This window comes from Salinicola sp. 4072 (genome assembly GCF_036663415.1).
Taxonomy (GTDB): Bacteria; Pseudomonadota; Gammaproteobacteria; order Pseudomonadales; family Halomonadaceae; genus Salinicola; species Salinicola salarius_A.
This window is the reverse complement of sequence record NZ_JAXOVV010000007.1, coordinates 54635-111312: the sequence shown is the minus strand read 5'-3', so window position 1 is coordinate 111312 and position 56678 is coordinate 54635. Positions and strand designations below refer to the sequence as shown.

57 protein-coding genes (2 of these 57 running past the window's edge) are annotated in these 56678 nt (G+C 63.3%); 24 read left to right on the top strand and 33 right to left on the bottom strand.

Features of this window, described 5'->3' with window-relative positions:
* Window positions 1-1330, bottom strand: partial view of a DNA topoisomerase III gene (locus R3F72_RS07490; RefSeq protein ID WP_332779324.1) — the 5' portion only. Its footprint begins 716 nt before the window's first position; the window shows 1330 of its 2046 coding nt (coding positions 1-1330); the start codon lies at window positions 1328-1330; its stop codon lies beyond the left edge, outside the window.
* Window positions 1331-1373: 43 nt separating this feature from the next.
* Window positions 1374-3287 (bottom strand): hypothetical protein, encoded by a 1914-nt coding sequence (locus R3F72_RS07485; protein WP_332779323.1) that lies wholly within the window; start codon window positions 3285-3287, stop codon window positions 1374-1376.
* 150 nt (window positions 3288-3437) lie between these two features.
* On the opposite strand from R3F72_RS07485, the gene R3F72_RS07480 reads away from it, so the two are divergent.
* Window positions 3438-5258 carry an SEC-C domain-containing protein gene (locus tag R3F72_RS07480; protein WP_332779322.1) on the top strand — a complete coding sequence of 607 codons (1821 nt, stop codon included), beginning with the start codon at window positions 3438-3440 and terminating at the stop codon, window positions 5256-5258.
* Between the two features lie 59 nt (window positions 5259-5317).
* Here R3F72_RS07480 and R3F72_RS07475 read toward each other — a convergent pair whose 3' ends face one another.
* On the bottom strand, window positions 5318-6760 hold the full coding sequence (locus R3F72_RS07475; protein WP_332779321.1) for an AmpG family muropeptide MFS transporter: 1443 nt from the start codon (window positions 6758-6760) through the stop codon (window positions 5318-5320).
* Between the two features lie 378 nt (window positions 6761-7138).
* Between R3F72_RS07475 and rfaH the strand changes: the two genes are divergently transcribed.
* Together rfaH and R3F72_RS07465 are read left to right on the top strand one after the other, a co-directional pair.
* On the top strand, window positions 7139-7675 hold the full coding sequence (rfaH, locus tag R3F72_RS07470) for a transcription/translation regulatory transformer protein RfaH (RefSeq protein WP_087719477.1): 537 nt from the start codon (window positions 7139-7141) through the stop codon (window positions 7673-7675).
* Between the two features lie 81 nt (window positions 7676-7756).
* Window positions 7757-8272: an FKBP-type peptidyl-prolyl cis-trans isomerase gene (locus R3F72_RS07465; protein WP_303856934.1), complete on the top strand. Its 516-nt coding sequence runs from the start codon at window positions 7757-7759 to the stop codon at window positions 8270-8272.
* Between the two features lie 65 nt (window positions 8273-8337).
* Here the strand turns inward: R3F72_RS07465 and R3F72_RS07460 are convergent, their stop codons facing one another.
* On the bottom strand, window positions 8338-8970 hold the full coding sequence (locus R3F72_RS07460; RefSeq protein ID WP_256961258.1) for a lytic transglycosylase domain-containing protein: 633 nt from the start codon (window positions 8968-8970) through the stop codon (window positions 8338-8340).
* Between the two features lie 12 nt (window positions 8971-8982).
* Window positions 8983-10692 carry a proline--tRNA ligase gene (locus R3F72_RS07455; RefSeq protein WP_332779320.1) on the bottom strand — a complete coding sequence of 570 codons (1710 nt, stop codon included), beginning with the start codon at window positions 10690-10692 and terminating at the stop codon, window positions 8983-8985.
* A 324-nt stretch (window positions 10693-11016) separates the two neighbouring features.
* Between R3F72_RS07455 and R3F72_RS07450 the strand changes: the two genes are divergently transcribed.
* Both R3F72_RS07450 and R3F72_RS07445 read left to right on the top strand, forming a co-directional pair.
* Window positions 11017-11622, top strand: coding sequence for a Yip1 family protein (locus R3F72_RS07450; RefSeq protein WP_208625334.1), 606 nt, complete (start codon window positions 11017-11019; stop codon window positions 11620-11622).
* Window positions 11623-11757: 135 nt separating this feature from the next.
* Window positions 11758-12180, top strand: a complete 423-nt coding sequence (locus tag R3F72_RS07445; RefSeq protein WP_071232984.1) for a hypothetical protein — start codon at window positions 11758-11760, stop codon at window positions 12178-12180.
* A 69-nt stretch (window positions 12181-12249) separates the two neighbouring features.
* Here R3F72_RS07445 and R3F72_RS07440 read toward each other — a convergent pair whose 3' ends face one another.
* A complete protein-coding gene (locus R3F72_RS07440; protein WP_110632546.1) occupies window positions 12250-13440 on the bottom strand; it encodes a benzoate/H(+) symporter BenE family transporter in 1191 nt (396 codons plus the stop codon).
* A 186-nt stretch (window positions 13441-13626) separates the two neighbouring features.
* Between R3F72_RS07440 and R3F72_RS07435 the strand changes: the two genes are divergently transcribed.
* Window positions 13627-14178: a helix-turn-helix domain-containing protein gene (locus tag R3F72_RS07435; protein WP_332779319.1), complete on the top strand. Its 552-nt coding sequence runs from the start codon at window positions 13627-13629 to the stop codon at window positions 14176-14178.
* Here the strand turns inward: R3F72_RS07435 and R3F72_RS07430 are convergent.
* The 4 genes from R3F72_RS07430 to R3F72_RS07415 form a co-directional block, all read right to left on the bottom strand.
* Window positions 14160-15122 carry an N-acetylmuramoyl-L-alanine amidase gene (locus R3F72_RS07430; protein ID WP_332779318.1) on the bottom strand — a complete coding sequence of 321 codons (963 nt, stop codon included), beginning with the start codon at window positions 15120-15122 and terminating at the stop codon, window positions 14160-14162. The two genes, R3F72_RS07435 and R3F72_RS07430, sit on opposite strands and share 19 nt — an antisense overlap.
* On the bottom strand, window positions 15119-15865 hold the full coding sequence (locus R3F72_RS07425) for a DUF3307 domain-containing protein (protein WP_071232980.1): 747 nt from the start codon (window positions 15863-15865) through the stop codon (window positions 15119-15121). Before R3F72_RS07425 ends, R3F72_RS07430 begins: the two co-directional genes overlap by 4 nt.
* Window positions 15862-16494 carry a hypothetical protein gene (locus R3F72_RS07420; protein WP_332779317.1) on the bottom strand — a complete coding sequence of 211 codons (633 nt, stop codon included), beginning with the start codon at window positions 16492-16494 and terminating at the stop codon, window positions 15862-15864. The genes R3F72_RS07425 and R3F72_RS07420 overlap by 4 nt, the downstream gene beginning before the upstream one ends.
* A 213-nt stretch (window positions 16495-16707) precedes the next feature.
* Window positions 16708-17607, bottom strand: a complete 900-nt coding sequence (locus R3F72_RS07415; RefSeq protein ID WP_332779316.1) for a GGDEF domain-containing protein — start codon at window positions 17605-17607, stop codon at window positions 16708-16710.
* A 553-nt stretch (window positions 17608-18160) separates the two neighbouring features.
* Between R3F72_RS07415 and R3F72_RS07410 the strand changes: the two genes are divergently transcribed.
* A complete protein-coding gene (locus R3F72_RS07410) occupies window positions 18161-18541 on the top strand; it encodes a histone-like nucleoid-structuring protein, MvaT/MvaU family (RefSeq protein WP_332779315.1) in 381 nt (126 codons plus the stop codon).
* 104 nt (window positions 18542-18645) lie between these two features.
* On the opposite strand, the gene R3F72_RS07405 is transcribed toward R3F72_RS07410, so the two are convergent.
* The 3 genes from R3F72_RS07405 to flgA all read right to left on the bottom strand — a co-directional run bounded on the left by R3F72_RS07405 (window position 18646) and on the right by flgA (window position 20357).
* A complete protein-coding gene (locus tag R3F72_RS07405) occupies window positions 18646-19098 on the bottom strand; it encodes a flagella synthesis protein FlgN (RefSeq protein WP_087719465.1) in 453 nt (150 codons plus the stop codon).
* A 34-nt stretch (window positions 19099-19132) separates the two neighbouring features.
* On the bottom strand, window positions 19133-19405 hold the full coding sequence (gene flgM / locus R3F72_RS07400; RefSeq protein WP_218777018.1) for a flagellar biosynthesis anti-sigma factor FlgM: 273 nt from the start codon (window positions 19403-19405) through the stop codon (window positions 19133-19135).
* A gap of 115 nt (window positions 19406-19520) precedes the next feature.
* Window positions 19521-20357: a flagellar basal body P-ring formation chaperone FlgA gene (gene flgA, locus R3F72_RS07395; protein WP_332779314.1), complete on the bottom strand. Its 837-nt coding sequence runs from the start codon at window positions 20355-20357 to the stop codon at window positions 19521-19523.
* Between the two features lie 216 nt (window positions 20358-20573).
* Between flgA and flgB the strand changes: the two genes are divergently transcribed.
* From flgB to flgL, 11 genes are all read left to right on the top strand, one after another.
* Entirely contained in the window at window positions 20574-20993 is a 420-nt protein-coding gene (gene flgB / locus R3F72_RS07390; protein WP_332779313.1) for a flagellar basal body rod protein FlgB, read from the top strand.
* 4 nt (window positions 20994-20997) lie between these two features.
* Window positions 20998-21408 (top strand): flagellar basal body rod protein FlgC, encoded by a 411-nt coding sequence (gene flgC, locus R3F72_RS07385; RefSeq protein ID WP_332779312.1) that lies wholly within the window; start codon window positions 20998-21000, stop codon window positions 21406-21408.
* 29 nt (window positions 21409-21437) lie between these two features.
* The gene (locus R3F72_RS07380; RefSeq protein ID WP_332779311.1) at window positions 21438-22139 is read left to right on the top strand and encodes a flagellar hook assembly protein FlgD; all 702 of its coding nucleotides are present in this window, start codon (window positions 21438-21440) and stop codon (window positions 22137-22139) included.
* 64 nt (window positions 22140-22203) lie between these two features.
* A complete protein-coding gene (flgE, locus tag R3F72_RS07375; protein WP_332779310.1) occupies window positions 22204-23526 on the top strand; it encodes a flagellar hook protein FlgE in 1323 nt (440 codons plus the stop codon).
* A 151-nt stretch (window positions 23527-23677) separates the two neighbouring features.
* Window positions 23678-24445: a flagellar basal body rod protein FlgF gene (locus R3F72_RS07370; protein ID WP_071231261.1), complete on the top strand. Its 768-nt coding sequence runs from the start codon at window positions 23678-23680 to the stop codon at window positions 24443-24445.
* A gap of 68 nt (window positions 24446-24513) precedes the next feature.
* Window positions 24514-25296 (top strand): flagellar basal-body rod protein FlgG, encoded by a 783-nt coding sequence (gene flgG, locus R3F72_RS07365; RefSeq protein ID WP_303854925.1) that lies wholly within the window; start codon window positions 24514-24516, stop codon window positions 25294-25296.
* A gap of 59 nt (window positions 25297-25355) precedes the next feature.
* A complete protein-coding gene (locus R3F72_RS07360) occupies window positions 25356-26009 on the top strand; it encodes a flagellar basal body L-ring protein FlgH (protein WP_087719518.1) in 654 nt (217 codons plus the stop codon).
* 5 nt (window positions 26010-26014) lie between these two features.
* Entirely contained in the window at window positions 26015-27154 is a 1140-nt protein-coding gene (locus R3F72_RS07355; RefSeq protein WP_332779309.1) for a flagellar basal body P-ring protein FlgI, read from the top strand.
* The gene (gene flgJ / locus R3F72_RS07350) at window positions 27154-28224 is read left to right on the top strand and encodes a flagellar assembly peptidoglycan hydrolase FlgJ (protein ID WP_332779308.1); all 1071 of its coding nucleotides are present in this window, start codon (window positions 27154-27156) and stop codon (window positions 28222-28224) included. Before R3F72_RS07355 ends, flgJ begins: the two co-directional genes overlap by 1 nt.
* Window positions 28225-28351: 127 nt before the next feature.
* Window positions 28352-29986, top strand: a complete 1635-nt coding sequence (gene flgK / locus R3F72_RS07345; RefSeq protein ID WP_332779307.1) for a flagellar hook-associated protein FlgK — start codon at window positions 28352-28354, stop codon at window positions 29984-29986.
* A 69-nt stretch (window positions 29987-30055) separates the two neighbouring features.
* Entirely contained in the window at window positions 30056-31270 is a 1215-nt protein-coding gene (flgL, locus tag R3F72_RS07340; protein WP_332779306.1) for a flagellar hook-associated protein FlgL, read from the top strand.
* A gap of 175 nt (window positions 31271-31445) precedes the next feature.
* Here flgL and fliR read toward each other — a convergent pair whose 3' ends face one another.
* The 13 genes from fliR to fliF form a co-directional block, all read right to left on the bottom strand.
* Complete coding sequence (gene fliR, locus R3F72_RS07335) at window positions 31446-32237, bottom strand: flagellar biosynthetic protein FliR (protein ID WP_087719453.1); 792 nt, start codon at window positions 32235-32237, stop codon at window positions 31446-31448.
* A 16-nt stretch (window positions 32238-32253) separates the two neighbouring features.
* Complete coding sequence (gene fliQ / locus R3F72_RS07330) at window positions 32254-32523, bottom strand: flagellar biosynthesis protein FliQ (protein WP_087719452.1); 270 nt, start codon at window positions 32521-32523, stop codon at window positions 32254-32256.
* Between the two features lie 59 nt (window positions 32524-32582).
* Window positions 32583-33314 (bottom strand): flagellar type III secretion system pore protein FliP, encoded by a 732-nt coding sequence (gene fliP / locus R3F72_RS07325; RefSeq protein WP_373419416.1) that lies wholly within the window; start codon window positions 33312-33314, stop codon window positions 32583-32585.
* A gap of 38 nt (window positions 33315-33352) precedes the next feature.
* A complete protein-coding gene (gene fliO, locus R3F72_RS07320) occupies window positions 33353-33796 on the bottom strand; it encodes a flagellar biosynthetic protein FliO (protein ID WP_071231252.1) in 444 nt (147 codons plus the stop codon).
* Window positions 33793-34302 carry a flagellar motor switch protein FliN gene (gene fliN / locus R3F72_RS07315; protein ID WP_071231251.1) on the bottom strand — a complete coding sequence of 170 codons (510 nt, stop codon included), beginning with the start codon at window positions 34300-34302 and terminating at the stop codon, window positions 33793-33795. The genes fliO and fliN overlap by 4 nt, the downstream gene beginning before the upstream one ends.
* A complete protein-coding gene (gene fliM, locus R3F72_RS07310) occupies window positions 34295-35305 on the bottom strand; it encodes a flagellar motor switch protein FliM (RefSeq protein ID WP_087719451.1) in 1011 nt (336 codons plus the stop codon). The genes fliN and fliM overlap by 8 nt, the downstream gene beginning before the upstream one ends.
* 18 nt (window positions 35306-35323) lie before the next feature.
* Window positions 35324-35794 (bottom strand): flagellar basal body-associated protein FliL, encoded by a 471-nt coding sequence (gene fliL, locus R3F72_RS07305; protein ID WP_332779305.1) that lies wholly within the window; start codon window positions 35792-35794, stop codon window positions 35324-35326.
* Window positions 35795-36275: 481 nt separating this feature from the next.
* Window positions 36276-37724 (bottom strand): flagellar hook-length control protein FliK, encoded by a 1449-nt coding sequence (locus R3F72_RS07300; protein ID WP_332779304.1) that lies wholly within the window; start codon window positions 37722-37724, stop codon window positions 36276-36278.
* Window positions 37725-37804: 80 nt separating this feature from the next.
* Entirely contained in the window at window positions 37805-38254 is a 450-nt protein-coding gene (gene fliJ, locus R3F72_RS07295) for a flagellar export protein FliJ (protein ID WP_256961265.1), read from the bottom strand.
* 241 nt (window positions 38255-38495) lie between these two features.
* Window positions 38496-39917: a flagellar protein export ATPase FliI gene (fliI, locus tag R3F72_RS07290; RefSeq protein WP_332779303.1), complete on the bottom strand. Its 1422-nt coding sequence runs from the start codon at window positions 39915-39917 to the stop codon at window positions 38496-38498.
* The gene (locus tag R3F72_RS07285; protein ID WP_332779302.1) at window positions 39907-40830 is read right to left on the bottom strand and encodes a flagellar assembly protein FliH; all 924 of its coding nucleotides are present in this window, start codon (window positions 40828-40830) and stop codon (window positions 39907-39909) included. Before R3F72_RS07285 ends, fliI begins: the two co-directional genes overlap by 11 nt.
* Complete coding sequence (fliG, locus tag R3F72_RS07280) at window positions 40817-41815, bottom strand: flagellar motor switch protein FliG (protein ID WP_332779301.1); 999 nt, start codon at window positions 41813-41815, stop codon at window positions 40817-40819. Before fliG ends, R3F72_RS07285 begins: the two co-directional genes overlap by 14 nt.
* On the bottom strand, window positions 41812-43641 hold the full coding sequence (gene fliF / locus R3F72_RS07275; protein ID WP_332779300.1) for a flagellar basal-body MS-ring/collar protein FliF: 1830 nt from the start codon (window positions 43639-43641) through the stop codon (window positions 41812-41814). Before fliF ends, fliG begins: the two co-directional genes overlap by 4 nt.
* Before the next feature lie 305 nt (window positions 43642-43946).
* Here fliF and fliE point away from each other — a divergent pair, with 305 nt between their 5' ends.
* On the top strand, window positions 43947-44273 hold the full coding sequence (fliE, locus tag R3F72_RS07270) for a flagellar hook-basal body complex protein FliE (protein WP_332779299.1): 327 nt from the start codon (window positions 43947-43949) through the stop codon (window positions 44271-44273).
* 74 nt (window positions 44274-44347) lie between these two features.
* On the opposite strand, the gene rarD is transcribed toward fliE, so the two are convergent.
* Window positions 44348-45313, bottom strand: coding sequence for an EamA family transporter RarD (rarD, locus tag R3F72_RS07265; protein WP_442978338.1), 966 nt, complete (start codon window positions 45311-45313; stop codon window positions 44348-44350).
* 127 nt (window positions 45314-45440) lie between these two features.
* On the opposite strand from rarD, the gene R3F72_RS07260 reads away from it, so the two are divergent.
* Both R3F72_RS07260 and R3F72_RS07255 read left to right on the top strand, forming a co-directional pair.
* Window positions 45441-46244 (top strand): amidohydrolase, encoded by an 804-nt coding sequence (locus R3F72_RS07260; RefSeq protein WP_303853263.1) that lies wholly within the window; start codon window positions 45441-45443, stop codon window positions 46242-46244.
* A 2-nt stretch (window positions 46245-46246) separates the two neighbouring features.
* The gene (locus tag R3F72_RS07255) at window positions 46247-46948 is read left to right on the top strand and encodes a pseudouridine synthase (protein ID WP_332779298.1); all 702 of its coding nucleotides are present in this window, start codon (window positions 46247-46249) and stop codon (window positions 46946-46948) included.
* Between the two features lie 102 nt (window positions 46949-47050).
* Here the strand turns inward: R3F72_RS07255 and R3F72_RS07250 are convergent, their stop codons facing one another.
* The 6 genes from R3F72_RS07250 to gloB all read right to left on the bottom strand — a co-directional run bounded on the left by R3F72_RS07250 (window position 47051) and on the right by gloB (window position 54801).
* Window positions 47051-48643: an ABC transporter ATP-binding protein gene (locus R3F72_RS07250; protein WP_332779297.1), complete on the bottom strand. Its 1593-nt coding sequence runs from the start codon at window positions 48641-48643 to the stop codon at window positions 47051-47053.
* Entirely contained in the window at window positions 48640-49743 is a 1104-nt protein-coding gene (locus R3F72_RS07245; protein ID WP_332779296.1) for an ABC transporter permease, read from the bottom strand. Before R3F72_RS07245 ends, R3F72_RS07250 begins: the two co-directional genes overlap by 4 nt.
* On the bottom strand, window positions 49743-50819 hold the full coding sequence (locus tag R3F72_RS07240; RefSeq protein WP_087719436.1) for a microcin C ABC transporter permease YejB: 1077 nt from the start codon (window positions 50817-50819) through the stop codon (window positions 49743-49745). The genes R3F72_RS07245 and R3F72_RS07240 overlap by 1 nt, the downstream gene beginning before the upstream one ends.
* A gap of 9 nt (window positions 50820-50828) precedes the next feature.
* Window positions 50829-52688 (bottom strand): extracellular solute-binding protein, encoded by a 1860-nt coding sequence (locus R3F72_RS07235; protein WP_332779295.1) that lies wholly within the window; start codon window positions 52686-52688, stop codon window positions 50829-50831.
* Between the two features lie 105 nt (window positions 52689-52793).
* Window positions 52794-53957 carry a transglycosylase SLT domain-containing protein gene (locus tag R3F72_RS07230; RefSeq protein ID WP_332779294.1) on the bottom strand — a complete coding sequence of 388 codons (1164 nt, stop codon included), beginning with the start codon at window positions 53955-53957 and terminating at the stop codon, window positions 52794-52796.
* Between the two features lie 76 nt (window positions 53958-54033).
* The gene (gene gloB, locus R3F72_RS07225; RefSeq protein WP_087719430.1) at window positions 54034-54801 is read right to left on the bottom strand and encodes a hydroxyacylglutathione hydrolase; all 768 of its coding nucleotides are present in this window, start codon (window positions 54799-54801) and stop codon (window positions 54034-54036) included.
* 175 nt (window positions 54802-54976) lie between these two features.
* On the opposite strand from gloB, the gene R3F72_RS07220 reads away from it, so the two are divergent.
* From R3F72_RS07220 to dnaQ, 3 genes are all read left to right on the top strand, one after another.
* Window positions 54977-55858: a class I SAM-dependent methyltransferase gene (locus R3F72_RS07220; protein ID WP_303853276.1), complete on the top strand. Its 882-nt coding sequence runs from the start codon at window positions 54977-54979 to the stop codon at window positions 55856-55858.
* 193 nt (window positions 55859-56051) lie between these two features.
* Window positions 56052-56510 carry a ribonuclease HI gene (gene rnhA / locus R3F72_RS07215; protein WP_071231233.1) on the top strand — a complete coding sequence of 153 codons (459 nt, stop codon included), beginning with the start codon at window positions 56052-56054 and terminating at the stop codon, window positions 56508-56510.
* A gap of 93 nt (window positions 56511-56603) precedes the next feature.
* Window positions 56604-56678 carry the 5' end (the start) of a DNA polymerase III subunit epsilon gene (gene dnaQ / locus R3F72_RS07210; protein WP_071231232.1) on the top strand. Its footprint extends 675 nt past the window's final position, so only the first 75 of its 750 coding nucleotides appear in the window; it begins with the start codon at window positions 56604-56606; its stop codon lies beyond the right edge, outside the window.

Genomic DNA, 56678 nt, shown 5'->3' with positions numbered 1-56678 from the left:
CCCGCCCCTGGGCCTTGAAGCGCTCGTCGAGGAGTTCGAAGATCGCCTGGGTCTCGTAGGTCTCGAGCGCCGGATAGAACTGGGCGAGGACGTTGCGCGCGATCAACCGGAACAGGTTGGCCTCGTCGCGGTTCAGGCTGTCCATGTCCGCCGGCCGGCCCGTCGGCGCCAGCGCGTGGTGGGCGCCGACCCTGGCGTCGTCCCAGGCCTTGGAGCGCAGGCCGAAGTCTGCCTGCTCGACCCATCCCCGCAGTGGGTCGTCGAGGTGACAGGCGCTGGTCAGGGTCTTGGCCGCCTCCCGATGGTGCGCGGCGGGCAGGTAGCGGCAGTCCGAACGGGGATAGGTAATCAGCTGGTGGCGCTCGTAGAGCGACTGGCAGACATCGAGCACTCGCTGCGCGGAGAGGCCGTGGCGTCGTGCGGCATCGACCTGCAGCGCGGACAGCGAGTAGGGCAGCGGCGCGGCCTGGCGCTTGCGCTTCTGGTCGAGCTCGGCGAGATGGCCGCGGGCGCCGACGAGTCGTTGCGCCAGCGCCTCGGCCGGACGCGGATCGAGCAGGCGGCCCTGTTCATCAAAACATGAGCCATCAAAACACGAGCCATCCAGCGGATGGTGCTCGCCGGGCTGCCACCAGGCCCGCAGCGAGCCGTTGGCGACGCGAAGATCGACCCACAGAACGTAGAAGGGCTTGGGTTCGAATGCGGCGATATCGCGATCTCGCCGGACCACCAGCCCCAGCACCGGCGTCTGCACGCGACCCACCGACAGTAGCCCATCGAAGCCGGCCTGGCGCCCGATCAGGGTCCAGGCGCGGGTCAGGTTGATGCCGTACAGCCAGTCCGCGCGGGAGCGGGCCTCGGCGGCGGCGTGGAGCGGCTGGTAGCGGCGGTTGTCCTCGAGGCTGGCGAGCGCCTTGACTACGGCGGGCCGATTGAGATCCTGGACCAGCAGCCGCTGGGTTTCCCGGCGCCAGCCCAGATGATCCAGCACTTCCTGCACCAGCAACTGTCCCTCGCGATCCGGGTCGCCGGCGTGCACGACGCTGTCGGCGCTCTTGATCAGCTTGCGCAGCACGGACAGCTGCGATCTCGCCTGGCTTCTGGGCACCAGTTGCCATCGCTGGGGGATGATCGGCAGGTCATCGAGCCGCCACTGCTTGTATCTCGGGTCGTAGCGCTCGGGCGGCGCCTGTTCCAGCAGGTGGCCGAGACACCAGCTCACGACGGTATCGCCGGCCTCGAGATAGCCGTCGCGGCGCGTCGCCTTGACCGGCAGCGCGTCGGCGATGGCGCGGGCGAGACTCGGCTTTTCGGCGACGATCAAGCGCATGGCACTGGCTCCGGCAGGTGGCTGTGGTCGATCCGTTCGGCGATCATTTTTCGAGATGGCGACGAGCGCGAACCAGTGACCGATACCACTGGCGATGCGGCGTACCCACCGCAGGCGGCGCCATGCTGAGGTAACTGACGTTGGGCGTTTCGCCACGGTCGAGGTTGACGTTGGTCAGCATCTGCAGCGTGGCTTCCCGCGCGCCGTACTGGCGCTGCAGGAACGCCATCGCCTCCGGTTCCAGCGCGACGCGGTAGTGCTTGACCAGGGCCAGGGCCAGCGACTCCGCCGTGCGCGACAGGTCGGTCTCGATCTCGCGGACCATGGCGGACCCCATCGCGGCTTTCGCGGCGATCGACAGGTTGGGTTCGAGCTGGCCGAAATCCGCGGCATTGGTGCTGTTGATGGCACGCTGAACGGCCGGGCGCGAGAGGTGCACATGGGGCTCCAGCGCCAGAAATATCTCTACTGCGACCCGCTTGGCGCTTTCCACCCCTACGCTGAGCTGCGTATCCCGCTCGGCCTGGCGCAGCCGCTCGCGCAGCGTGCCGATATTGGCCTTCTCCAGGTGTTGGCCGAGACGCTTGCACACCACCGCCTTGGCTTCGTCGTTGAGGGCGATCTTGCTCTCGCGAATGCGCAGGCCGCGCCGTCCCGGCCCCAGACGCAGGCGGGTGGTGTCGTCCGAGAGATCGGCGCTCACCGCCTCCCAGCGCTGGGCCATGCGCAGGCGATGGGCGTGGCTGCGCCCGACTTCGTTGTAGGCGCTGGAGACGCTCTTGTAGAGCTTGATCGCGTTGGTCAGCACCTCTGCCTGGTGGCGTAGCGTCTGGCGATCATCGCTGCGCCCGGTATGGATGGCGTAGGCCAGCGTCTGGATCTGTTCGCTCAGTTCGTCGATGGCCGCGACGCTGTGGGCCAGCAGGGCATCGGCACGCTGGCCGGAGACGTTCTCGGCGAGCGGGGTCACCGAATGCTCGATCAGGTAAGTATTCAGCGCCTTGAGGCGGGAGAGCCCGGTCGCCTGGGCGATGCGGTGGCGGGCGCGGGCTTCCTCGAGACTGTCGAACGCCCGGGCCAGCTTCCAGCGTCCGCGATATTCGAACGACAGCACCGGAATCTCCCGGCCGCTGATCAGTTCGAACGCCAGGATCACCATCTCTTCGACGTCCTGCAGCGTCATCAGCAGGTCGTTGTCGTGCTCGATGGCGGCCATGACCCGTTCGATGAAGTGCTCGTCGCGCGGCACACCGTAGCGCGGGTCCGGGGCGTGCCCTTCGAAGCGCTCGCGCAGCAGGGTGATCGCCACCGGCGCGAGCTCGTACAGTTCGGTGAGGCGGGGTTCGATGTCGTCGCGGTAGATCTCGACCAGATCGCTGACACGCGCGTGCAGGCCCACCCGGCGGTAGACATCGATCTGGCCGATCACGCGCGCGCTCTCGTGATCGTCCAGCAGTTCGAGCGCTGCCAGTTCGACGCCTTCCGGCGACAGGTCCTGCTTGCGCAACAGCATGGCGGCCGCTTCACGGCGCCGGGCATCCCCCTCGAGACTTTCGACGATGAGATTGCGCGTCGCCAGCAGCAGCTCCGGCAGCGTCTTGATGACGCGCTCGATGCGACTCGAGGTTCGTTCCAGCCGTCTCCCGCCCGTCAGGTGATGCAGAAGGTTGGCGATGATCCCCGCCGCGCCGGTGATGACCGTGAACGAGATGAAGAAGATGTAGTTCTCGAGCGTCGGCGCCTTGCCGTAGCCCAGCAGGTAGCCGCCCCAGGCGCCCAGCAGGGTCACCGGCCCGGCGGTCCACAGGATCTGCAGCAGGCTGATGGTCCAGGGGACTTTCTCGACGGCCGCAGTGATGCGCCGAATCTCGTCACGGCCTTCCCGTTCCAGCCTTACCTGGGGTGCATCGCTGGCGGCCGACGGCGAAGGGCGACGAAACGGAATCGGCAAGAGCACGGGCGCTCCTCTCTGGTGACGACGGTGGGTGGGTACGGTGGTCGGCTAGTCACGATAGGGCAAGCGGCGGCTAAATTATCACCCCATGCCGGCACTCGCCAGCGCCGTTGCCCGGCGTGCTAGGATGAGGCCAGAAAACGGAGGAATGCCATGCTGACAGCTTGGGTCGAACAGCTGCTGGGTTTTGCCAGCGGTGCCCTCGAGGCGATTCGCGCCAATGAATATTACCCGACGATGATGGCATGGGCCCGAGCCGAGGGGGTCGAGCATTGCGGCGGCAGTCTCGATCTGGCCCAGGCGCTCGCTCCGCTCATCTGGAATCAGACCCCGCTGGTCCGGCGCGACTTCGATACCGAGCCGCTGGCGGAGCCGAAGCGGGACGAACCCTGCTGGTGCGACTCCGGACGGCTCTATCGCGACTGCTGTGCGCGAGTCGAGATGCCCAGCGTCATTCCCGGGCATCTGATGTGGATGCTGTCGCTGCGCGAGTGGCGTGGCGAGACGCTGAAGGCCGCGCTGGACAGCCGCAAGGCGCCGCCGCAGGCGCTGCTGGAAGCCGGCATCGTCTCGGCGGAGAGTGGCAACAACGGCCGCGCCCAGCAGATTCTGGAGTCGCTGTTTGCCGGCGATCGCGACTGGGAGGCGCTGGAAGAGCAGATCGAGCCGGCCTTCGAAATCCTGGTCGATCTCTATCAGGAGCGCGGCTTCCATCGCAAGCGAGCGGCATTGGTCGAGAGAGTGATGGCCGAGGGGCCGGGGTTCCTGCGGGGGGCCGCCCTCGAGCGGTTGTGCCTGATGCATCTGGACAGCGGCGATCTGGCCAGCGCGCGGGACGCCTTCCAGAGCGCCCAGCGAACCCTGCCGGATTCACCATCGCTGGCGTATATCGAGGCGATGGTACTGCTTCACGAAGGCAATGTCGGCAAGGCGCGTCAGCGCGCGGCCTTCTGGTGGCGACGGCTGTCGCGCCAGCACCACCTGGACCCGGATCAGCTCGAATTCATCGCCGAGCTGGCCGACGACCCTCAGGCGGCGCTGGCGGAGCAGGTCATCCACTCCGAGGAGGCGTTGGCCGGCCCGTTGACGGCGCTGCAGGCGCTGCTGCATACCCAGCAGCGTCCGCCCCGTCTCGAACTGACCCACTCCGAGGAAGGCGCGCTGCTGTACGAGCCCAGCTCTCGCGAGGCATCGCTCTACCGCGGCTGGGCCGATGCCTGCGAGGTCGAGATCGACGAAGATGCCGCGCTCGGGTTTCTGGGCGACCCGTGGGTAACGGCGCTGCAGTGGCTGCAGGCGCTGTGCGCCAACCCGGAATGGCTGGACGCGCCGCGCGTGATGCAGGCGCTGACCCTGGCGCTGGCCAGTCGCTTCGGCAGCCTGCCCTGGATGGTCGATACCTTCTTCACGCCGCTGGCGGAGCGCTACGGCTTCTGGCTCAACCAGCTCGAGGACGCCGGTGGCAGCTTTTCCTGGCATGATGCGGACAACGCGACGCTGCTGCGAACCGGCCTGGCGCTGGTCATCGGCATGGAGCGTGGCGCGGGGCAGGAGGCGCGGAAGCTGGCGCAGCGGCTGCTGGCGCTGGACGAGGAGGACAGCCTGGGCCTGCGCGAGCTGGTGATCGACCAGTTGCTGCGTGAGGGCAACGACGAACAGGCGCTGGCGGTCAGCGAACAGGGGCCGGAAGGAACCGAGATGCTGGGCGTGCAGATGGGCCGGGTACTGGCGCTCTATCGCCTGTCGCGTCGGGAGGACGCGCTCGCCGTGCTGCGGGAGGTCTATTCGGCCAACCCCTACATATTGCCGATCCTGTGCGAAGACCGCCCGCGGCCGGCACGGCTCGGCGACGATATGCCGGAGCCGGGCACGCGCGCGGAGGCGTGGCAGTATCGCCAGCTGATGCGCGACCAGTGGCTCGCCTCGGAGGGCGCCCTGGACTGGCTCGCCCGGCAGCGCCGGGCGCTCTCCTGAGGTTCGCCGAGAGGTTCGCCGACAACGGCCTCTTCATTTCTCATTCCTGTCCGGGCCCGTCAGCGTGTGCTGGCGGGCTCGCCGTCTTCCCGTCCGTCTTTCCGTTCTTGGGTTTTCGAGGCCGTCCCAGCCTCATTGGCCGCTTGGTCGCCGTCACTGTTGGTATCGAGCGTCGGCAGCCGGCGGCTCAGCCACCAAGCCAACGCCACGGCCGGCAGGCCGAGCAGGCAGACGATCCCGAAGAAGCTGGCATAGCCGACATCGCTCACGACCACGCCGGAGAAGCCGCCGATGAACTTGCCTGGCAGGGTCATCAGCGAGGAGAACAGCGCGTACTGGGTGGCGGTGTAGGTGCGGGAGGTCAGGCTCGACAGGAAGGCGATGAACACCGTGCTGGCGAGACCGTTGGCCAGGTTGTCGCCGGTGATGGCCACGATCAGCAGCGGCAGGCTGTTGCCGCCGGTGGCGAGCAGCGCAAACAGCAGGTTGGTCAGTGCCACGGCCAGCGCACCGACGATCAGCATCCGGCCCAGGCCATAACGGACCACCAGCAGCCCGCCGAGAACGCCGCCGCCGATGGTCATCAGCACGCCGAACACCTTGGTGACGCTGGCGATGTCGCTCTTGGTGAAGCCCAGGCTCAGATAGAGCGGATTGGCCATCGCCGCCATCGAGATGTCGCTGATGCGGTAGATGCCGATGAAGATCAGCAGCCACAGCGCGAGACGGCCATAGCGGTGGAAGAAGTCACTGATCGGGCAGACGACCGCCGCGATCAGCCATACGCCGGTCTGACGCTGCCAGCCGGGGCGGTTCGCGCTGCGGCGGAGAAAGCGCTTCACCCGGGGATGGAACAGCACCACGGCGAGGCTCTGCGGGCGCGGCGGTTCGGGGCGTACCAGCACGGTGAACATGCCGATGCCGACCAGCGCGGCCATGCTCAGATAGGCGACCGCCCAGGACGCGGCGTCGGCGATGTAGAGCGCACCGGCCCCCGCCATCACGATACCGATGCGATAGCCGATGATGTAGGTCGAGGCCATGGCGGCCTGGATTGCCGCTTCGCCGGATTCGATACGGTAGGCGTCGATGACGATGTCCTGGGTCGCCGCGCCGAAGGCGGTGAGCAGGGCGAAGGCCGCCACCAGCGGAAGGTGGCCGGCGGGGTCGAGCCCGGACAGTCCCAGCAGGCCGGCGGCGATTAGCGTCTGCCCCAGCAGCATCCAGCTGCGGCGCTGGCCCAGCCAGCGCCCGACCAGCGGCAGCCTCACCCGGTCGACGATCGGCGCCCAGAACAGCTTGATCGAATAGAGCAGCCCCACCCAACTGAAAAAGCCGATGGCGGCGACTTCGACACCGCTATCCTCGAGCCAGGCGGTGAGCGTCGAGAACACCAGCAGATAGGGTAGCCCGGCGGAAAACCCCAGGAATAGCAGGGTCACCACCGGCGCCCGCAGGTAGACGCGCAAGGATGTCAGCCAGTCACGTGGCTTGCGTTGCATGCAACCTCCAAAGGAAACGCTGCCTAAATGTCTGCGCAGGCGAATCGCTGCGTTGCGCGGTGCTCGCAATCCTCACCTATACCTCATAGGCTCCGGTTGCTGCGCTCCGTGCGCCTTGCGCTTCATTCCTGCTCGCCGATTTATTTAGTGTTTCCAGTAAACTGGATCGGCACGCCGCGGGCGGACGTGTCGGATCGAAAATGGTACGCTAGATGGCCTGTCGCGTCTGGCCCGAATGCCACGCTGGCGATCTCGCGATAACGCGTGATTCTGCCTCGTCGAAACGGGCGATGACAGGGATTGTCTTTTTAAAAGGTCATGATTAATGGTCATGACCAGAGGTCGTGATCAGTGGCGGCGATCAGGGAAGGTATACCGATGACCAGTGAGTCGACGCAGGACGGCGAGTCGTTGCCACGCTGGTATGTGATCCAGTGCAAGGGCGGCGAGTCGTTTCGTGCCAGTGAACATCTCGACAACCAGGGCTACGAAGTGTTCCACCCGGTGCTCGAGGTGCAGAAGCGCCGGCGTGGCAAGCTGACCTGGGTTGCCGAGCCGCTGTTTCCGCATTACCTGTTCATCCGTCTCGATCGCGTTGCCAGCAACTGGCGGCCGATTCGCTCCACGCGGGGCGTTCTGCGGCTGGTCGGTTTCGGCCAGGAGCCGGTGTTCGTGCAGGATGCGCTAATCGATACCCTGCGCGATCGCGTCAGCGCCGATGCCAGCCGCGACCGCGCCAATGTCTACTATCGCCAGGGCGATATCGTCGAGATCACCGACGGGCCGTTTCGCGCCCTGCAGGCCGTGTTCGAGGCGCAGAAGGGTGAAGAGCGCGCCATCGTGCTGCTCAACCTGCTGCAGCAGACCCAGCGCCTCGAAGTGCCTGTCGATGCCCTGCGCAAGCACTCCTCCTAGCTGTTCGGATTCATCGACCTTCCGGCAAGCTGGCATCGTCCCTCATCCACCAAGAATTCCCATCGTCATCCTGGAGTCATCATGAGCCAGTTCGCCATCGCACCGTCTCTCGTTGCGTCCCTGCACTATGTTCTCGCGGACGAGCAAGGCCGCACCCTCGACGATTCCCGGGCACGCCAGCAGCCGCTGGAATATCTGCACGGGCACGACAATCTGTTCCCGGCGCTGGAAGCGGCACTGGTCGCGCGCCGGGCGGGCGAGCAGCTGCGCGTCACCCTGGCGCCGGTGGATACCTACGGCGAGCGCGACGAAGCGCTGGTCAGCGCCAGCCCGCGATCGGCTTTCCCGAAAGACCAGGTATTGCAGGCCGGTCAGCGCTTCCAGGCGCAGGGGCCGGACGGCCCGCGAACGGTGACGGTCGTCGAGGTCGACGAGGCGCAGGTCGCCGTGGACGCCAATCATCCGCTGGCCGGCGAGACGCTGACCTACGAGATCGAGATTCTCGAGGTACGCGAGGCGACGCGGGCCGAACTGGCCAAGGGGCATCCGCTACCGCCGGGAACCTCACATACCGAAGTCGAGGACCGCAAACGCTAGTATGTCGTGGCTAGTATGTCGTGAAGGGGCTTGCCGCCGACGCGCAGCAGATTGTGAACGGGTTCTCAGCGATCCACCCACCAGCGCGTGAACCAGGCCTGCATGACCCGTTCGGGATAGACCGTGCGGCCCAGGCTGCCGTTGTAGCGAGCCAGAGCCTGGGTCCAGTCGCCATGTTCGCGTGCCAGATAGTGAGCGAGGATGGTACAGCCGTAGCGCAGATTGGTATCGATATCGTGCAGATCGTCCTGCGGACGGCCGATCTCGGCTTTCCAGAACGGCATGACCTGCATCAGCCCCAGCGCGCCGGCCGACGAGACCGCGCTCGGTCGAAAGCGGCTCTCCACATCGATCAGCGCCAGGACCAGTTCGGGCGGCAGCTGGGCACGCCGCGCTTCGGCATGAATGCGCTCCAGCAGAGCCAGGCGGTCATGGCGTGACGGATAGGCTTCGGGCTGGCGTCGGGCCAGGCGGGATTGCATGTCCAGCAGCCACACCTGGGCATCGAAAGCATCCTCGAAGCCGTCCGGCGCCGCCATGACCCGCGACAGCGATCTCAGCAGCGCGGGGGATGGCGGCTCGCTCGGGCTGCCGGCGGGCGGCGCATTCGTCTGGGCCAGCGTCACGCCAGCCGAGAACAGGCTGGCGACGACGAGCCAGCTCGCCGTCGTCAGTGTCGCGGTGAGTCGCGCCGGCACGATCCCGCCCGATCAGGCGAACCGGGCGTCCAGGAATGCGCGAAGTTCGTCCAGCGCGACCATGGTGACTTCGCTGTCGCGGCGGCCTTTGTACTCCAGCTCGCCCTTGTCGAGACCGCGGTCGCCGATCACCAGACGATGGGGAATGCCCATCAGCTCCTGGTCGGCGAACTTGACGCCGGGGCGCAGGTCGCGGTCATCCAGCAGCACGTCGATGCCGGCGTCCGTCAGCTCCTGATAGAGCTTGTCGGCGGTCTCGCGAACCCGGTCCGACTTGTGGGCGTTCATCGGCACGATCGCCAACTGGAACGGAGCAATGGCGTCGGGCCAGATGATGCCGCCGGCGTCGTGGTTCTGCTCGATGGCTGCGGCCACCACGCGGGTGATGCCGATACCGTAACAACCCATCCAGACCGTCGTCGGCTGGCCGTTATCATCGAGTACCGTGGCGTTCATCGCCTTGGAGTACTTCTGTCCGAGCTGGAAGACGTGGCCGACCTCGATCCCGCGGGTGATCGACAGCGTGCCCTGGCCGTCCGGCGACGGGTCGCCCTCGACCACGTTGCGCAGATCGGCGACCTGCGGCAGCGGCAGGTCGCGCTCCCAGTTGATGCCGAACAGGTGGTGATCGTCGACGTTGGCGCCGGCGCCGAAGTCGCTCATCAGCGCAACGCTGTGATCGATGATCAGCGGCAGCGGCAGATCCACCGGACCCAGCGAGCCGGGGCCGGCGCCGATAGCGGCACGAATTTCCTCTTCGCTGGCCATGGTCAGCGGCGCTGCGACGGCGTCGAGGTTCTCGGCCTTGATCTCGTTGAGCTGGTGATCGCCGCGTACCATCAGCGCGATCAGCCCGCCGTCGGCGGCATGAACGATCAGCGTCTTGACGGTCTTCTCGATCGGCAGATCGAAGCCTTCGACCAGCGCGGCGATGGTGCGCACGCCCGGCGTGGGCACCTGGCGCATGGTTTCCTGCGGTGCGGCACGCTCGGCGCCCTTGGGCGGTAGCGCCTCGGCCTTTTCGATGTTGGCGGCGTAGTCGGAGCCGGTGGAGAAGACCACGGCATCTTCGCCGGAGTCGGCCAGCACGTGGAATTCATGCGAGCCGGTGCCGCCGATGGAGCCGTTGTCGGCGAGTACCGGGCGGAAATCGAGACCCAGTCGGGTGAAGATCCGCACGTAGGCGTCGTACATGCGCTGATAGGACGCCTTGAGGCCGGCCTCGTCGCTGTCGAACGAGTAGGCGTCCTTCATGATGAACTCGCGCGAGCGCATCACGCCGAAGCGGGGGCGGATCTCGTCGCGGAACTTGGTCTGGATCTGATAGAAGTTGGTCGGCAGTTGCTTGTAGCTGCTGATCTCGCGCCGTACCAGGTCGGTGATGACCTCTTCATGGGTAGGGCCGACGCAGTAGTCGCGCTGATGACGATCCTTGAGCCGCAGCAATTCCGGACCGTACTCGTCCCAGCGGCCGGATTCCTGCCACAGCTCGGCGGGCTGTACCGCCGGCATCAGGACTTCCTGCGCGCCGGCGCGATTCATCTCCTCGCGGACGATACGCTCGACCTTGCGCAGCGTTCTCACGCCCACCGGCAGCCAGGTGTAGAGCCCCGATGTCAGACGGCGGATCATGCCGGCACGCAGCATCAGCTGGTGACTGACGATCTCCGCGTCCGCCGGTGTTTCCTTGAGGGTCGAGATCTGTAATTGGCTGGCACGCATTGAGTGTTCTTTCCTGTATTCATCAGCGTAAGCGGAACGCGGCATATCCTCGATATGGCGTGATCTGCGGTCGTTCGTAGGGTCGTCAGTATAGAGATGCGAGCAGCGGACGGGGAAGGGCGAGCGGCAAAAACCTCCCGCAAACGAGGTGGTGCAAGGGCCGAGGATGGCAGTTCGCGCCGGGCGTCGCGATTGCTCTACCCACTTTGCCGATCTTTCCTATAGTGAGAGTCAGGGTCGCATCCGGCATCGCCGGGAAGGCGAGCGGAACAGGACACCATCGGAAATCCGTCGTTGGCGGCCCGCGCCGGAGGGAGGTGTGTCATGATTCATCACGTCTGGGGGCTGCTTACGCATCCCAATCGCGAGTGGCAGCAGATCCGCGGCGAAAACGAAACCGTATCGCACTTTTACGGTTCCCATGTCTTGGTGATGGCAGCCATTCCGGTGGTCTGCGCCTTCATCGGCACTACGGTGGTCGGTTGGCACTTCGGCACGACCAAGGAGGGACTGGCGAAGACCGTGACTGTCTCGCCTGCGACCGCGGTGCTGCTGGCGATCATCTTCTATGCCCTGATCCTGGGCGCCGTCTGGCTGATGGGCAACGTGATTCACTGGCTGGCGCGTCGCTATCCGGAGCGACCGGATCTCAGCCATTGCGTGGTGTTCGCCGGCTACATGGCGACGCCGATGTTCCTGAGCGGCGTGGTCGCGCTCTACCCGCTGATATGGCTGTGCTTGCTGGCCGGCATCGCGGGGCTCTGCTATACGGTCTACCTCGTCTATGCAGGCCTGCCATCCTTTCTGGGTATCGATCAGCACGAGGGCGTACGTGCCTCGAGTGCGGCGCTGGCGATCGGCATTCTCGTGCTCGAGGCGTTGCTGGCGATCACCGTGCTGCTGTGGGGTTACGGCGCCTCGCTGGTCTGACTTCCGACGATTCTTTCGACGCTCGGCGCCCGCCATAGGGGCGGGCGCCGTTTTGGGGCCGACAGCATCTGGACTCGACCCAGGTCGATGGATTAGGTTACTCCGCGTTACCTCTCCGTCACTGGGATTTTCGCGATGCAACCTCCGTTTCGACGCCTGATCGCTGGCGCTGTCGTGATCGGCCTGATTCTGCCGCTGACCGGCTGCGGCACGCTCTTCTATCCCGAGCGCAAGGGGCAACTGCAGGGGCGTATCGATCCCGGCGTGGCGATTGCCGACGGGCTGGGCCTTTTGTTGTTCATCGTGCCGGGCGTGATCGCCTATGCCGTGGATTTTTCCAATAACACCATCTATCTCCCGGGCTCCCATGAGGCGTCGATCGATCGCGTCCATTACGAGGGCAATTTGAGCGCCGACTCGCTGGCCTCGATGATCGAGACACGTACCGGTCACGATCTCGCTGCAGAGGCGCAAGCGCCCATCGTCGAGCGGGTCGCGACGCTGGATCAGGCGGTGTCGAGAATCGAATTCGGCCCGGCAGTGCCGCCGCCTATCTGAATCGCACCCGTCTATCTGAATCGCTCCCGTCTATCTGAATCGCTCCCGCTTGCCTGAACGGCTTCCGAATCAGGCCGGTCGCGATTTCGGCGCCACGAGCAGCGCCAGCATGCCGGCTACCAGGCCCCAGAAGGCAGCGCCGACCCCGAACAGCGTCACGCCGGAACCGGTAACCAGGAAAGTGATCAGTGCCGGCTCGCGGTGATGAGGCTCCAGCAGGGCGCGATGAAGGCTGCCACCGATGGTCGAGAGCAGCGCCAGCCCGGCGATTGCCAGCACCAGCGCCTGGGGCAGGGCATCGAACAGCGTGCCGATCGAGCCGCCGAAAAGACCCGCCAGTAAATAGAAGCCTCCTGCACAGATCGCCGCCGGATAGCGTCGGTCGGCATCGGGGTCGACATCCGGCCCCATGCAGATCGCCGCGGTAATCGCGGCCAGGCAGACGCTGAAGGCACCGAAAGGCGCCAGGACCAGGGTGGCCAGCCCCGTCCAGATCATCAACGGAGAAATCGGCGCGTCGTAACCCGCGGCACGCAGAGTCGCCACGCCCGGCGCGTTCTGCGAGGCCATCGTCACCACGAACAGCGGGATGCCTACGCCGATCAGGCTCGACAGCGAGAAGGTTGGCCAGATCCAATGGGGTACGCTGACGATCAGTTGTGCCTGCCGTGTATCGATTTCGCCCAGCAGCCCCGCAACGCCAAGCCCTGCCAGCAGCACCAGCACGATGGCGTAGCGCGGTAGCCAGCGCTTGGCGGCGAGATAGATCAGGAACATCGACGACACCAGCACAAAGTCGCCGTTCAGCGAGCCGAAGGCATCCAGGCCGAAGCGCAGAAGCACCCCCGCCAGCATGGCCGCGGCGATGGACTGCGGAATGATCTGCATCAACCTGGCGAACCAGCCGGTAATGCCGCAGATCAGGATCAGCACGGCGCAGAAAACGAAGATGCCGATCGCCTCGCTCAATGGCAGGTCGGGCAGGCTGACGGCCAGGAGCGCGGCCCCCGGCGTCGACCAGGCCGTCAGGATCGGTTGCCGGTAGCGTAGCGACAAGCCGATCGAGGTGACGCCCATGGCCAGTCCCAGCGCACTCAGCCATCCGCCGATCTGGATCGGTGACGCGCCAGCTGCCGCAGCCGCCTGGAAAATGATCGCTGCCGAACTCGTATAGCCGACGAGGACCGCGACGAATCCCGCCGTGACGTGGGAAGCCGTTATCGTCGTGCCGTGCCGACGGTCGGCCGGTAAACGTGCCATGAACACATTCCTGAAAATCGGAAGGAATGTGCGTTATAACGTACATTGCGCGATCTCGGCAACGTGCGCTATAACGCACATGAGCACAAATAAAACCTATAGACGTGAGTGCATACGAGTTTCGCACTGGCGGCATTCAGGCAGGGCGCAAGCATCAGGCGATGACAGGAAGCGGGCGGAGGAGAGATGGACGCGAATGTCTCGGTGATCGGCCGACACATGAAAAAACGACGCGCCGAGCGTGGCTGGAGCCTATCCCGGACGGCCGATATCTGCGGAGTGAGCAAGGCGATGCTGGGGCAGATCGAGCGGGGAGAGTCGACGCCGACCATCTCCACGCTCTGGAAGATCGCCAGTGGCCTGCAGGTGCCGCTGTCGCAATTCCTGGTGCCCGAGGGCCTCGCGCTGCAGCGGATGGAGGCGATGCCTCGCCATCACGATGCCTCGGGGATGATCGTGACTCCACTGTTTGCGTTCGATCCGGTTCTGGGGTTCGAGATGTTCGCGATCGAGCTGCTCCAGGATACCTTGAGCGAGTCCGCGCCCCACGCCGCTGGCGTGGTGGAGCATCTGGTCGTGCTGGAAGGGCGAATGGAGCTCTTCGTCGACGGCGGCTGGCAGGCATTATCCGCCGGCGACGCGGTCCGATTTCCCGCGGATCAGCCCCATGCGTACCGCAATCGCAACCCGGAGCCGGCAAAAATCCACGATCTGATTCACTATCCCTTCAGCGGCTGAGGCGCCGTTTCGGGCGTGAATGGGTCGTCTTCTTCCGGCTTCCTGCAGCCTGCGGGTTCGGCCAGCGTGGTATCCAGCAGCGCTTGCGGTCGATAACGGGCGAGCAGTGCCCAGAGAATCGCTGCCGTCTCGTGATCCGGCTGGCCTGAATAGCTGGCCGGGCGAAAGTGCATCTGGAAGGCGCGCGTCACGTCCCGTGTCTCGCCGTCGATCACCCCCGTCGCCGCCAGCGAATAACCGTACGCGCTCAGCGCTCGTTGATATTGCGTGATCGAGGGCGAGCACTGGGCGAATCGATGACGAAAGCTGGCGATATCCTCGTCTCTCGGCCAGGCGCCGACGCCGGCATCATGCAGGCGTTTCCAGGGAAAGCGCGGGCCAGGGTCGATCTTGCGCGACGGCGCGATGTCCGAGTGTCCCAGGATGGCAGTCGGCGGCAGCCGATAGCGGCGAATCACATCCTTCGCCAAGGCGATGACCGCACGGATCTGGTCCTCGGGATAAGGCTCCCATCGCTGACCTTCGAGCGTCTCCTGCGGGCCACGGTTGACGATCTCCACGCCGATGGAGGTGTCGTTGAGCTGGGTGCGGTCTTCCCAGGCGCTGACGCCGGCATGCCAGGCGCGGTCTTTCTCGTCGACCAGTTGCCAGATCTGCGGCAGATCATCCGACAGGGAGGGGGAGCGGGGCACCAGATAGTGTGAGCTAACATCGGGCCCGAGCAGGGTGCGCATCGCCCGGGACGCCTCTGAGTCGGTGTAATGCAGAATCAGATAACGGATACGCTGGTTGTAGGCATCGGAGCGGTGCGCGCGGTCGGCGATATAACCGCTTCGGGTCTCCATCGTCGGTGAGCCGGCACAGCCGGCCAGTATCGTCAGCAGCATCCAGCCGGCCAGCAGGCTCCCGGCTCTGCGCGGATGAACCTGTCGTCGAGGCTTCATAGCACACCCAGCAGATAACGGGTCAACAGACCCAGAGTAAGCGTGATCGAGAAACTCAGCATGGTGCCGAGCAGTACGTACTCGGTCAGCTTTCGATCGCGGTCTTCGTAGAGATCGCCGAAGCGAAGCACTGACTTGGCGGTCAGCAGAAAGCCGATAGCGGCCATCTGATGGCTGAGAACGAAGGTCAGAATGAGAAAGCGTTCGAGCATGCCGATCCGGGCACCTGCATCGGCCAGCGTGCCGCGTGTGTCGACGCCTTCGCTCCAGCGCCGCATGATCAGCGCGATCAGTATCGACGCAGGGCGCAGAACCACCAGATAAGCCAGCGCGACGAGCAGCGTCCGGGGTTGCCACAATAGCGCCAGCTGGACCATCGGCACGGCCATGTCGCCGTCCACGACCCACCACCAGACGAGTCCCAGTATCAGCAGATGCAGAAACTGGTCGAGAAGGAAAAAGCGAACCCGGTGCGCCGGGGCGTAGCTCTTCAACGTATCGATCAGCCAGTGAGATGCGCCGATTCCCGAGGTGGCGATCAGTGCGGCGTGCACGCCGGTACCGAAAGCGAGCAACACGGCGAGGCTCAGCGACATGTGAATGCCGACGTGCCAGTAAAGCGATAGCGTGCGGAAATGGTGCTGCTGCTTCCGAGCCGCCCAGGTATCGCTCTGCAACAGAAAGTCGGCAATGGTGTGCGACAGCAGCAACGCCAACAGCAGCGACAGACTCGTCTCGTTCATGTCAGTGTCTCCAGGCGCTGCCGGCTGAACGCCAGAAAGTCACGGATCAGCGGCCAGCGTGCGGCACTCAGGCGCCGGTTGATCGTCGGTTGAGAACGACCCAGACGCCGGGCAAGTTCGCTTTGCGAATGGTCGGTCGTCAGATTGAAGCGAATCACTTCCGCGGCGTTATGGCTCCAGTGGCTGACGATGTCGTCGGCAAACCGGATCAGCAGGTCCAGTTCGGGCTGCGGGGTCGCCAGAAACAGCCCCAGGCGTCGATCGCCCTGGCTCAACGCGTCCAGCCCCTGCCCGGACCGGATGAACGCTTCGCCATCGGCATCGATGAAATTCTCGAGCGTGGGCACCGTGGCCTCGCCGATGCCGACCGCGATTCTTGCGTCCCACATCTGCTGTCTGGAAGGGGAGTGCTCGATCAGGCTGGCGCGCATGATCACGGCGGCGGCGAGCGAATCCCGCGGCTCGGGAATCGCCACCTGGAACGCATCCCCCCGAAACCGGGTACCCACGGCGCCCAGTGACTGTCCGAGGCGTTCGATACCGGTATCTATTGCCCGTCGAAGCTTGCGCTTGTCGCTGATATCGCGCGACGCGACGATATCCCCGCTGAGCACGCCAATCACTGACATGAGGCTCCTCATCGATAGCCATTCATACGACCATAACTATAGCCAAAAAAAGCTATTTTTGCGCTTATGCGCAAAAATCACTATAACCGCAATGGCGGTATCGGTAACGTCGATGAGGATAAGGTAAAGAAAGACTGTATTTATATCCAGTATTCTGCTGTAAAGATTATTGTCTCAAAGATTGTTGTTTCAAAGATTGTTGTCTCGAACGGGTCATGCCGTGGATTCGATGGACGGCTGAGATCCCTCGAGCGTAGTGTCGGCCCCCATCAGCCTGGATGCCACCTGGTTTCTGCCCCGGGCCTTGCAGTCATAAAGCGCCTCATCGGCATGGGCGATCATGTCGTCGATATCGACCAGCAAGCCATGAGGGCTGGTGGCCACCCCGACGCTGACGGTGACCACGGAAGCCACCGAGGAATATTCGTGAGGAATGCCCAGCGCCTGAATCATGGCGCGCATGGCATCGGCCAGTGCCCAGGCTTCGTCCTTGTCGGCATTGATCAGCAGTACCAGGAACTCTTCGCCACCCAGGCGTACCACCACATCGGTTTCTCGACGGAAGGTGTCTTTCAGCACGCCAGCGATATCCACGAGGCATACATCGCCGGCCGGGTGGCCGTAGTGGTCGTTGAATGCCTTGAAGTGATCGACATCGATCATCATCGCCGACACCGTGCAGCTCAGGCGCCGGCTGAGAGGGATGAGCACGTCGAGCTGGCTTTCCAGCATGCGCCGGTTGCCGAGTCCGGTCAGTGGATCGTTCAGCGTCTGTTCCAGCAGAGCGGCGTGGTCACTTCTCGACTCTTCGATCAGCTTCTGCAGGTTCCGCGTCAGCAAGCCCACGGCGTCGGAGCGGCGGGAAAGATCGAAGGGCATCTGCTGCGGCGTGTCGCGCGGCGTGTCGCGGAATTCATGCACGAAGCGCACGTGATCTGCCAGCCGCCTGACCGGGGCCAGCAGTCGACGATTGAATAGCCAGAAACTGGCAACCAGGCCCGACAGCCCACTGAAGAGGCAGACCAGCACGGCAATCATGAATGGCCCGCCGGCGCCAACCAGCCAAGCCGCGCCCAGCATCAACAGCGAGGAACCCAGCCAGATTCCAGCCAATTCCACTATCGTACGGGTCGATAAGCGACTTTTCTTTTTTGTCATGTCCTGAACCGATGTTCTGGTCATCGAAAACGTCTGACATCATCAGACAGCCGGAAATCGAACCCATTCATATGAAGCTTGAAGTGAATCGAGTCTTCCGTTCAGTGGCGATGGGGAGCGAATTGTAGCTCACTCAAGACACGCATAACCAATTAGTTATCATTGATTTAGGATGCTCTTATCCACCGAATTCCGCTAACCTGGAATTTTCATATGCAGCATTTCCTAGATAATGCTGCCCAGCTTCCGGAGGCTAGTGTTTTTATCCAGGTAGTCTCCTCATTGCAAAGCGATATCGAGATAAAGTAAGCGCTGGGGTGGGTAACCTGATAAAGAACCGTTAGCTTCGCGGTACCCAAAGGTTGATGTTGAGGCGTGTCGTAGCGAACTATGAGTTAAATTAATATTGTTAATCGCTACGCTTTAAAAAACACTCCGGAAAGACTTGAAAGTTTTTACATATCCGCAATAATGTCCACGCTTAAACCAATCCGCAACGGACCAACGAATGTCTCTACTTAGCGATTACGTCAAGAAAGAACAGCTCCTGAAGCAGCTTGAAGAAGAGCTGAAGCGGATGGAGGGTGATCAACGTCTGAAGTCCGAACTCGAGTTCAAGGAGAAGCTCGAAGCCTTGATGGCGGAGTACGGTAAGACAACGCGTGACGTCATCGAATTGTTGAACCCGAAATCTGACAACGCCCAGCCCGCGACTGCACAGACCGGATCAACCGGTAGCCGCCGCAAGCGCAAGCTCAAGATTTACAAGAACCCCAACACTGGGGAGGTCGTCGAAACGCGCGGCGGCAATCACAAGACCTTGAAGGCTTGGAAAGACGAACACGGTAGCGATGCCGTCGAGTCCTGGGTCGTCAGAACGGAAGACTAAGCGCCTTTTTCTTCTTCATGCGCTTGGCCAAAAAACAGAACCCTCCGCCGAGATACAACGGCGGAGGGTTTCGTATTTAGCGGCTCTCGAACCGCAAGCGAATCTCAAGCCTTGGAGCTGATGCCGCCGAAGCCGTTGTGGCGGGACTCGCCCTTGGGTCCGTAGACGCTGCCCCCGATGGCGCGGTTCAGAAAATCGATGGCCTGTTGATTGTGCTCCAGCCGCGTGGAGATGATGTGGCCATTGAGGCGATTGGTCCGACGGACCTGCTCTGCCAGTTCTCGAATCCGCTGCCAGGTTTCATGCTTGTCCAGTGACAGGGCAAACTGCTCCGCGCCCCGACTTCCCATGCCGAATCCTTGCGATTGCTGATGCTCTCGCCGGAGACTCTCGATCCGGTCGAGGTCATTCAGCTGCTGTTGCTTGAGCGTGGCCAATTCACCGAGACGCTCTCCATCGGCCCTGCCGGCACCGAGACAGCTGGCCTCCGCATCGAGTGTTTCCGCGAGCGCTTGCAACAGGGTCTGTTGTTCGGCAATCAATTCAGCTGGCGTCATGCAGAATTCCTGAAACTGGACCTGAAGTCAGGGATTATTCACCCAACATATTGCGAACGCTCTGGACCAGACCGTCCGCGATCTTGCTGGTATCGAGTTCGAGCCGGCCTTCGGAGATCGCCTGGCGGATATCGTTGACACGGGCAGTATCGATATCTCCGCTCTCGTCGCCCCTCGGGATCTGGCTCAACGTTGTCCTGGAGCCGGCCGTCGTCTTGGCGGCTCCCAGCGACTCCGCGCTTTTGCGCTGCTCGGCGGCCTCGTTCTGGGGCGGGCGAGTCAGCGGTTGCGTTTGATCGATTTTCAAGGTCATTACCTCATGGCTGGATGCACAATCACGTACTTGCTTACGTTATCGGCAAGGCCAGCGGAAGCTGAACGAAATTCGAACAGAGATTTGTTAAAAAAATTATCTGGACGGCTCACAGGTCGACGCGCAGCCGATCCTGTCCCGTCACTCTTCCCTGTAGAATCTGATCATCCTCCGTCTTGAGGCGAATGGTGCTGCCTAATTCACCGTTATCCAGCGCCTCGACGCTGCGACTGATGCGAAACCCCTGGCCCACGGCGGTCAGTACGACCGTATCACCGCGTTTCACCATCCACGGCTTTCTGATCATGTTATCGGTCAGCGTCGCGCCCGTCGGGATGCGTCGCGTGGCAACCCTGCCGACCGCCTGGTCGAGGTCATTGAGGTAGCCACGGCGCAGGCGGGAAATATCCGCCTCCTGCCAACCCAGCATCGTCGCATCGATCCGTTGACCCGGATCAATCGACTGGAGTGCCACCAGGTGGCGAACCATCGCCGAAACCGTGGCCTGCAGATAGCGCGTCCGGCTGCCGTCGCTGCCGCAATGAACGCCTACCGTAACCCGGCCCTGAGGCACTCCGGGGCGTGGCAAAAATGGCTGCGGTGTCGAGCAGTCGCCGAGATCGACGTCGCTTTCCCGAATATCGATCGTCACCTGGTCGCCGAGAGGGGCAGTGCGCTCCTTCAGGAACTGCCGCGCGCTGGCGACGACGGCGTCGGAGGGTTCATCCGCCGATGCCGCGCGGGTGATCGAGGGAAGCGGCAGCAACGATAGCGCGAAAAGCAGCGCCATCAGCGTGGCGGCGCCGGCGCGGAGCACAAACTGGCGAGACGGTCGATGTTTCAACCGGGTACGCGGGAACGCTTCTGTCGGATCGGCACGCATATCACGGGTCTCGGGCTGTTCGCGGATCTCGTGGGGCTGTTCTCGGGGCTGGGTCCATGTCACGGAGCCAGGTCACGGATCCAGGACCAAGCGCGTCCCGGCACAGCGTGTCGGTGGACGCAATCCCCCACGTTGGAAAACGATTGTAGGCGTGCCCGCCATCGAGCATTGATGAAAATGGCGCGCAATTGACGGTCTGTTTACGGGTTTGAATCGTGCCGCCCGCCGCTATTCTCCATCCTGTCAATTTTCCAGCGAACGCCATCCGAGGTGCACGGCATGTTCGACAAGTTGGATAACGCGCTGCGCTTCCAGCAGGAGGCCATCAATCTGCGCGCAGAGCGTCAGCAGGTACTGGCCAACAACATCGCCAATGCCGATACGCCCAATTTCAAGGCGCGGGATTTCGATTTCCGCGCGGAACTGGATCGGGTCATGGAGCAGGGGCGGAGCGAAGGCTCCGGCGGGCTGTCGCTGGCTCGGACATCTGCCCGACACATTCCGGGGCAGGCGCCAGGCGGGTCGGGTGTTCAGGATCTGCTCTACCGCATTCCCGATCAGCCGAGCCTCGATGGCAATACGGTCGATATGGATCGGGAGCGCTCGGCCTTTGCCGACAACTCGCTCCGCTACCAGGCGGATGTCACTTTCGTCAGCCGCAAGATCCAGGGGCTGAAGAAAGCCATGCAGTCGGAGTAACACGATGTCCATGTTCAGTGTATTCGATATTTCCGGTTCGGCGCTGTCGGCCAATTCGCAGCGGATGAACGTCACCGCGAGCAACCTCGCCAATGCCGACAGCGTTGCCGGGCCCGACGGGGAGCCCTACCACGCCAGGCAGGTCATGTTCCAGGCGATGAGCCAGCAAGGCGGCGGTACGGGCGGCGTCCGCGTCACCGGTGTGGTCGAGGACGACGTCACGCCGATGCGCATGGAGTACCGTCCCGGCCATCCGCTGGCCGACGATCAGGGCTACGTTCAGATGCCCAACGTCGACCCGGTCAACGAGATGGTCGACATGATCGCCGCTTCCCGCTCTTACCAAGCCAACGTCGAGGTCATGAATACCGCCAAGACGCTGATGACCAAAACTCTCACCATCGGCGAAGGCTGATCGGTGTCGGGCCACATCAAGGAGATGTCATGTCCAGTCCGGTGATCGGTAGCAGTACGTTAGCCAATATCAATGACACGGCCGCCAGCAGCGCCACCACGGGAATGGAATCCGGCAGCGAGCTCAATGATCGCTTCATGACGTTGCTGGTCACCCAGTTGAAGAATCAGGACCCGACCAGTCCGATGGAAAACTCGGACATGACCGCGCAACTGGCGCAGATCAGTACCGTCAGTGGTATCGAAGAGCTCAACGACAGTCTGTCCGAGATCAACGACCAGATCGATGCAGGGCAGGCCTTGCAGGCGACGGCGTTGATCGGCCAGGGCGTGATGGTGCCGGGCAACGAGATCCTGGTGGGGTCGACCGATGACACGGGAGGCGTGGTCGCGACGCCGATCGGCGTGAATCTGGATAGCGCCGTCGAGGATCTGCAGATCGATATTCGCGGCCCCAGCGGCGAGATCATCGACAGCTTGTCCACCGGTCCGCTCGAGGCCGGCGTGCACAGCTTCAACTGGGATGGCGAGTTGGCTGACGGCTCCAGCGCCTCCACCGACAGCACCTATACCGCCTCCCTGACGGCGACGGTGGGAGACGAGACATACGCACCGGCAGCGCTGAATTACGCCCTGGTCAATGGCGTGATCCAGGGTGCCAATGGACCGCAACTGGACTTGGGACCTGCTCGGGATCCCGTGGCGCTCTCGGAAGTGCGTCAGATTCTCTGAGCAAAAGCATTGACGACACGAAACCGCTTGAGCGTACGCAACCGATAAACGTAGGGGATGAATCATGGGCTTTTCACAGGCATTGAGCGGCGTCAACGCCGCTTCCCAGCAGCTGGATGTCATCGGCAACAACATTTCCAACTCGCAGACCAAAGGCTTCAAGAGCGGCTCGGTGCAGTTCTCCGATGTCTTCGCCAACAGTGCCGTCGGCCTGGGTACCCGGGTTTCCGGCATTCTGCAGGACTTCAGCACCGGCAGCCTGGAATCCACCGGGCGCAACCTGGATATCGCCATCGCCGGTGACGGCTTTCTGCGCTTCCAGCAGGAAGGCCAGGTGGGCTACTCGCGTAACGGCCAGTTGACGATGACCGCCGACGGCTACCTGGAAAATGCCCAGGGCGCGCGGCTGATGGGTTACGGGCTGGCAGACGCCACCGACGTCAACTCCGGCGTCGTTACCGGCGGCCAGCCAGGCGTGCTCAACATCCCGGCGGCCGACATGCCGGCCAGCGCGACGGGCGCCACCGGCACCGGTATCAACATCCTGCTCAACCTGGATGGCGCCACGGTCGCCGACGACACCTCGACGGCGGTTCTGTACGACAACCTCGATGCGAAGACCACCGAGGATACGGACCAGCAGACGTCTATTGCCTACAACTACTCCACCAGCTTCACCGTCTTCGATTCCCAGGGCGCGCAGCACAATGCGACGCTCTATTTCCAGAAGACTGGCGACAATGAATGGGTTGCGCGCACGGCGCTTGACGGTGTTTTGACGACGGATGATCCCGCCCTGACGCTGAAATTCGACACCTCAGGCAAGTTGTCAGAGATCGGTGAGGGTGCTGCTACGACAGCTATTACCGATCCTGCTTTCACTTGGCCCAATCTGACGTTTACTGCCGATGCTGCAACGGGGCAGTTAGGTGAAGGTGTCAATGACATCAACACCACTTTCAACATGGCGGGCAGCACGCAGTTCGCCGGTGACTCCACCGTCAAGAGCCTGGCGCAGGATGGCTATTCCGCCGGCGCGCTGGTCGGCATCAGCTTTGCTGACGACGGCACCATCGTTGGCAATTATGCCAACGAGAAGACCGTCGATCTGGGCCAGATTGCCCTAGCCTCTTTCCGTAATCCCGAGGGCCTGACGCCTTCCGGCGACAATCTGTTCGCGGCGACGGCGGCTTCCGGTAACGAACTGCTGGGCACTGCGGGTACCGGCACGTTGGGATCGATCGAGTCCGAAACGCTGGAGGCTTCCAACGTCGACCTGACGCAGGAGCTGGTCAACCTGATCATTGCGCAGCGCAACTACCAGGCCAATACCAACTCGATCCGTACCCAGTCCGAAGTCATGGATCAGATCGCGCAGCTGCGCTGATAACTCTGTCGCCAACAGCAGTGGCGTTGCCGGTCGCGAGTCGGCCGGCAACGATCCCGCTTCGATAGGCCGGGTTCGATAGATACGATTTCGGCAAGCACTGTTTCGATAGCCACGGTTTCGAAAGGCGCCGATATGAAAGGCATAGGGCATGGATAGAATTCTCTACACCGCCGGCGGTGGCGCGAGCCAGACGATGGCGCAGCAATCGGTGGTCAACAACAACCTGGCCAACGTCAGCACGCCGGGATTTCGCGGTGAGCTGATGGCGTTTCGTGCCGTGCCGGTGGAAGGCGAGGCGCGCCTGCCGACCCGTGTTGCCTCGATGATGACGACGCCGGGTGCCGATTTCACGCCGGGAACCATCAGTACCACTGGGCGCAGTCTCGATGTGGCGCTGCAGGGCGACGATACCTGGCTGGCGGTGCAGTCGCCGAACGGCGGCGAAGCCTATACCCGCCGCGGCGACCTCCAGGTCGATTCCACCGGCCTGCTGACATCGCTCGGCAACCCGGTGCTTTCCGACAACGGCCAGGCCATCGTCGTACCGTTGGGGGGCGACGTGACCATCGCGCCGGACGGTTCGATCAGCGTGCTCGAGCCGGGCCAGAACCCGGATGCGATCGCGCCGTTGGCGCGTCTCAAGATGGTCGCGCCGGGGAACGACAATCTGGTGCGTGGCGAAGACGGCCTGTTTCGGATGCCACCGGCCCAGGGGCAGGACGTGGCGGCGCCGATCCCGGCCGACGATACCCTGCGTCTGGTTCCCGGGGCGCTCGAAGGCAGCAATGTCACCGCCACCGACGCCATGATTTCGATGATCGACAGCGCTCGACGTTACGACATGCATATGAAGGTGATCGAAAGCGCGGACGAGAACGAACAACGCGCCAACAGCCTGCTTTCTCTGACCAGTTGACCCTGACCAGTTGACCCTGACCAGCTGAGGCTGGTCGCTGGCTGGCTTACCGACAACGAGGTTTTGTCATGATCAAATCTTTATGGACGGCCAAGACCGGCCTGGAATCGCAGCAGGTCAAGCTGGACGTGATTTCCAACAACCTGGCCAACGTCTCGACCAACGGTTTCAAGCGGTCTCGTGCCGTCTTCGAAGATCTGCTGTACCAGAACGTGCGTCAGCCCGGTGCCCAGTCCTCGGTGGTCGATACGCTGCCATCCGGCATGCAGGTGGGTACGGGCGTGCGTCCGGTCGCCACCGAGCGGCTGCACACCCAGGGTGGTCTGCAGAACACCGAAAATTCCCGCGATCTCGCGATCAACGGCAAGGGCTTCTTCGCCGTACAGATGCCGGACGGCACGACCGGCTACACCCGTGACGGCAGCTTTCAGGTCAACGAGAACGGCCAGCTGGTGACCGCCGGCGGTTATCCGGTCGATCCGCCGATCGTGATCCCGCAGAACGCGCTGTCGATCACCGTCAGTCAGGATGGCGTTGTTTCCGTGACGCAGCCGGGGACTTCCCAGAGCAACGAGGTGGGGCAGATCATGCTCTCCACGTTCATCAACCCGACGGGGCTGCAGAGCATCGGCCAGAACCTGTACCTGGAAACCGACGCTTCCGGCCCGCGTAACGATCTCAACCCCGGGCTGGATGGCGCTGGCGTGCTCTATCAGGGATACGTCGAGACTTCCAACGTCAACGTGGTGGAAGAGATGGTCAGCATGATCGAGACGCAGCGCGCCTACGAGATCAACAGCAAGGCCGTCGAAACATCCGATCAGATGCTCCAGCGTCTGACACAGCTATAAACCGGGGAAGGCGCGTGTTGCTGACCGCAGAATTGGCCACGGTGTGGCGCAGGGTGTTGATGCTGACCGGCCTCTGTCTGGTGCTGATCGTGGCCGGCTGTGCCCAGATTCCGCGCCATTCCGTGGTCGAGAACTCCTCCCCGGTGGAGATCCCGTCGACACCGCCGACGCAGGCCAACGGCTCGATCTATCAGGCGCGCTTCGGCTTCCAGCCACTGTTCGAGGACCGTCGTCCGCGTCAGATCGGGGACATCATCACCATCGTGCTCGACGAGCAGGTCAGTGCCAGCAAGAGCTCGGCGGCGAATGCGTCACGAGACGGTTCGGCGACTTTCACGCCGACGCTCGTGCCGGACGCTCTCGATACCCTGACCGACTATGGCATGGACCTCGAAGGCGAGAACATCTTCAACGGTTCGGGGGGCGCCAATGCCAACAACACCTTCACCGGGACGATCACCGTGACCGTCTATGATCTGCTGGCCAACGGCAACCTGAAGGTTCGCGGGGAAAAGCAGATCGCGATCAACCAGGGCACCGAATACATTCGGTTCTCCGGCGTGGTCAATCCACGCGCGATCAGCGGTTCCAATACCGTGCAGTCGACGCAGGTCGCCGATGCCCGTATCGAATATGTCGGTGACGGCTATATCAACGAAGCGCAGACCATGGGTTGGCTGCAGCGCTTCTTCCTCAACATTTCGCCGTTCTGATGCCTATGTCCGCTCCGCTTCGTTCATTCCGATCGCGTCGCTCGCCGCTGGCCAGAGCGCTTCTGTTCCTGGCGATCCTGCTGTTCAGCCTGGGCGCTCAGGCGCAGCGCATTCAGGATCTGGCCAATTTTGCCGGCGTACGCGACAACCAGTTGGTCGGCTATGGTCTGGTGGTCGGTCTCGACGGCACAGGCGACCAGACCACTCAGGCGCCGTTCACGGGGCAGAGCATCACTAACCTGCTGTCGCAGCTGGGCGTCACGGTTCCCGCGGGCACCAACATGCAGCTGCGCAACGTGGCGGCGGTCATGGTGACGGCCAGGTTGCCGCCGTTCTCCCGCCAGGGGCAGGAGATCGATGTCACTGTCTCGTCGATGGGCAACGCCGATAGCCTGCGCGGCGGTACGCTGCTGATGACGCCGCTGAAGGGGGCGGACGGTCGCGTCTACGCGCTGGCTCAGGGCAACGTCTACGTCGGCGGCGCCGGGGCGGAAGCGGCGGGCAGCAGTGTTTCCGTCAACCATCTGGCCGCCGGCCGTATTCCGGGGGGCGGCCTCGTCGAGCAGGAAGTGCCGATGCGACTGGGCGACGCCAGTGGCACGCTGAACCTGTTCCTCAAGAATGCCGATTTCGAGAACGCGCGACGTATGGTCGTGGCGATCAACCAGGAGTTCGGCGCGCCGGTCGCCGCCGCGCTCGACGGACGCACGGTGCAGTTGAAGCTGCCGGCCAACGATAATGATCGCGTTACCTTTCTGGCTCGCGTGCAGGGAGTGAACGTCACCACCGAGCGTGGCCCGTCCAAGGTAATCGTCAATGCGCGTACCGGCTCGGTGGTGCTGTCGGACACCGTCACGCTCAATCGTGCCGCGGTGGCCCACGGCAACCTGTCGATCGTCATCGATTCCAATCCCCAGGTCAGTCAGCCCAATGCGCTGGCTGGTGGCAACACCGCGGTCGTTCCCAACGCCGACATCACCGTACAGCAGGAGGGCGGTGCGCTGCAGATGGTTCAGACCAGTGCCGATCTGATGGATGTGGTCAACGCGCTGAACGCATTGGGCGCCTCTCCCCAGGATCTGATGTCGATTCTCCAGGCGTTGAAGTCTGCGGGATCGCTCAACGCCGAGCTGGATATCATCTGATGGCGATCACCAACGATCTTTCGGGGCAGTTTGCGCTCGACGTCCAGAGCGTGCAGAAGCTCAAGTACAGTGCGGCCAACTCGCCGCAGGGGAGTCTCAGGGAAGCATCGCGCCAGTTCGAGGCCGTGTTCCTGCAGATGATGCTCAAGAGCATGCGCGATGCCAGCCCCCAGTCCGGTCTACTACAGAGCAATCAGATGGACATGATGCGCTCGATGCAGGATCAGCAGTGGGCGCAGCAGCTGGCGGGCAAGGGGCTGGGGCTTGCCGATCAGCTGGTGGCGCAGCTCGAGGGTAGCGGCCTGCCGGGCACCTCGGCACTGCCCGCCGCCTCGGGCGCTACGGGCGACGATGCCTCGGCCCTGATCGCCGGCATTCCGCGGGGTACGCCACGGCTGTTGCATGGTGGCCTTCGCACGCCGGGATTTGCGCCGGATCTGTCACGGCATGAGATTGCCAGCGCTGCCACGGCCAACGGCTCGTCATCGACATCGGCATTGATGGCAGACGAGACCGACGATCGTCCGGTGCACGTCCGCGCCTTCCTCGACAGTCTGGCAGGGCCGGCCAGGCAGGCGGAACAGACTTCGGGCGTGCCGGCCGAGCTGATTCTGGCCCAGGCCGCGCTCGAGACCGGCTGGGGGCAGCGGGAGATCCCCACTGCCAGCGGCGGCAACAGCCACAATCTCTTCGGTATCAAGGCCGGCCAGTCCTGGCAGGGCGACACCACGAATATCACCACTACCGAGTATGTCGACGGACGACCGGTCAAGATGGTCGATCGCTTCCGCGTCTATGACTCCTATACCGACGCCTTCAACGATTACGCCAAATTGATCGGTGACAACCCTCGCTACCAGGGGGTCGTGGCGGCTTCGACACCCGACCAGGCGGCTCAGGCGTTGCAGCAGGGCGGTTACGCCACGGATCCACGCTATGCCGAGAAGCTTCGCGGCATCATGGCGCAGTTGGGCTCGCTAGAAGCCGGGGCAGGTCGCGATCTGCTGGCGGCAGCGAATAATGCCGGCAACTCGTTCGGCCCTGACGACCTGCCCACGGCGATTTTCTGATCGGCGGTAACAATTGGTTGCGAAATCGCTGCCTGAAGGGGTCAAGAAGCGGCTCTCGCGGCCGATAGAAATCATAACCTTGCACGGACATCGCCAGCATCGTCATGGCGTTTCACGGGATAGCGATATGAGCCTGTTTTCGATTGGCCTTAGCGGTTTGAGCGCGGCGCAGAATGCGTTGTCGACGACCAGCAACAACATCAGCAACGTCTACACCGATGGCTATAGCCGACAGTTGACGCTGCTGGGACAGAACAGCAGCGGCGAGGGTGGCGGGTCCGGCGTCAGCGTCGACGGCATCCAGCGCCAGTACAACAGCTATATCAGTTCGCAGCTCAATCAGGTCAATACCCGCGAGTCGGCCCTGGAAACCTACCAGAGCCAAGTCAATCAGATCGATGACCTGCTGGCGGACAGCGATTCCGGCCTGACCACGCTGATGCAGAATTTCTTCTCCAGCCTCGAGGACCTGACCGGCGCACCCGCGGACGCAGCGGCGCGCGAAGGGGTATTGGGCAGCGCTCGTAGCATGGTCGCACAGTTCCGTGCTTACGATGGCTATCTCAGCGACATGCGTGAGGGCATCAACGGCCAGATCGGCGACGTGGTCACCCAGGTCAACGATCTCAGTGATCAGATTGCCGATCTCAACAAGCAGGTGACGTTAGCCCGTGCCAGAAGCGGCGAAGAGCCCAACGCGCTGCTGGACCAGCGCGACAAGCTGGTCAGCGATCTCGGCGAGCTGGTGGACGTCAACGTGCAGGTTCAGGATGGTTCGACCTACCAGGTATCACTATCCAACGGTACGCCGTTGGTTGCGGGCAAGATGTCGTTCGACCTGGTCGCCGTCAAGAACAGCGAAGATCCTTCCAGCATCACGATTGCCTACGAAGATGGTGCCGGCTCGCGTTCGCCGCTCAAGGAGTCCGTCATTCAAGGCGGTGAATTGGGTGGGCTGATGAGCTTTCGCAGCGAAACCCTCGACAGCGTCCAGAACCAGATCGGTCAGTTGGCGGTGACACTGGCAAATAAATTCAATGACCAGCATGAGGCTGGCGTGGATGTCAACGGTGATCCCGGCGTGGCGTTTTTCGAGATTGGTAGCCCGACCGTCATTGGCAGTGCCAATAACGCAGGCAGTGGTTCGATGATTGCCGAGTATGGCGACATCAGCCAGTTGACGGCTGACGACTATCAGCTGACCTATCAGGCGGATGGCTCCCTCGAGGTCGAGAACCTGAGCAGCGGCGAGAAGCTCGAGGATGTCTCTCCGGATGCTGATGGCAATCTGTCCTTCGGCGGGGTGACGCTGACTCCCGGTACCCCGCCCCCGGTTGAAGGCGACGTCTTCACGCTACAGCCGACTCGCAATGCGGCCGCCGGGTTCGATCTGGCACCGATCGATGCTAGCCAGATCGCTGCGGCTGGTACCGAGAACAGCGGCACGGGTAATAATACCAACGCCCTGGAATTACTCGACCTGCAGAATAAGACGCTGGTTGGTGGCGTCGCGACCTTCAGTGGCGGCTACGCGTCGCTGGTCAGCGATGTCGGCAACCGGGCGGCGATTACCGATGCCAACCTCACGACCCAGCAAGGGTTGAGCGATCAGCTTTACGCCTACCAGCAGGCCGATTCAGGCGTGAACCTGGACGAAGAGTACGCCAACCTGATGCGGTATCAGCAGTACTACTCTGCCAATGCCAAGGTCATCGAAGCCGGTTCGACCATCCTGGATACGATTTTGGGGCTGCGCGCTTGAGAGCTGTCGAAGCGCCGTTTTTGAATAATCATTGAGTGCGCCTGATCGGGCGCCGTCGAGGAGAGAGCCGTGCGTGTCAGCACCGTGATGATGTTCGAGCGCAGTGTCAGCTCGATGAACCGCCAGCAGGGCGCTTTCATGGAAGTTGGCGAGCAGATCGCTTCCGGCAAGCGTGTGGTGCGTCCTTCCGATGACCCACAGGCTGCATCGCGGGCGGTCGGAGTATCGCAATCGTTGGCCACCAATGCCCAGCAGAGCGACAGCCGGGTAACGGTGCGCAATTCGCTGAGTCAGGAAGAGAGCGTTCTCGACAGTGTTTCTGACGCTTTGACCCGGGCCAAGGAGCTCATGATCCAGGCCGGCAATGGCACGCTGAGCGACGCCGATCGCCAGTCCCAGGCGTCGGAGCTGCGCGGCGTCTACGAGGCGCTGTTGGGGCAGGCCAACTCTACCGACGGTAACGGAAGTTATCTCTTCGGCGGTTACAAGGATAGTTCCGCGCCCTTCGGCAAGAATGACTCTGGTGCCGTGGAGTACGAGGGCTCCGACCAGGTTCGCCAGCAGAAGGTCGATTCGTCGCGAATGATGGAAGTGGGTAATACTGGGAAAGACGTCTTCCAGTCGGTGGCGGCAGGCGCGGGTTACGTGGCGAAGGCGGGTGACACCAACAGCGGAACGCTGACTTTCACCGGTCCTCAGGTGGCGGATACGACTGCCCCGGGTTATGGAGAAGGTTATACCGTTACCTTCGATACTACAGTAGAGCCGACGACTTATCAGGTAACCGACTCGACAACAGGTGATGAGGTCTCTAGTGGTGATTACGCGGCAGGCCAGTCGATCGAGTTTGCCGGTATCAAGTTGACGCTTGAGGGTACACCGGAGCCGGGTGACGTGCTAGAAGTTGGACCAGCTGAGGATATGGATCCCGACGTTTTTACGACGTTGGAGAACATGCTCTCTGCCCTCGAGAATCCTCTGGATTCCGAGGCTGACAAGGCGGTATTCGCCAATACGCTATCGACCTCCAGCCGGGAGCTGGATAACGCGCTGGACAACGTGCTGACCGTGCGCGCTTCCGTCGGTGCACGACTGAACGAACTGGACACGCTCGATACCGTGGGTAGCGATCGCAAGATCAGTTACACCCAGACCCAGAGCGATCTGATCGATCTGGATTACACCACCGCCATTTCGGACTATGTCCTGCGGCAGGTGGGGTTGCAGGCGTCGCAGAAGGCCTTCGTCGATTTGCAGGGGACTTCGTTGTTCGACTTGATGTGATGTTTGGTCTGACGCGGCGTCGGATTTCAACCGCCAACGTATCGGGCCGTTAACGGCCCGGTTCGAAGTAAAAGGGGCGCATCCTGCAGGATGCGCCCCTTTTGTTTGGTTGAGCTGTCGATTGGCGAATTGGAGAGGGGCTCGGGTCGAGATCGATTCCCGTTGCGATGTCAGGTCAGGGCGTGCCGGCCATCTGTTCGATCATGCCCTGCATGAAACGAAGCTGCTGCTCGAACAGATCGCTCCAGAAGCCTCCCATATCCGGAATCAGTGCGGTAATCAGCACCAGGCCAGCGGTCAGTGTCATCGGGAAGCCCACCGAAAAGATCGAGAGCTGTGGCGATGCGCGATTGAGAATGCCCAGTGAGAGATTGATCAGCAGCAGCGCGGTGACGATGGGAATCGCCATCAGCAGGCCGGAGGAGAAGATGGTGCCGCCCCAGCGGGCCAGCGTCTCGGCGAAGGTGGCATCGATCGAGGTCGAACCGATGGGCAGCACCTCGAAGGTCCAGGCGAGAATTTCGATGGTGATCAGATGTCCGTCCATCGCCAGGAACATCAGCAGCGTCAAAAGCTCCAGCAGGCGTGACAGCACCATCGTATTGGTGCCGGCATCCGGCTGAAAGAAGGTCGCGAACCCGAGGCCCATCTGCATGCTGATGAACTCCCCGGCAGTCTGCACCACGGCGATCATGATCCGCAGCACCAGGCCCATGGCGATACCAATGAGAATCTGCTGAAGCATGATGCCGAAGCTTGCCAGCGAGAACAGGGGAATCGCCGGCATCGGTGGCAGGGCAGGCGCGATGGCCACAGCGATTGCGGCCCCAAGCAGCGCCTTTACCGGCGTCGGCACGCTCGGCAAGCTCCACAGCGGTGAGGCCATGAAGAAGGCGAGAATGCGAACCGTGGGCCAGAAGAAGAGCCGTATCCAGCTCTCCCATTGCGCGGAGGTAATATCAATCATCGATCGCGCTGACGGGTCAGCTCACCATCTGGGGAATGTTCTGCAGCAGTTCCCGGGTGAAGTTGACCAGTAATTGAATCATCCAGGCGCCGGAGAGGATCAGCATGGCGAAGACGCCCAGGATCTTGGGAATGAACGTCAGCGTCATTTCGTTGATCTGGGTCGCCGCCTGGAAAAGACTGACCAGAAGGCCGACCAGTAGCGCGGTCAGCAGTAGCGGGGCGGCTATCATCAGGGTCACTTTCATACCCTGGTAGGCCATGCTCATTACCATTTCGGGAGACATTGCTTACCTCCATGCGGTCGCGAAGCGGGGGCTGACGACACGGTTCGTGTCTGTGCGACTCACGAGAAATAGAAACTTTGGGTCAGCGAGCCGATCAGAAGCTGCCAACCATCGACCAGCACGAAAAGCATCAGCTTGAACGGCAACGAGATCGTGGCCGGTGGCACCATTATCATCCCCAAAGCCATCAGTACGCTGGCGACGACCAGGTCGATGATCAGAAACGGGATGAAGATCGTGAAGCCGATCTGGAAGGCCGTCTTCAATTCACTGGTGACATAGGCTGGCACCAGGATACGCATCGGCACGTCTTCGGGACCCTGCATCTCGCCGACGTCGGCGATGCGGGCGAACATTGCCAGATCGGCCTGCCGGGTCTGGGCGAACATGAACTCGCGGAATGGCCGGCTGCCTCGCTCCAGCGCTTCCTCCATCGAAATTTCTTCGGCCGAGAACGGTTGCCAGGCTTCTTCATAGGCCCGGTCGAGTACCGGCGACATGACGAAATACGTCAGAAACAGCGCGAGCCCGAGCAGAACCTGCGTCGGCGGCGCCGAGGGCGTGCTCATGGCGGTACGCAACAGCCCCAGCACGATGATGATCCGGGTAAAGCAGGTCATCATCAGCAGCATCGCCGGCAGAAAGGCGAGCGAAGACAAAAAGAGCAGCGTCTGCAGGCTCAGCGACCAGCGCTGACCGCCGTCCGCCATCGGCTCGCTGACAATGCCGGGAATCGCCTGCGCCACCGCCCACTGGCTGGCCGTCAACGCCGCCAGGGCGCCCAACCCCACGACGACGCCACGCAATCTGGAATTAGCCGCAATAGCCACTAGTTGTCGACCCCGTTGTCCCGCCTGGGCTTTTGGCGCTTGAGCGAGTCACTCGCATTCTGTTTGAGGGCTTGACCCAGGCGACTGGCAAAGGAGCCGCTCAAGGGTGCCGACCCAGAGGCGACAGGCGTATTGGGGGGCGGGGTCATGCTGTCCAGCTTGGTTACCTGACCGCCACCGACGCCCAGAACCAGCCAGCGATCATCGACCTCGACGATGACCACGCGCTCGCGTTGCCCGACCGGCGTACTGGCCACGACACGCAGATGCTGCGTTCCGGCACGACGGTTAGGACCGATACGCTTCAGCAGCCAGGCGCAGGCCAGGATGATCGCCACGACGATCAGCAACGACATTGCCGTCTTGCCCATCATCAGAAGGCCGATGCTGTCGCCGCTGCCGGCCGTGGTCTGCGCCGCCTGCTGTAGCGTATCGTCGTTCATCGATTCAGTTTCTGGACGCGTTCGGACGGCGTGACGATCTCGGTGATGCGGATGCCGTATTTGTCATCCACGACGACGACTTCGCCCTGGGCGACGAGATAGCCGTTGATCATGATGTCCATCGGTTCACCGGCCAGTCCGTCCAGCTCCACGACCGAGCCCTGGGCCAGTTCGAGCAGTTGCTTGATGGTGATGCGCGTTCGGCCCAGCTCGACCGAGAGCTTGACCGGGATATCCATGACGACGGCCAGATCCCGAGCCTCGCGAGTGTTGCCGCTGCCTTGATCGAAGGACTGGAAAACGCCGGCTTCCGCCGATTGTGCCTCGCCGGAACCCGCCGTGCCGGTGGGCTTGGTCGCTTCCTCGACCGTTTCGGACTCGTCGGCTTCAGGCTCGACACCCTGTTCCGCCATGGCCGCTGCCCAAAGATCGTCGGCATCCTGGTTGTTGTCGCTGGCCGTATCGGAAGCTCCCTTCTGGGATCCCGGTTTTTGATCATCACTCATTGTCGAAGTCCTTCATGGCGGAGTACGTACCATGGTCAATAAGATGCTTCACCCGTAGCGCGCGTTGACCTTGCCGGGTCCCGTATTCACAGGCCATGACCGGTACACCGTCGACACGCACGTCGATGGCTTTGGGGAGATCGAAGGGGAGAATGTCGCCGACCTTCAGTGTCATCACGTCACCGATGGTCGAGGGTATCTCGGCAAAATCGGCGATCAATTCGACCTGGGTCTGCTTGATCTCGCCGGCCATGCGCGACTCCCACTGGGTATCGTCGCTGTCGAGCGTTCCGATCGGGCTGGACAGAATGTCCCGGATCGGTTCGATCATGGAAAAAGGAATGCAGATGTTGAAATCGCTGGTCAGGTTGCCAACCTCGAGATGAAACGTGCTGTTGACGACGATCTCGTTCGGCGAATTGGTGATGTTGGCAAAGCGCACCTGCATTTCGGAACGCATGTAATCGACGTCCACGGGATAGATCGATTTCCAGGCGTCGCTGTAACCCTCCAGCGCCAGCGACAATAGCCGCTGGATGATTCGCTGTTCGGTGGCGGTGAATTCGCGACCGTCGGATTTGGTCAAAAACCGGCCATCACCGCCGAACAGGTTGTCCACCACCATGAAGACCAGACCCGGCGGGAACACCAGCAGGGCGGTGCCCTTGAGCGGCTTGAGGCTGATCAGGTTCAGGTTGGTCGGTACCGGCAGGTTGCGCGCGAACTCGCTGTAGCTCTGGTAGCGCACGCCGGCGACCGTGATATCGGCGCTGCGTCGAATCAGGTTGAACAGGGCCACCCGGAAGAGACGCGCGAACCGCTCGTTGATGATATCCAGCGCCTGCAGACGCTCACGGATGACCCGGTGCTGGTTGGCCGGGTCGAACGGGCGCGCGTCGCGACGGTTACTCTCGGGCGCTTTGGCGGGCGCGTCGGTATCGCCGCTGACACCGTTGAGAAGGGCGTCGATCTCTTCCTGCGACAGCAAATCGTCTTGGGACATGATTGGCCTGGCGTCCGCTTACTGCACGATGAAATCGGAGAACAGCACGTCGTCGATGGATAACGTGGGCTGCGGCGTGGTGATCGGCTCGTTGAACAAGTCGAGAATCTGCTGCTTCAGCTGGACCTTGCCTTCGGGCTTGATCAACTCTTCGGCGCTCTTGCCGGATAGTAGCATCAGCAGCCGGCTGCGAACCTCGGGCATGTGCTGAGTGAGGAACGTGCTGGTCGCCTCGTCGCCGACGCGCAGCGACAGCCCGACGTAGAGCAGGCGGTCGCCGTAATCGCTCTGCAAATTGACGGTGAAGGGGTTGATGGTCACGAAAATCGGCACCGGCGCTTCGACCGGCTCGTCATCGACGACCTCGGTCGCCTCGCTGCCGTCGCGGGCGTCGAGGAAGAAGTACACGGCGACCGAACTGGCCACCGCCAGCAGGACGATCAGTAGCCCTATCAACAAGAGGGAGCGGCTTTTACGGGATGCGGCCATTGATTCTGCCATTACGGTGATCTCTGAAAGTTGCAGCGGATTATGCGGTGCTGGAGAGCGTCGCGATCGACGGAAAAGACGCCTTCCGGTCTGCTAACTTCCCCTTTCATGCGCCGGGGTCGGAAGATGAAGGCGTGCCAATCGCGAACGGCGCCGCATGACTTGATGTCGCGGCGGGAGTGCCCGCCGCTATCCGTGTTATCGGCAGCGCTGATTAGGATCTGTTGACGTTTCAGCGCGAACCGCGTTGCTGCGCCAAATGGCGCCAGGCCAGGCGCGGGATGCAGAGAAGGGTGGTTCCCTTTTCCAATCCCGCAACGCCGCATGGCGCCATTTGTCGCGCAACCCGAAGGGCCGGGCCAGTTTTTGCACGGTGCTGCGTTATTCGTCGTTCATTTGGAACGACCAAACAACGCTCCTCACGCCTTGCCCCGCACAAAAACTGGCTCCGGCGCGGCCGTGCATGAAACGTCAATAGATCCTAGGCGTAAAGGCTGATGTTGCCATTTGGGGTGAGGGCAACCTGGCGCAGGGTGGCGTCATCGCTCGTATCGACTCCCGATGCGGCAAGCAGCGGGCCGGAGGCGCTCGACGTGCCACGCGGGCGATCGTCGTCCGATGACTGGCCTTGCTGGAACTGCCCCTGATCGCCGACCATCGCTTCACCCAGAGCGATGCCGCTATCGGCGAGCGCCTGGCGGAGCTGAGGCATTGCAGCCTCGACGGCAGCGCGAACCGGCGCGTGGGCAGAAAGGATCTGAAGCTGTGCCTGCTGGTCCTGTACCGTCAGCGATACGCTCAGCGGGCCGAGCTCCTGCGGATGGAGGCGTAGCGACATCTGCTGATCACCGCGCTGATGCATCTGCAGGATTTGCTGGCCGAAGGAGGCGGGCCATTGCGGTGACTGAACCGGGGTCGAGATGGCGCCGTTGGTCACCGCGGCTGCCGATGCCAACCCCGTGCCGTTCGATAGCGGCGACGCCAGATGTGTCAGAGATCCGCCATCGGGCCGCGGGCTCGTGAAGAGGGCGCTATCCAGTCCGTCACGTTCCGCGCCGGATGCCGACAGGGCGTCTGCGAGCGCGTTCGTCAGCGCTGCACCGGCAGGGTCTCCCGTTGACGGGGATTGGGACAGAACCTGGCCGGCGGCGGCCAGCAGCCCCGAGGACGAGGACGATGTTGGATTGCCGCTACGGTTTCCTTCGATCGCCGAAAGCAGCTCGCCGAGCCTGGGCTGTCCGGAGGTCGCATTGACGCGAGTCGAGGCGCCGGGCTGCTCGCCGTCATCCGACACCTTGCCGGACAGCATCGCGGCCACACTTCGCGCGGCGTCGCTGGCCGTCAGGGTCATCTGCTGCAAGGTAGATTGTCCGGCACCGAGTGTCGCGGCGCCATTGCCGGCGGCAGCCGCCGAAGCGTTACCGGCTGGTTGCGCGCCCGTCGTCAGCGGAAGCGCGGCGATGATGGCGGCAAGATCTTCCGCGTCGATCGGCCCTGCGTCGCTATCGCTCGCCTTGGCGTTCGATGTCGCCTTGCCGTCGGTCTTGCCTTCGAGGCTGGCCAGGACGGCGTGAAGCCCTGCCATGTCTCCCTCTTCCAGGGCTTGCAGAATCTCGCGCGCGTCCTCGCTCGTCTGTCGAGTGGCGTCGGATTCGGCATCCGCTGCCTGCGAATCCTTTGTCGCTTGGCGGCTCGAGGCGAGGGCCGACGACGCGTCATCGGCTTCTTGCGTATTCGACCGCTCGGTGGTGTTCGTTGCCTGCGACGCTGAACTGCCGCCGGCTGCGGATCGCTGGGGTTTTTCTGCCCCTGCGGCCCGCTGCATGACATCGGCGAAGGGCGCGCTGGCCGTTTCCTTGGACGCGCTGTTCCCGGTATTGGCGCCACGCGTCGAGGATGAGGTCACGCTGGTGAGAGAGGAAAGTTCCATGGACTACGCCGCCAGTTTCGTTATCGGATAGAGCTTCTAATCGGTGCTGCTGAGCAGGGCTTCCATTCAGTGTTTCGGTATTACCACTGGTGCCCGGCGTCTTGCTGACGGCGGCGTAACTGCGCCGCCATTTCGTCGCTGTGACGTTGCTCGTGACGAGCCTGGTGGCGGGCCGCTTCATGCTGGCTGCGTGTATGCAGCGTGTCGTAGGCGTTGAGTTTTCGGCGTTCGCCCTGCCAGTGCTGCTTGCCGTTCTCGACGCGGGTCTGGTGCTCGCCGAGCCGTCGCTGTTGCTGTTCGATCGCCTTGTCGAGAGAGGCGATGAACTGTTGATAGTCCCGCCATTGGCTCGATGAGACACCCCGGGTCAGACTGTCGTGGAGCTTGCGCTGGTACTCGTCACGATAACGCTGCAGCTGCCCGAGCTGATTCTGAGCCTCCTGCTGTTGACGCTGCAGGTGGCCCAGGTTCTCGACAGCCTTGTCGCTGCTGCGCTGCGCCAGATCACGAAGCATCTGCATGGCGTGCATGTTGGCCAAAGCGTTACCTCCTATCCGTCCGTCGACCGGGGGCGATTCACCGAGGCGATCCACCGGGGCAATCCACCGGGGCAATCCACCGGGGCAATCCACCGGGGCAATCCACCGGGACAATCCACCGATTGCCATTGTGACGCTCGGGCCGTCCCGTCAAAGGATTGATAAGCGATGAAAAATGCCACTATTCCGGAACAGCGCGCGCCGATTTGCCACTCGAGGGGGCGGCGGAAGGTCAGTCGTCGATCGGTATGAGTCTATCGAGATCGGCCTGGGTAGGAGCCAGTTCGGCGATCTCGTTCATACGCTGTTGCAGGAAGGCCTCGAGTCGTGGATAGAGCGCGACTGCGCGATCCAGCTGGGGGTCCTGGCCGCTGATGTAAGCGCCAACGTTGATCAGGTCGCGGTTGCGCTGGTAGCGCGAGATCATCTGCTTGAAGCCTTGCGCCTGGCGCAGGCGCCTGGTGTCGACCACCGCCGGCATCGCACGACTGATCGAGGCCTCGATATCGATGGCCGGGTAGTGGCCGCTCTCCGCCAGCTGTCTTGAAAGCACGATGTGGCCATCGAGGATCGCGCGGGCGGAGTCAGCGATGGGGTCCTGCTGGTCGTCACCTTCCGTCAGCACGGTATAGAAGGCGGTAATCGAGCCACCGCCGCGCTTGCCGTTGCCGGCCCGCTCCACCAGCGCCGGGAGCTTGGCGAAGACGGAGGGGGGGTAACCCTTGGTTGCCGGCGGCTCGCCGATGGCCAGCGCGATCTCGCGAGCCGCCATGGCATAGCGGGTCAGCGAATCCATGATCAACAGCACGTTGCGCCCCTGATCACGAAAGTCTTCCGCCAGCCGCGTCGCGTAGGCCGCGCCTTGCATGCGTTGCAGCGGCGAGGTATCGGCCGGGGCGGCAACCACCACGGCTCGGGCCAGGCCCTCGTCGCCCAGAATGTTTTCGATGAAGTCCTGAACTTCGCGCCCCCGTTCACCGATCAGGCCGACGACGATGACATCGGCATTGGTGAAGCGCGCCATCATGCCCAGCAGCACACTCTTGCCGACTCCGGAGCCGGCGAACAGGCCCATGCGCTGGCCGCGGCCCACGGTGAGCAGCCCGTTGATGGCACGGATGCCCACGTCGATGGCGGTATCGATGGGCGCACGGGCCAACGGGTTGATCGGCGGCGTGTCCAGCGGGGCGTGGGGTGCCTGCTCGAGCGGGCCGTGGTCGTCGAGTGGCCGGCCGTTACCGTCGACGACGCGGCCCAGCAGCCCGTCGCCCAGCGGGAAGCGCCTGGCGCTGGCGATGTCCAGGCGGTTGCCGCTGAGCGCGAGTACCCGGGCGCCCGGCAACAGGCCGCTGGTGTCTGCCAATGGCATCAGGAACAGCTTGTCCCCGGCAAACCCGACCACCTCCGCCTCGGCATAGCGTTCGTCATCGTGGCCGTTGCCGGGGGAGAGTTCGATCAGGCAGGCACTGCCAAGCGGAAGGCGGATTCCGATGGCTTCCAGCACTAGCCCCGTGGCGCGAGTCACCCGGCCTTCGTGGCGGTAATGGGAGAGCGATTCGACGCGATGGCTGATCTTGCCCAGCACTTGACGCCAATGCTGGTGGTGCTGGGAGGTCCCCGATGAGATCGAGGACTCTGTGGCGTCACTCGTCATCGGAGCTCTCGCCACCGGAACTCTCGCCACCGGAACTTTCGCCATCAGAACTCTCGTGACCCGGACCTTTGTGATCCTTACCGCTGTGATCGGCACCTTCTTGCTCCGAGCCACCATGGCTGGAGCGGTCATGGCCGGACTCGAGCCCGCCGTCCTGAGATTCAGGCTCTGCCGGTTGGCCGCTCGACGTCGTCTTGCGTTGACGCCGCTGGTCGAGAATCGCCTTCCACTGGGTGCTCAGGCTGGCGTCGAGTCCGCCGGCGGCACTGGTGACATGGCAGCCGCCGCGCTCGAGCGTGGGGTCGGCGTGACACTCCCAGCCGCTGGCCTCGAGTGCATCGCCCATGGTGGTCGTTACCAGCTCGAGATCATCCGGATGCAGCCACAGACGGGGCTTGCCGTTCAGGGTGGTGTCGGCATCGAGCAGCTCGCGCACGACGCTCAGAATGTGTTCGGGGTTTGCGGCCAGCGACTCGCCCGCCAGTTGGCGGCCTGTGATCAGCGCCAGTTCGACCAGTTGATCGGCGACTTCGGTATCCAGCGTCGCCAATGCCTGACGAAAATTGCTGGCCAGCTCGGCAAGGGGGCGTAGCGTCATGTCCAGGCGCTTGTTGAATTCCAGTTCGGCGGCAGCATTGGCCGCTTCGAGACCTTCCTGGTAACCTGCCTGATAGCCTTGCTCGTGCCCTTCGCTGTAGCCGCTCTCGAAACCCTGTTGCCGGGCCTTTTCGGCGATCGCTCGGCGCGCCTTTTCCTCGGCGTCTTCCCGTTGCCGGCGACGACGCTGCGCTTCGGCGTCTGCGGCGGATTGACCGGGAGCCGGGGACGGCGCGCGCGCGAGCTCTTCCATCTGCCAGCGGTGCCATTCGACACGGTCAGACTCGGTCCGATTGCCGCGATCAGACGTAGCCATCGTCGCCACCCGTCAAGGCGATTTCGCCGGAATCCGCCAGACGCCGTACGACGGCCAGAATCGCCTTCTGTTCGTTTTCGACCTGCGATAGGCGAACCGGCCCTCGGTTCTCCATGTCCTCGAGCATCAGCTGTGCCGCGCGCTGGGACATGTTGCGAGTGAATTTGTCGACCAGCGCCTCTTCGGCACCGCGCAGTGCAATCACCAGAGAGTTGGTCTCGACTTCGCGCAGAATCATCTGGATGCCGCGGTCGTCGATATCCAGCAGGTTCTCGAACAGGAACATCTCGTCGATGATGCGTTGCGCCAGGTCCTCGCTGTGCGCGCGAACCACTTCGATAACCTGTTCTTCTTGGGAGGAGTTCATCAGGTTGAGAATCTCTGCCGCTGTTCTTACGCCGCCCATCTTGCTGCGCTTCAGGTTGGTACCATCCAGCATTGAAGAGAGTACCTCGGTAAGCTCTTGCAGCGCTGCCGGCTGTACGCCGCTGAAGGTGGCGATGCGCAGCATGACGTCTTCGCGCAGCTTGTCGCCGAACAGTTCGAGAATATCGGCGGCCTGAGAGCGCTCCAGATGGACCAGAATCGTGGCGATGATCTGCGGGTGCTCGTCGCGGATCATTTCGGCGACCATCGACGCTTCCATCAGATTCAACGAGTCGATGCCCGACGCCGTATTGCTGGTCTCGAGAATGTCCTCGATCAGGCTGCTGGCGCGTTCGCTGCCCAGTGCCTTGGTCAGAACCGCGCGGATGTGATCGCTGGAGTGCAGATTGATGGCCGTAAACTGCTCGGCTTCCTCGTAGAAATCGCGTAATACCGCCGCCATCTCCTGATGAGAGACCTGGCCGAGCTTGGCCATTTCCTGGCTGATCTCCTGCACCTCTCGGCTGGAGAGGTACTTGAAGACTTCCGCTGCGCTGTCTTCGTCCAGGGAGAGCAACAGGATGGCGCCGCGTCGAGCGCCAGTCATTTCCACCGTCATGATTTGTCCATCCAGCTTCTGACGACCATGGCGACCAGGCGGGGATCTTCCTGGGCGATTTCACGAACTTCCTTGAGATCCTGCTCGTAGCTCGAGGCGCCGCGACGGCTGCGTTCGCGTCTCGAGCCTTCTACAGGCTCATCGCTGACGCCGCTGTCACTGACTGCCTGGTAGCTCGCGGCACCGGCGGCTGCCGCCGCGCCGGTGGCGGGTGTCGGTGCCGCCACCGGCGCGGGAGCGGGCTCTGCGGTCTGGCGACGCAGGAGCGGTTTCACCACCTTGAACCACAGGAACAGGGCGACCAGGGCGACGACGAGATACTTCAGTACGCTCTTGCCGAGACTCCAGACTTCCGGCGTCTGCCACCAGGGCAGGGTGTCGAAATCCTGTGCATCGATCTGGAACGGGCTGTTGACGACCTCGAGCGCATCACCGCGAGCCGCCGAGAAGCCCATCGCCTGGCGTACCAAGCCGCGGATCTGCTCCATCTCCGTGTCGCTCAGTGCGACCTGGGTCGGATTGCCGTCCTCGTCGACTCCTTCGCGATAGTTGACGACAATGGCTGCCGACAGGCGCTCGATGTCGCCACTGTGCTGCTTGATGTGCTCGACGGTGCGGTCGACTTCATAGTTGACGGTACTGTCGTGACGTACCCGGCCGGTCTCGGTGGTGTCAGCGGTCTCGGTGGCGGCGCCCTGCGTATCCGCGTTCTGGTTGTCGGCATTATTAGCGTTACCGGCGTTGTCGGCCCCATCGGTCTGGGCTTGGGTATCCGGCGCATTGATCGGGGAGGCGGCAACGCCCGGCGGCTGATTGCTCAGCGCGCCCGGTACGCCCATGGCGAGATCGCCGTAGCTCTCGTAAGACGAGCTGGTCTGTTGGCTGCGTACGGCGGCCTCGTTCGGCGCCTGGTTGGGGCCGTAGCGCTCCGCGGTCTGTTCCCGCTGAGAGAAGTCGACTTGCGCGGTCACCTGCGCGCGTACGTTCTTGGCGCCGACGATCGGCGCCAGGATCGCCTCGATGCGCTGGGCGTACTGGTCCTCGAGATTATTGACGTAATCGAGCTGGCTGCCATCCAGCTGGTTGGTGTTGCGGTTGGAGCGGCTCAGCAGATCGCCGTTCTGATCGATGACGGTAACGTCGTCGACGGCCAGTTGCGGCACGCTGCTGGAGACCATGTGGACGATGGCATTGACTTGGCCTTCGCCCAGTACCCGACCCGGCTGCAGGTCGAGGACGACGGAGGCGGAGGCGGGTTCGCTCTCGCGGACGAAGACGGACGGCTTGGCCATGGCGAGGTGAACGCGGGCCCGCTCGACGCTGCCCAGCGTGCCGATGGTGCGGGCCAGTTCGCCCTCCAGAGCGCGCTGGTAGTTGACCTGTTCGGCGAACTGGCTGATGCCGAATGCCTGGTCATCCATCAGCTCGAAGCCGACGCCGCTGGCTTCGGGCAGCCCCTGTTCGGCCAGCCGGAGACGAGTCTGGCGGACCTGATCGGCCGGAACGAGCAGGGCCTGGCCGCCCTCGCTGAACTCGTAGGGGATGCCCATGGTATCGAGCTGGGTGATGATTCGACCGCCGTCGGCGTCGGTCAGTGTCGAATAGAGAACCCGATATTCCGGGCTGCGAGCCCACAACAGCAACGCAATGACGATAGCCACGGCGGCGGCGCCGGCTACGATCAGCGGGATACGGGGGTTCCGCTGCAATCTGTTCAACCAGTCGCGGCCGCCGGAGGTCGACTCCGAAGCGGCTTGGCGATTCGAATTCCGGGCGGATGCATTGGCTGAACTCTGAGCGTCGTTGGACGACGTGGCCGTGCTCATGTCGGACTCCGCTCATGGCACGTGGTGCGACTCGACAACATAGCAGTAGTCTGCTCCCTGCAACGCGTCTGCTCATCCGTGCCTCGACACGCTCGGAGAGTCAGTCCGATGCGGCCCTGGCCGGGGCGTTAGTTTGATGGCAGCCATTATGTGTCGGTACGTTAATGGCGAAGGTGGGAAAAGCCGATGTTTTCACGCGCATTTACCGCGATAGTGATTGGCTTGCTGTTGATAGGCTGCCAGCGTCGAATCCACCGGCGGTCGTGTCGCTTTCCCACAGGGCGCCGTCATACAGGAAAATCTTCATGAGTGCTCCAGCCATTCAAGCGGCGCTTCAGCAAATGCAGGCTCTCTCGGCTCAGGCAGGCGGGCAGAGCGCGGCGTCGCAGAGCCCTGCTGCCGAGACTCACGGCAGCTTCGCCGGGGAGTTGCAGGCCTCGCTCGGACGAATCAACCAGATGCAGCAAACTGCCAACCAGCAGGCCATGTCCTTCCAGGCCGGCGATCCCGACGTGGCATTGAACGACGTGATGATCGATTCCCAGAAGGCGAGCGTGGCCTTCGACATGGGTGTCCAGGTGCGTAATCGTCTCGTGACCGCGTACAAGGAAATCATGGGGCTGCAGATTTAAGGCATCTTTCCGGCCTTATTTTGCGCCTCGCCCAAGCTCGGCCGTCGTTCGGACCGCCGGGCTTTTCGCGTGCCTCAGGCACCAAGCTTGCGATGCTGGCGCCATGTCTCCACCGAGTAGAATCCGAGCCCGATCCAGATCAGGACGAAGGTGAACAGTTGAGGCCAGGAGATGGTTTCGTCGAATACCCATAGCGCCAGCAGGAACTGCAGCGTCGGGTTGAGATACATCAGAAAGCCGACGGTAGAGAGCGTCAGCCGCCGGGCGGCGCCGGCAAAGGCGAGTAGCGGCAGGGTGGTGACCACGCCACTGACGATCATCAATGCGGTGGTCTTCGACGTCTCGCCGAAGTGAGACTGGCCGTGCCAGGTCAGCCACGCCAGCGCGGCGAGGCTCAACGGCAGCAACAGGCTCGTTTCCACCAGCAACCCCGACAGCGCATCCAGGGAGACGCGCTTGCGCAGCAACCCGTAGGTGCCGAATGTCATGGCCAGCACCAGGCTGATCCAGGGCAGCTTGCCGAGCATCACCAGTTGCAGCAGAACGGCGCCGAGCGCGAGACCGATCGCCAGCATCTGCCAGCGCCCGAGCCGCTCGCGCAGCACGAGCATCCCTAGCGCCACATTGACCAGCGGCGTCATGAAGTAGCCCAGGCTCGCCTGCAGCACATGGTGGGTTTCCACCGCGTAGATATAGAGCCCCCAGTTCAGCGCGATGAGCAGCGCGCAGCCGAGGCTCCAGCCCAGCCCGCGAATCAGATCGCGCGGGCTTCGAAAGCTGCGGCGCAACGCGGCCCAGCGTCTCATCAGCGTGACCACGACGATCAGGAACGCGCAGGACCAGAGGATGCGCTGGATGAGCACCTCGAACGCGGGCACGCCGTCGAACAGCGAAAAGAACAGGGGGAAGCAGCCCCACATGGCGTACGCGCCAACGCCGAACACGACGCCAAGGCGGGCATCGCTCGCGGAAGCCTGCCGCTCCGGGGTTGCCGTCTCGGTGGTTTGAGGTTGGGAATCATCCACTGCAGGGCTCGACACGATCGACGCTCCATATCTCGGGCCCGTAATCTATCATGACCACGTCACGCAGGCTGCCCGACGTCGACGGGAAATGTACTGAAATGACCCGCGTCAGACGAGGGCGGCGATTCCAGAGAGGAAAGCCATGAGTGAATTACGCGTCAGTCTGGTGCAGAGCGAACTGCACTGGGAAGATCCGGCAGCCAATCGACGCCTGCTGGATAGCCGCATGGGGATGCTGGATGGCAGCCGGACCGATCTGATCGTGCTGCCGGAAATGTTCGCCACCGGGTTCACCATGAATGCCGAAGCCATGGCGGAGCCCTTCGACGCCAGCCCGACGCTGGACTGGATGCGCAGCCAGGCGCAGGAGCGAGGCTGCACCATAACCGGGAGCCTGGCGATCGCCGACGGTGGACGCCGCTACAACCGGCTGGTCTGGATGACGCCGGAAGGGGTGATGACCCATTACGACAAGCGGCATCTGTTTCGCATGGGCGATGAGCCCAGGCATTACGCGGCGGGCACCCGGCGCCAGGTGGTCGAGATCAAGGGCGTCCGTATCCTGCTGTCGGTATGTTACGACCTGCGTTTTCCGGTGTGGCTGCGCCAGCAACCCGGCGCCGGGCAACCTTTCGAATACGACGCGCTGCTGTGCGTCGCCAACTGGCCGGCGCCGCGCAGACACCCGTGGCGAACGCTGCTGCAGGCGCGTGCCATCGAGAATCTGAGCTACGTGATCGGCGTCAACCGGGTGGGAGAGGATGGCAACGGGCTGCCTTACGCCGGCGACTCCATGGTGGTGGACTTCAAGGGCGAGCCGCTGGCCGATCATCCGCCGGGCGAGGCGTTCGTCGAAACGGTCACGATTTCCAGCGATGCGTTAAAGACATTTCGCGACAAGTTCCCGGCGTGGCAAGATGCCGACACTTTTCACTGGGGTGACTGACAATGCGGTTGGATCGATTTCTTAGCGAGGCCACGGAACTCACGCGCAGCCAGGCCAAGCGTGCGCTGCGCCAGTTCGAGGTGAGCGTCGACGGCGAAGTGACGCGAGACGCCTCGTATCAGGTTTCCGACGACCAGGTGGTGCGGTGGCAGGGCGACATACTGGAACGGGTTGGCTGGAGATACCTGATGATGCACAAGCCGGTAGGTGTCGAGTGCTCCCTTCGCCCGACGCATCATCCCTCCGTGCTGAGTCTGATCGATATCCCGCAGATCGAGCGGGTGCATCCGGTAGGGCGGCTGGATCTCGATACTTCGGGACTGCTGCTGATCAGCGACGATGGCAAGTGGACGCACCGCGTGACCTCGCCGAACCGCGCCTGCGTGAAGCGCTACCGTGCGACGCTGGGTGAACCCCTGGTGGAGGGCGAAGCCGAGCGAATCGCACGACAGTTCGACGAAGGCGTCGAGTTGAACGGTGACGATAAGCCGACCCGGCCGGCCACCTTCGAAGCCGTGAGTGATACCGAAGTGCTGATCGGTGTCACCGAGGGGCGCTACCACCTGGTCCGGCGCATGCTGACGGCGGTGGGGCATACGGTCGAGACGCTGCACCGTGAAGCGATCGGGCCGCTGGAGCTCGATCCGGATCTCGAACCCGGCGAATGTCGCTATCTGCGCCCGGAAGAGATAGCCGCGTTCTGAATTGCCTTCCAGCGGGAAGCGGGAGCCGTGGGGCGCGGATTTCAAGGTTTATACCGTTATCTTGTTTTGGCAAGACATCTTCAGATCACCTTGAATTCGTCATCAAGGCAGAGAGAGGGAGGAAGCGTCGATCAGTGCCCGTGTGTAAGCCGATTGTGGGTTCTCGAGCAGCGCTTCGCACTCTCCCTGTTCGACGACTTTGCCATCCTTCAACACCAGTATTCTGTGTGCCATCGCTCTGACCACGGCGAGGTCGTGGCTGATGAACAGGTAGGCGAGGCCGTGTCTGGCCTGGACGCTGCGCAGCAGCTCGATCAGTTGCTTCTGCACCGTGCGATCGAGGGCCGAGGTCGGTTCGTCGAGGACCAGCAGACTCGGCTTGAGGATCAGGGCGCGGGCGATGGCGATACGCTGGCGCTGACCGCCCGAGAACTCGTGGGGATAGCGGTCGCCGCAGTCCGGCGGCAGGTCGACGTCGCGAAGCGCTTCGGCAATGCGCTCGGCCACGGTCGATTCATCGAGCTCGGGATGATGGAAACGCAGTCCCTCGCTGATGATACCGGCCACCGGCATGCGCGGTGACAGCGAGCCGTAGGGGTCCTGGAACACGATCTGGAACCCGCGTCGCTGGCGCCTGAGGGCGTCGCCGCTCAAGGTATCGAGCCGCTGTCCGGCGAAGCGGATCTCGCCGCTGGCGGGCAGTAGCCGGATCAGGGCCGAGGCCAGCGTCGTCTTGCCGGAGCCGGATTCACCGACGATGCCGAGTGTTTCCCCCTTGCGGAGTTGCAGCGACAGCGGCTCGACGGCGACGAAAGCCGGAGGGCGCGGCCGCAGGAAGGGCTTGGATCGGGGAAACGCCACGCTGACGCGATCGGCGGCCAGCAGCGGTGTTTCGCCGTCCTGTTCCGGAGGCGCCGGCCGGCCGCTGGGAATGGCATCGATCAGCTGTCGCGTGTAGGCGGCCTGCGGCGTGTCGAAGACGACGGGCGTGGGGCCGGTCTCCACGCGCTCGCCACGACGCATGACGACGACCCGGTCGGCATGGCGACGCACCAGATTGAGATCATGGCTGATCAGCAGCAGGCCCATGTCGTGACGATCCCGCAGGTCGTCCAGCAGCGCCAGAATCTCCTGTTGTACCGTCACGTCCAGTGCCGTGGTGGGCTCGTCGGCGATCAGCAGTTTCGGGTCGTTGGCGATCGCCATGGCGATCATCACCCGCTGGCGCTGCCCGCCGGAAAGCTGGTGGGGCCAGGCCGAAATCAGCTCCTCGACCCGGGGCAGCCTGACCTGTGTCAGTAGCTCCTTGATACGGCGTTTGGCGGCTTCGCCTCGAAGCCCTTGATGCAGGCGCAGCGTTTCTCCCAGTTGCTTGCCGACGCTATGCAGCGGATTCAGCGAGGTCATCGGCTCCTGGAAGATGAAGCCGATCTGCCCGCCGCGCAGCGCGTTCCATTGGCGAGGCGAGAGATGGCCGATATCGCGGCCGTCGAAATAGCGCTCTCCCTCGATGTCGGTGCCCGTCGGCAGCAGCCCCAGCGCGCCCAGCGCGCTGACCGACTTGCCCGATCCCGATTCCCCGACCACGGCGACGGTTTCCCCGCGATCGACATGCAAATCCAGCGCGGTCACCGCCGCCTGGGCGCCGAAGCGGATGGTCAGTCGGCGCAGTTCGAACAGTCGCTTGTCGTTCATGGCAGGCTTTCCTGACGCGGGCTATCGGGTATGGCGGCAGGTCGGTCGACCCGGCTCGCAGTGAGGATATGGCGGGGATCGAACGCGTCGCGCAGCCCCTCGCCGATGAATACCAGCAGCGACAGCATCACGCTCAGGGTGACGAAAGCGGTCACGCCGAGCCAGGGCGCCTGCAGGTTGTTCTTGCCCTGGGCGACCAGTTCGCCCAGCGAGGGCGAGCCCGGCGGCAGCCCGAAGCCGAGGAAATCCAGTGCCGTCAGCGTCGTGATGGCGCCGGTGAACAGAAACGGGATGAAGGTCAGCGTGGCGACCATTGCGTTGGGGAGCACGTGTCGGCGCATGATCAGATGCGAGGGCAGCCCCATGGCGCGCGCGGCCCTCACGTACTCCAGATTCCTGGCGCGCAGGAACTCGGCGCGAACGATATCCACCAGGCCCAGCCACGAGAACAGCAGCATGATGCCCAGCAGCCACCAGATGTTGGGTTCGACCAGGCTGGCCAGGATGATCAGCAGGAACAGGACCGGCAACCCGGACCAGATTTCGATCAGGCGCTGGCCGATCAGATCGATCTTGCCGCCGGAGTAGCCTTGAATGCCGCCGATCACCACACCCAGGAAGATCGAGCCGATGGTGAGCGCCAAGGCGAAGGCGACCGACAGCCGAAACCCATAGAGAACGCGAGCGAACACGTCGCGGCCCTGATCGTCGGTCCCCAGCCAGTGGCGGCTGCCGGGCGGCGAAGGCACCGGCCCCTGCACGTCGCGGTCCAGCGTCTGGTAGGAAAACGGCACCGGCGGCCACAGCATCCAGCCATTGTCGGCGATCTGCTCGTAGACGACAGGGTCGCGATAGTCGGCCGTCGTCGGCAGGAAGCCGCCGAACTCGGTTTCGGGGTAATCCACCAGCAGCGGCACGTACCAATGGCCGTCGTACTGCATCACGATCGGCTTGTCGTTGGCGACCAGCTCGGCGCCCAGGCTGACGATGAACAGCAACCCGAAGATCCAGAGCGACCAGACGGCGCGGCGGTTGCCGCGAAAGACCTGAAGGCGACGCTGAGTGATTGGCGACAAGCGCCGGCGATGGCTCGATGTCATCACGACTCCCGGGTGCCGAAATCGATGCGTGGGTCGACCCAGACGTAGGTCAGATCCGAGATCAGCTTGAGTACCAGCCCGATCAGGGTATAGAGATAGAGCGTGCCGAAGATCAGCGGATAGTCGCGCTGCATCACGGCCTCGAACCCCAGCAGGCCAAGGCCGTTGAGCGAGAAGATCACCTCGATCAGCAGCGAGCCGGTGAACAGGATGCCGATCAGCGCCGAGGGCAGGCCGGCGATGATGATCAGCATGGCGTTACGGAACACGTGGCCGTAGAGCACGCGCCGATCCGAGGCGCCCTTGGCGCGCGCCGTCAGCACGTACTGCTTGTGAATCTCGTCGAGGAAGCTGTTCTTGGTCAGCATGGTGAGGGTGGCGAAGCTGCCGATGGCCGAGGCGAGGACCGGCAGCGTGATGTGCCAGAAGTAATCCTGGATCTTGCCGAGCAGCGACAGCTCGCTGAAGTTGGAGGACGTCAGCCCGCGCAGCGGGAACCAGTTCCAGTAGCTGCCGCCGGCGAACACAACGATCAGCAGGATCGCGAACAGGAAGCCGGGGATCGCGTAGCCGACCACCACCGCGCCCGACGACCAGACATCGAAGGCGCTGCCGTGACGCAAGGCCTTGCGAATGCCCAGCGGAATCGAGATCAGATAGACCAGCAGCGTGGTCCATAGCCCGAGCGAGATCGATACCGGTAGCCGGTCCAGCACCAGGTCGAGCACCGGCTGGCCCCGGAACAGGCTCTCGCCCAGGTCGAACGTGGCGTAGTCCTTGAGCATCAGGCCGAAGCGCTCCCAGGCCGGCTTGTCGAAGCCGTACTCTTCTGTCAGCTGCTGGCGCAGCTCGTCGTTGACGCCACGGAGCCGCTGCGCGTTGCCTCCGCTGTTGTTACCGTCAGCGCCGCCGCTTTCGAGACCGGTGCTGGCATTGCTGTTCAAGCCTTCGAAGCGGGCCATCATCTGGTCGATCGGTCCGCCGGGAGCGGCCTGCACGATGATGAAGTTGAGCAGCAGGATCCCCAGCAGGGTGGGGATCATCAGCAGCAGGCGACGAACGATATAGCTGGCCATGGCGGGCAATCACTCCTGGCCGCGCTGGCGCGCGGTGATGGCCTGGGCGCGGTCGGGATCGACCCACCACACCGTGAAATCGGGCGTATAGCGCGGGAACGGCCGAGGGTAGTCGAACTTGTCCCAGACGGCGACGCGAGTGCCGTCGAAATTCCATTGCGGCACCACATAGAAGCCCCACCGCAGAACCCGGTCGAGTGCCCGGGAGGCGGCATCCAGCGTCTCTCGATCGTCCGCCTGGATCAGTTCATCGACCAGGACGTCTACCACCGGATCCCGCACGCCCGCCAGGTTGCGGCTCTGGGGCACGTCGGCATAGTCGCTGGTCCAGAAGTCGCGCTGCTCGTTACCGGGATTGGCCGATTGCGGAAAACTGCCGACGATCATGTCGAACTGGAAATGGCGCAGGCGGTCGAGATACTGGTTGACGTCGACCACGCGGATCTTGCTCTCGATGCCGAGCCGCTCCAGATTGCGTATGAACGGCTGGGTGATGCGCTCCCACTGGCTGTCGTAGAGCAAAAACTCCAGCGTGAAAGGCCGGCCCGTCTCGAGGTTCACCAGCTTGCCGTCGCGGACGTCGTAGCCGGCCTCGCGCAGCAGTTCGAGCGCCTGACGCAGACGCGGACGCAGCGCCTCCGGGTGGGGCATCGGCAGGGGCTGGTCGAATACGGCGGCGGGCAGCTGGTCGCGATAGGGTGCCAGCAATTCAAGCTCGCCGTCGCTGGGCAGCCCGGTTGCGGCCATCTCCGAATTCTGGAAAAAGCTCTCGGTGCGCTGGTAGGCCCCGTAGAAAAGATGGTGGTTGAGCCAGTCGAAATCGAACGCCAGCCCCAGCGCTCGGCGCACACGAGGATCCGATAGCTTGTCGCGGCGCGTATTGAACACGTAACCCTGCATTCCCGCCGGCTGGCCGTCCGGCACGATCACCCGCTGGATCGCGCCGTCCTCGACGGCCGGCGTATCGTAGGCGGTCGCCCAGTTCTTGGCGCTGCTTTCGATGCGCATGTCCAGCGCGCCGGCAAGAAAAGCCTCCAGCGCCACCGACTGATCGCGGAAGTAGTCGTAGACCAGCCGGTCGATATTGTAGCGCCCGCGATTGAGCGGCAGATCCCGTCCCCAGTAGTCGTCGACGCGCCGATAGACGATACGCCGGCCAGGGTCGACTTCATCGATCTCGTAAGGGCCTGAGCCCAGGAGCTTGTCGAGCGTGGGTCTGGTGAAGTCCCTGTCCTGCCAGTAGTGCTTGGGCAGTACCGGCAGTTGCCCCAGGATCAGCGGCAGCTCCCGCGACTGGTTGTTGGAAAAGGTGAACCGCACGGTGCGCTCGCTGAGTGCCGAAGCCGATTCGACACTGGCGTAGTAGGCGCGATAGAAGGGCGAGCCCTTGTCGCGGAGCAGCCGGAAGCTGAACACCACGTCCTCGGCGGTGACTGGCGAGCCATCGTGGAAGCGCGCCTCGGGCCGGAGATCGATCTCCATCCAGTGACGGTCGGGATCGAGCCGGATGCCGCCGGCCAGCAGCCCGTACATGGTGAAAGGCTCGTCGGCGCTGGATTCCATCAGCGTGTCGTAGATCTGGTTGAGGCCGTCGGCAGGCGTGCCCTGGATGATGAAGGGATTGGTGGAATCGAAGCTGCCGTTGGCCGCCCGGCGCAGCGTCCCGCCCTTGGGGGCAGCGGGGTTGGCGTAGGGCAGGTGATCGAAGTCGGCGGGCAGTGCCGGATCGTCATAGAGCGCGATGGCATGCACGGTGGGTACGTCAGCGCTCTGCCCCGGCGTTTCTGTCGGCTGGGCGCTGACCGGCGCCGACAGCGGTATGGTCAGCGCCAGCGCGGCAGCAGCCAGGAGCCATCGGAATCCAGCCATTTTCGATATCCTTCATCTCTGTGCGAGCGCCCGTGTGGACGCCAGACGTTGTGAATCGTTGTACCGCTAAACGCTGCCCTGTCAAAGCGCGATCGATGAGAAACGCTATCGACGATCGCCGTTTTGCGCCAGCGTCGTGGCGGGCACGGAAAGCGTCTGTCCGATACGGATGGTACTTCCCTTGAGGCCGTTTTCGCGGCGGATCTCGCCGACGCTGGCGCCGAAGCGTGCGGCGATGGCGGAGAGGGTATCGCCGCGACGAACCACATAGTGGTTGAGCGCCGTACGCTCCGCGGCGGGTAGCGTTGCCAGATTGGCGAGAAAGCGCTGCTTCGCTGCCGCGGGTACCAGCAGGCTGGCGTCGTCCCGCGGGCGCGTCGAGGCCCGCTTGAAGCCGGGATTCAGGTCGCGCAGCGTCTGCGGGTCGACGCCGGCGAGGTCCGCTGCCATCGACAGCGTCAGCGGGCCGCCGGTATCGACCTGGGCAAACTGGGTCTTGTCGGGAATCGAGGGCAGCGCCACGCCGTACTGTTCCGGCTCGGCGATCACCTCGGATAGCGCCAGCAGGCGCGGGATGTACGCCATGGTCTCCGCGGGCAGGCGCAGGTGCCAGTAGTCGATCGGGTCGCCGCGATTGGCCGCGGCGTTTCGGGCGGCATTCACGGTGCCGGCGCCCGCGTTGTAGGCGGCCAGCGCCAGCAGCATGTCACCGTCATACCAGCGGTCGGCCTGTTGCCGGATGTAGTTCATGGCGGCGTCGGTGGCGGCGACCACGTCGTGGCGGCCGTCGTACCAGGCCGTGCGCGACAGGCCCATGGCATCACCGGTGCCAGGCATGAACTGCCAGAGGCCCGCTGCCCCGCCCGGATTGGTGGCCGTCGGGTCGTAGCCGCTTTCGATGAAGGGCAGTAGCGCGATCTCGCTGGGTAACTGATGGGCCTCCAGTCGCCGGGTGACCCAGCGAAGCCAGGGCTTGGCCTGTTCCGCCACCTGCTCGACGTGCTGTGGGTGCTCGCGATACCACGCCAGCCACTCGGCCACGCGGGGGTTGGCCGTCTCGTGGGACATCCGGAACCCTTTGCGCAGGCGGTTCCAGACATCGGGCGCTCGACGCTCCTGGAGCACCAGCGAAGACCAGAAGGTACGTTGTGAAGCGCCGCTTGCGGCCTCCGGCGCCGTCTTGGCCATGGCGGCCACGGGAAGCGCGGACAGCAGCAGACTACCGGCAAGGCCGACGAAGACATGGCGGCGCCTCGGTGGGAAATTCATTCGTTCAAGATCCTTGGTAACACGGTCACCGCAGTGGACAGGTCGACAGCGAATCACGTCGTCTCGCTCTGCGATGCTAGAAACGATCCTTCCATGCGCGCAGCGTGGCAAAGGCGGCCATGCTGTCATCGACGGGTCCTTGCTCACGCAATGTCTCGCGCAGGCCTGGCTCGTCGACGCGCAGGAAAGGGTTGATCTGGCGTTCGCGGCCCAGCGTGGTCGGCAGCGTGGGCCGATCCAGATCGCGGGCGGTCTGGCACTCGCGCCGGTAGGCGTCGCGAACGGCGTTGTCGGGCTCGGCGGCCGCGGCGAAAGCCAGATTGGCGAGGGTATATTCGTGGGCGGCAAACACCAGGGTGTCTTCCGGCAGTGCGTCGAGTTTTGCCAGCGAGTTGCGCATCTGCTCGGGGGAGCCTTCGAACAAGCGCCCGCAACCGCCTGAGAAGAGCGTATCACCGGCAAACAAAAGCCCTGGTGTGCCGGGGGCATAGAAGGCGATATGATCCAGTGTGTGGCCGGGGACGGCGTAGACTTCGAAGCGGCGCCCCAGAACGCGACATTCGTCACCTTCACCGACGCGATGGTCGATGCCGGAGATAGCGTCGCTGGCGGGGCCGTAGACCGTGGGAGCGTAGCGCTCGATCAGTTCCTTCAGCCCGCCCGTGTGGTCCTGATGGTGGTGGGTGATCAGGATGGTGTCGAGCGTCAGGTTTTCCTGTTCCAGCCAGGCAATGACGGGCTGGGCGTCACCGGGGTCGACGACAGCGACGCGCTCCTGCGAGTCCTGGCGCAGCAGCCAGATGTAGTTGTCCTGGAACGCGGGAATCGGCTTCACGGTCAACATGTGGCATTCTTCTCCGGCAGGTTCGTCTGTGGATTCGGGTATCGAGGGTCGAGCCGTTGGTCTGACCTCGTGCAGCACGCGCGGGTTCCCGCAAGGGATTGCCTGCCTTCACGCCGTCAGGTTCAGCGGCGGGCTGCCGTCCAAAAAGCGATAACCTTGGGGAGTAAAGCCGTCCGTGTCAATCTCGCCGCCGGATCAAAGCCTGCAGGCAGCCGTCCGCCAGGGGCGCCGGTTCTGGGCATCGCCGCCCGGACAGGCGCTGTGGCGTGCCGAGCGCGCTTGCCTGGGGCCGCATTGCGAGCAGCATCGCGGCATGGTGAGCCTGCAACTGGGCATGGCACCGTTGATGAGCGACATGTGCCCGATTCGCCATTCGCTCGACTGGGCGCCTTCCACCGAACTCGTTCGCACCGAGAACTGCCTGGTCTGCCTGCCCGGCAGCCTGCCGCTCGCCGACGATAGCGTCGACCTGGTGGTGTTGCATCACCTGCTGGAGGCTGTGGACCAACCTCACCACGTTCTGCAGGAAGCGGCTCGCGTGACGCGTGACGACGGTCGTCTGGTGATATTCGGCTGGCATCCCTTCGGGCCGACCGGCCTGCGCCGGCGCTATCACCCCGCGCCGTGGCAGCACCAGTGGCGAACGCCAGCGCGCCTGCGGGACTGGCTGACGTTTGTCGACTTCGAGATCGAGCGGGTAGACTATTGCGGTTTTAGGTTGCCCGGCCGCGCGCTGGGCAGCGACCGTCTGGAGACGCTCGGGCGCCGCTACAACCTGCCGCTGTCCTCGGCCTATCTGGTGGTAGCAAGCCGGCGCAGTATTCCCGTCCAGCCGATCAAATTGCGCGCCCCGGTGCTCGGTGGCGGCAAGTCCGGCGCCTGGCTGGGGCTGGCCAGGGAGACCCGGCCGACCGGTCATCACGGTTGTCAGACATCGAATCGAACGTCGATGCAGGCCGCGGGCCGCATAGCGGCCGACGCTGCGGCGCCGCTGACGCCGGGAACGGCAGGCGAGCCGTGTCGCTCGTCGAAACGTGAGTCTCTCGTCGAAACGTGACCATGCCGAGCGCCAGGATGAAGCACCCGCTAGATCTCCGCAGACGACTGCCTGAGCTCCACGACCGCCTGACATCATAGACAGCCGTCATCACCAGAAGACCAGAAGCGTCATCACCAGAAGTGTCATCACCAGAAGCGTTATCACCAGAAGAGAGTCCGTCTTGCCAGCTCCGAATTCCGAATCGCCGACGATGCCCGCCGTGACCATCTATACCGACGGAGGTTGCCGCGGCAATCCCGGCCCCGGCGGCTGGGGGGCGTTGCTGGTCTCCGGTCGACACGAGAAGCCGATGAAGGGCGGCGAGGCCGAAACCACCAACAATCGCATGGAGCTGATGGCGGCGATCCAGGCCCTGCGTGCGCTGGACCGGCCCTGCCGCGTCGCGCTGTGGACGGATTCCCAGTACGTTCGCAAGGGCATCACCGAATGGATACACGGCTGGCAGAAACGCGGCTGGAAGACCGCGGCCAAGCAGCCGGTCAAGAATGCGGAACTCTGGCGGGAACTGCTTGCCGAAACGCATCGCCACGCCATCGAGTGGCACTGGGTCAAGGGTCACAGCGGCCATGAGGGAAACGAGGCCGCCGATCGGCTGGTCAACGAGGCGATCGACGAAGTCATCGCAAAGCGTCGGTCTTCGGCACGATAATCTGGTCTTTCATGCAGCGGTCCGAACACCATAAGTCGTGATCCTGTCGTCAAAACACGAATGACTGCCGCCAGGCACAAGCGAGGAAAACGTATGCGCCAAATCGTCATGGATACGGAAACGACCGGTATCGACCCGCGAGAAGGCCATCGCATCATTGAGATCGGC

Coding starts and splice junctions, on each gene's coding strand:
- R3F72_RS07480 (WP_332779322.1), top strand. CDS start 3,438: ATGCTGACAGCTTGGGTCGAACAGCTGCTGGGTTTTGCCAGCGGTGCC.
- flgC (WP_332779312.1), top strand. CDS start 20,998: ATGTCCATGTTCAGTGTATTCGATATTTCCGGTTCGGCGCTGTCGGCC.
- flgK (WP_332779307.1), top strand. CDS start 28,352: ATGAGCCTGTTTTCGATTGGCCTTAGCGGTTTGAGCGCGGCGCAGAAT.
- fliJ (WP_256961265.1), bottom strand. CDS start 38,254: ATGCACGCCATGCAGATGCTTCGTGATCTGGCGCAGCGCAGCAGCGAC.
- rfaH (WP_087719477.1), top strand. CDS start 7,139: ATGACCAGTGAGTCGACGCAGGACGGCGAGTCGTTGCCACGCTGGTAT.
- R3F72_RS07235 (WP_332779295.1), bottom strand. CDS start 52,688: ATGGCTGGATTCCGATGGCTCCTGGCTGCTGCCGCGCTGGCGCTGACC.
- R3F72_RS07230 (WP_332779294.1), bottom strand. CDS start 53,957: ATGAATTTCCCACCGAGGCGCCGCCATGTCTTCGTCGGCCTTGCCGGT.
- flgE (WP_332779310.1), top strand. CDS start 22,204: ATGGGCTTTTCACAGGCATTGAGCGGCGTCAACGCCGCTTCCCAGCAG.
- R3F72_RS07445 (WP_071232984.1), top strand. CDS start 11,758: ATGCAACCTCCGTTTCGACGCCTGATCGCTGGCGCTGTCGTGATCGGC.
- gloB (WP_087719430.1), bottom strand. CDS start 54,801: ATGTTGACCGTGAAGCCGATTCCCGCGTTCCAGGACAACTACATCTGG.
- R3F72_RS07250 (WP_332779297.1), bottom strand. CDS start 48,643: ATGAACGACAAGCGACTGTTCGAACTGCGCCGACTGACCATCCGCTTC.
- R3F72_RS07260 (WP_303853263.1), top strand. CDS start 45,441: ATGAGTGAATTACGCGTCAGTCTGGTGCAGAGCGAACTGCACTGGGAA.
- flgG (WP_303854925.1), top strand. CDS start 24,514: ATGATCAAATCTTTATGGACGGCCAAGACCGGCCTGGAATCGCAGCAG.
- R3F72_RS07425 (WP_071232980.1), bottom strand. CDS start 15,865: ATGAACGAGACGAGTCTGTCGCTGCTGTTGGCGTTGCTGCTGTCGCAC.
- fliI (WP_332779303.1), bottom strand. CDS start 39,917: ATGACGAGTGACGCCACAGAGTCCTCGATCTCATCGGGGACCTCCCAG.
- R3F72_RS07475 (WP_332779321.1), bottom strand. CDS start 6,760: ATGCAACGCAAGCCACGTGACTGGCTGACATCCTTGCGCGTCTACCTG.
- fliM (WP_087719451.1), bottom strand. CDS start 35,305: ATGTCCCAAGACGATTTGCTGTCGCAGGAAGAGATCGACGCCCTTCTC.
- R3F72_RS07410 (WP_332779315.1), top strand. CDS start 18,161: ATGTCTCTACTTAGCGATTACGTCAAGAAAGAACAGCTCCTGAAGCAG.
- R3F72_RS07420 (WP_332779317.1), bottom strand. CDS start 16,494: ATGTCAGTGATTGGCGTGCTCAGCGGGGATATCGTCGCGTCGCGCGAT.
- R3F72_RS07430 (WP_332779318.1), bottom strand. CDS start 15,122: ATGAAGCCTCGACGACAGGTTCATCCGCGCAGAGCCGGGAGCCTGCTG.
- R3F72_RS07285 (WP_332779302.1), bottom strand. CDS start 40,830: ATGGCTACGTCTGATCGCGGCAATCGGACCGAGTCTGACCGTGTCGAA.
- flgB (WP_332779313.1), top strand. CDS start 20,574: ATGTTCGACAAGTTGGATAACGCGCTGCGCTTCCAGCAGGAGGCCATC.
- R3F72_RS07240 (WP_087719436.1), bottom strand. CDS start 50,819: ATGGCCAGCTATATCGTTCGTCGCCTGCTGCTGATGATCCCCACCCTG.
- fliE (WP_332779299.1), top strand. CDS start 43,947: ATGAGTGCTCCAGCCATTCAAGCGGCGCTTCAGCAAATGCAGGCTCTC.
- R3F72_RS07355 (WP_332779309.1), top strand. CDS start 26,015: ATGTCCGCTCCGCTTCGTTCATTCCGATCGCGTCGCTCGCCGCTGGCC.
- R3F72_RS07450 (WP_208625334.1), top strand. CDS start 11,017: ATGATTCATCACGTCTGGGGGCTGCTTACGCATCCCAATCGCGAGTGG.
- fliQ (WP_087719452.1), bottom strand. CDS start 32,523: ATGTCTCCCGAAATGGTAATGAGCATGGCCTACCAGGGTATGAAAGTG.
- R3F72_RS07465 (WP_303856934.1), top strand. CDS start 7,757: ATGAGCCAGTTCGCCATCGCACCGTCTCTCGTTGCGTCCCTGCACTAT.
- R3F72_RS07440 (WP_110632546.1), bottom strand. CDS start 13,440: ATGGCACGTTTACCGGCCGACCGTCGGCACGGCACGACGATAACGGCT.
- fliL (WP_332779305.1), bottom strand. CDS start 35,794: ATGGCCGCATCCCGTAAAAGCCGCTCCCTCTTGTTGATAGGGCTACTG.
- R3F72_RS07300 (WP_332779304.1), bottom strand. CDS start 37,724: ATGGAACTTTCCTCTCTCACCAGCGTGACCTCATCCTCGACGCGTGGC.
- flgJ (WP_332779308.1), top strand. CDS start 27,154: ATGGCGATCACCAACGATCTTTCGGGGCAGTTTGCGCTCGACGTCCAG.
- R3F72_RS07360 (WP_087719518.1), top strand. CDS start 25,356: ATGCTGACCGGCCTCTGTCTGGTGCTGATCGTGGCCGGCTGTGCCCAG.
- rnhA (WP_071231233.1), top strand. CDS start 56,052: ATGCCCGCCGTGACCATCTATACCGACGGAGGTTGCCGCGGCAATCCC.
- R3F72_RS07380 (WP_332779311.1), top strand. CDS start 21,438: ATGTCCAGTCCGGTGATCGGTAGCAGTACGTTAGCCAATATCAATGAC.
- fliO (WP_071231252.1), bottom strand. CDS start 33,796: ATGAACGACGATACGCTACAGCAGGCGGCGCAGACCACGGCCGGCAGC.
- fliR (WP_087719453.1), bottom strand. CDS start 32,237: ATGATTGATATTACCTCCGCGCAATGGGAGAGCTGGATACGGCTCTTC.
- R3F72_RS07255 (WP_332779298.1), top strand. CDS start 46,247: ATGCGGTTGGATCGATTTCTTAGCGAGGCCACGGAACTCACGCGCAGC.
- fliG (WP_332779301.1), bottom strand. CDS start 41,815: ATGACGGTGGAAATGACTGGCGCTCGACGCGGCGCCATCCTGTTGCTC.
- R3F72_RS07405 (WP_087719465.1), bottom strand. CDS start 19,098: ATGACGCCAGCTGAATTGATTGCCGAACAACAGACCCTGTTGCAAGCG.
- R3F72_RS07370 (WP_071231261.1), top strand. CDS start 23,678: ATGGATAGAATTCTCTACACCGCCGGCGGTGGCGCGAGCCAGACGATG.
- R3F72_RS07455 (WP_332779320.1), bottom strand. CDS start 10,692: ATGCGTGCCAGCCAATTACAGATCTCGACCCTCAAGGAAACACCGGCG.
- fliF (WP_332779300.1), bottom strand. CDS start 43,641: ATGAGCACGGCCACGTCGTCCAACGACGCTCAGAGTTCAGCCAATGCA.
- R3F72_RS07435 (WP_332779319.1), top strand. CDS start 13,627: ATGGACGCGAATGTCTCGGTGATCGGCCGACACATGAAAAAACGACGC.
- fliN (WP_071231251.1), bottom strand. CDS start 34,302: ATGAGTGATGATCAAAAACCGGGATCCCAGAAGGGAGCTTCCGATACG.
- R3F72_RS07245 (WP_332779296.1), bottom strand. CDS start 49,743: ATGACATCGAGCCATCGCCGGCGCTTGTCGCCAATCACTCAGCGTCGC.